Genomic DNA, 57,671 nt, shown 5'->3' with positions numbered 1-57,671 from the left:
TACATCTTCAAGAGGTACGTCTTGGTGGAAACCAGCACTGCCAGTTGCAACACCTTTGATTTTGTTAACCACATCCATACCCTCAACAACTTCTGCGAACACGCAGTAGCCCCAGCCTTGTGATGTTTCACTGCTGAAGTTTAAGAAGTCATTGTCGTTAACGTTAATGAAGAACTGCGCAGTCGCTGAGTGTGGATCCGGCGTACGTGCCATTGCCAATGTACCTACTTTATTCGCAAGGCCATTATTAGCTTCGTTTTCGATAGGGTTGTTTACTTCTTTTTGAACCATACCTGGCTCAAAACCACCGCCTTGTACCATAAAACCATCAATTACACGGTGAAAAATAGTACCGTTGTAAAAGCCAGAGTGTGCATACTCTAAAAAGTTTTTAACTGTGTTTGGTGCATCGCTTTCGTGCATCTTGATAGTGATGTCACCAAAGTTTGTGTGTAGTACAACCATGAGGTTTCCTATATCTGGTTTAATAATGGGGCTATTTTATAGTAGTTGCCTTGGATTAACAAAGTGCTTATTGAGACAGATTAACAAAGTGCTTATTCAATTGATAAAGCGCTAGAGCAGCGGCTTTGCAAGTGTTACCATAAAGAATCTCAAAACACCGTTAAGGACATTTTATAAATGGTACAAATTTACAACACACTTACGCGACAAAAAGAGCAGTTTAAACCCCTTGTTGATGGCAAAATCGACATGTACGTGTGTGGTATCACCATTTATGATTACTGTCACATCGGTCATGCCCGTACATTCGTCGGTTTTGACGTCATTGTTCGTTACCTTCGCCACATTGGTTATGACTTAAAATATGTTCGTAACATTACTGATGTTGACGATAAAATTATCAAGCGTGCTAATGAAAATGATGAATCAATTAATGATTTAACCTTGCGTATGACCAAGGCGATGCATGAAGACTTTGATAGCTTAAATATGCTGCGTCCTGATGTTGAGCCAACAGTGACAAACCATATGGATGAAATCATCGCGATGGTTGAGCGTTTAATTACTAAAGGCCATGCGTATGTTGCAGCAGATGGCGACGTATTGTTTGATGTATCAACCTTTGAGCAATACGGTGCTTTATCGCAACAAGACCTAACCATGCTACAGGCTGGTTCTCGCGTTGAAGTTGCACAAGATAAGCAAGATCCACTTGATTTCGTACTTTGGAAAAAAGCCAAGCCTGGCGAGCCATCATGGTCATCACCATGGGGGGAAGGGCGTCCTGGTTGGCACATCGAATGTTCGGCAATGAGCTCTAAACACCTAGGTGAGCACTTTGATATTCACGGTGGTGGTTCAGATCTACAGTTCCCGCACCATGAAAACGAAATTGCTCAGTCATGCTGTGCAAATAACGGTAAATACGTGAATACGTGGATCCACACAGGTATGGTACAGGTTAATAAAGAGAAGATGTCTAAGTCATTAAACAACTTCTTTACCGTGCGTGATGTATTAAAAGAGTACGATGCTGAATCAGTTCGATACTTCTTAATTTCAGGTCATTACCGTAGCCAGCTTAACTATTCGCAAGAAAACCTTGAGCAAGCGCGCTCCTCCCTTGAGCGAATTTACACTGCACTGCGCGGCGTAACGCCAATTGAATGTGATTTAACAGGCAATGACTATGTGGCTAAATTCAGAAAGGCGATGGATGATGACTTTAACACCCCAGAAGCGCTACCAGTGTTATTTGAGTTAGCAAAAGAGCTAAACCGTGTTAAAGACAGTGATGCAGAGCAAGCAGGTAAACTTGCTTATGTACTGCGCAGTGTTGCAGAAGTATTAGGTGTTGCACAGCAAGATCCAGAAGCTTTTTTACAAGGTGGTCAAGCTGATGACGAAGTTGCACATATCGAAGCGTTAATCGCAAAACGTAATGAGGCCCGTGCTAGTAAAGATTGGGCGGCAGCTGATGAAGCCCGTGATGCATTGAATGCACTTGGTGTGGTACTGGAAGATTCTGCTGGCAAAACAACATGGCGTAAAGCATAAGTATCAATCTAAAATTGCACATCAAAAGGTTGCCAATGTCGGCAACCTTTTTTGTTTTAAAAATTTATTTTTAATATTGACCTCAACTAAAGTTGAGGTTTTACCTTGGCGTTACTTTGCTTTAACAAGGACTGACTTTGAATATCTTACTTGCCATGATCCCTGCCTTTTTATGGGGTACCACTTACGCAGTAACTAAATATGCCACACCAGATTGGCCACCATTGTTATTAGGCGCAGTGCGTGCATTACCTGCAGGGTTATTACTTTTATTGCTTAAACCTAGTTTACCGACCCGCTCTCAGTGGCCAAGTTTATTGACCTTAGGCGCTGTGAATATTGCGCTGTTTTTTGCGTTTATTTTTATTATGGCGGTGAATCTTCCTGCTGCCATTGCTGGGGTAGGGATGGTGTCTGTGCCTGTTGTGGCTTTGTTATATGCTTGGCTTACGAAAGGGCAGCGCCCTGCAAAAATTCAAGCATTCTGCGCTATGACGCTGGTGGTATTGGCGTGGTTGTTGTTTGACCCAGCACACGTAGCATTGAATGTATTGGGAGTGGCTGCTTTATTTGGGGCCTTACTTACTATTGTGATTGGTAGCACCTTAGTACAAAGTTTGTCGGTGCATATACATTGGTGGGTTGTACTTACCTGGCAGTTAATCATTGGCGGCACTATTTTATTATTGGCTGCGTTTATTGATGGCAGTTTACTTCACTCAGAGCAATACCAAGTGGTATTTGAGCCTATCTCAACGCTGCAATATTCTGCATTCTTTTGGTTAATCGTGCCCAATACCGCCATCGCCTATATACTGTATGTGTGGTTATTAGGGCGTATGACTGTTGCTGAGTTTTCATTCGGGACTATTGCAAACCCAATTGCGGGTATCGTATGTGCTGTTATTTTACTTAGCGAGCAATACCAAGATTGGCAATACTTGATTATGGCCATGATGATCGTATTTTCAGTACTGCCACAGATGTTGAAGGTTATTCGTTCTAGTAGACAAAAAGCATAAACAAAAAGGGCTGCCAATTGGCAGCCCTTTTACAAAACTTAGCGTTTAGCTGTGATATTTTTCACAAGCTTCAAGCGTATTTTCGATTAAGCTTGCCACAGTCATCGGGCCAACACCACCAGGTACAGGCGTGATAAAATGTGCTTTTTGTTCTGCTACATCGTATTCAACGTCACCAACAAGCTTACCCGAATCAAGACGATTAATGCCCACATCAATCACAATGGCACCCTCTTTAACCCAGTCACCCGGAATAAACTCAGGCTTTCCAACCGCAACAACTAATAAATCAGCGCGGCGAACATGCGTTTCTAAATCTTGAGTAAACTTGTGACACACCGTTGTTGTACAGCCTGCAAGTAAAAGTTCAAGTGACATAGGGCGACCAACAATGTTTGATGCGCCAACAACCACAGCATGCATGCCTTTGTAACGAACACCTGTAGAGTCGAGTAGGGTGATGATCCCCTTTGGCGTACAAGGACGAAGTGCAGGCATACGCTGCGCTAAGCGACCAATATTATACGGGTGGAAACCATCAACGTCTTTGTGAGGAGTGATACGCTCAAGAATTTTTTCAGCATCAAGGCCTTGCGGTAAAGGTAATTGAACTAAAATACCGTCTACTTCTTTGTCTTCGTTTAGTTGATCTATTAATGCAAGTAAATCTTGTTCAGTGGTGTCGCCAGGTAAATCATAAGACTTAGATACAAAGCCGACTTCTTCACATGCTTTACGTTTAGAACCAACATACACTTGGCTTGCTGGATCTTGACCTACTAACACGACTGCGAGTCCTGGAGCACGTAATCCGTTCGCTACACGCTCTGCAACGCGTTCTGCTACATTGCTGCGTACTTGTTTAGCTATTGCCTTACCATCGATGATGTTTGCCGTCATGGGTGACCTTTCATTGGGGTTAGTTAACTTGATACTGATACATTTAAATATGATTATCCGATAAAGGGGTGTGGATAAATAAATCATATTTATTTTATGTTGCGTATTTTCGCAGAAAAGCATCATAGCGCCAAGATGCAATCTTATATAAAGCGTCGATTTATAAAAAAGAGTCCAAATTTTAGCTTATATTTGCAATATTTAACCATTATGAACTAAAAGTGACCGATTGAATTATTTTCTTAAAAAAATGTTTGACCTAACCCAGCCAAATCACTATTATGCACCCCGTTGTTAACGAGGTCACTCGCAAACAATAGTAAGCATCGGCGATTAGCGCAGTTTGGTAGCGCACTTGGTTTGGGTCCAAGGGGTCGCAGGTTCAAATCCTGCATCGCCGACCACTTCTTCTTTAAGAAGCGGTGCTTACAGGCAAACTTTTGAAGTTTTCGATGCGCCCGTAGCTCAGCTGGATAGAGCAACGCCCTTCTAAGGCGTTGGTCGAAGGTTCGAATCCTTCCGGGTGCGCCATTTGAAAATATGTAAATGCCGTGGTGATTGTAGCTCAGTTGGTAGAGCCCCGGATTGTGATTCCGGTTGTCGTGGGTTCGAGCCCCATCAGTCACCCCAATTTACTCTAAGATATCGGCGATTAGCGCAGTTTGGTAGCGCACTTGGTTTGGGTCCAAGGGGTCGCAGGTTCAAATCCTGCATCGCCGACCACTTTTAGAAAGTTAAAGGTCGAAGAACGATTGGTTTGGGTATGTCCAATTCAGTCGAAGGTGCAAATTTTGTATCGCCGACCATTTTTCATAGTGGTCTTTATTTTCAAAACTTCTCTCAGTATCGGCGATTAGCGCAGTTTGGTAGCGCACTTGGTTTGGGTCCAAGGGGTCGCAGGTTCAAATCCTGCATCGCCGACCACTTTTAGAAAGTTCAAGGTCAAAGAACGATTGGTTTGGGTATATCCAATTCAGTCGCAGGTGCAAATTTTGCATCGCCGACCACTTTTAAGCTTTAATTCCTCACTAAAAGCTTCTTAAATTCATATTACATACCTTCAAACCAGCTTAATTCATCGTTGTTATTTTACTGCGTTCGTTTTTTACGCACTTGAACGCTGATTGCTGCTATATACGCCAAATAATTGCCCCCTAGACTCGACTATCATAAATATTAGGTTATAATGCCGCGTCTATTGTTTAACATAGTGCCCATAGAGGCAAAGCAGCAATGGTATCTCATGGTTACAATGCGCCGTTTTAAGTTGAAATTTTCAGCGTTAAAACTTGCTATCACTCATAGAGATCACCTTGTTTGTAAGGAAGGCGAACAGTCGCCAAAATTGAAGATTGAGGTAAATCATGCAAGTTTCTGTTGAGACGACTCAAGGCCTTGAGCGCCGTCTGACCATCACCGTTCCTGCAGAGAACGTTGAGACTGAAGTAAAAAAACGCTTACAACAACTGTCTAAAACCCAGCGTATCGATGGTTTCCGTCCTGGTAAAGTACCAGCGTCTATCATCAACAAGCGTTACGGTGCAGCAGTACGTCAAGAAGTTGCTGGCGAATTAATGCAACGCAACTACATTGAAGCAATCGTTTCAGAGAAAATTAACCCAGCAGGTGCGCCTACTTTCGCGCCAAAAGCGTTAGAAGCTGGTAAAGATTTAGAATTCGATGCAACTTTCGAAGTTTACCCAGAAGTTGAAATCCAAGGTTTAGATAAAATCGCTGTTGAAAAACCAGCTGTTTCTGTCACTGATGAAGACTTAGCTAACATGCTAGAAACGTTACGTAAGCAACATGCTTCGTGGACTGAAGTTGACGCAGCTGCAGGTGAAAATGACCGTGTAACTATCGATTTCGTTGGTTCTATCGACGGTGAAGAGTTTGAAGGTGGTAAAGCTGAAGACTTCCCTCTAGAACTTGGTCAAGGTCGTATGATCCCAGGTTTTGAAGACAACATCGTTGGCAAAAAAGCGGGCGAAGAAGTTGTTGCTGAAGTAACTTTCCCTGAAGAGTACCACGCTGAAAACTTGAAAGGTAAAGCGGCTTCTTTCACAATTACTGTGAAAAAAGTTGAAACTCAAGAGCTTCCTGAGCTTAATGATGAGTTCGCAACTAAATTCGGTGTAGCTGAAGGCGGTGTTGACGCTCTTAAAGAAGAAGTTAAAAAGAACATGACGCGTGAGCTTGACCAAGCGGTTAAAGCTAACGTTAAAGATCAAGCAATCAAAGGTCTTTTAGAAAATAACGAAATCGAAGTGCCAAAAGCGCTAGTAGATCAAGAAATTGATGCTCTACGTCAGCAAGCTGCACAACGTTTCGGTGGCGATGCTAAAAACATGCCTGAGCTTCCAGCTGAGCTTTTCCACGAGCAAGCTATTACTCGCGTTAAAACTGGCCTATTATTAGGTGAAGTTATCAAGGCGAACGAGCTTAAAGTTGATGATGCTAAAGTTGAAGAGCTAATCGCAACGGTTGCATCTGCATATGAAGATCCAACTGAAGTTGTAGAATACTACAAAGCAAACGATCAGCTTATGCAACAAATGCGCAACGTTGCTATGGAAGAGCAAGCAGTTGAAGCAATCCTAGCTAAAGCAAACGTGACTGACGTTGAAAAAGCATTCGACGACATCATGAATCCACAGCAAGGTGCTTAATAAGTCATTGACTTAAGCTCTCGCTAGCGATTAAATGGCTCGTGTTACTCTGTATTTATACAGCGTACCCGGGCCATTTTAGTTTGTGGATATTAGTTTCACAAAAACCAACAATGCTGATGTTATTGCAGAACTTTGTTCGACGAGGATTGAATTTGTTCTGATAAGTTCCTATATAGTTTAAAAGATTAAATAGATAGCTTTATTAATATTAGTATAAATGTGCTTTCCTTATTGTAAGGATGAGTCGCAGCGGATAAGGAATTAAACAAGAATGAACAGCGGTATGATAGACCCTCTAAACGCATTAGTCCCTATGGTTGTTGAGCAAACAGCGAAAGGTGAGCGCTCATATGATATATACTCTCGTCTTTTAAAAGAGCGCATTATTTTCTTAACTGGCCAAGTTGAAGATAACATGGCAAACCTGATTCTTGCGCAAATGCTATTTTTAGAATCAGAAAACCCAGAAAAAGATATTTATCTTTACATTAATTCGCCTGGTGGTTCAGTTACTGCTGGTATGGCAATTTACGACACAATGAATTTTATCAAACCGGATGTAAGCACAATTTGTGTCGGTCAAGCGGCAAGCATGGGTGCATTTTTGCTATCAGGTGGTGCTAAAGGTAAGCGTTTCTGTTTACCAAATTCACGTGTCATGATCCACCAACCATTAGGTGGTTTCCAAGGTCAGGCATCTGATTTTGAAATCCATGCGCGTGAAATTCTGTCAATTAAAGATAAGCTAAACCGTTTAATGGCTGAGCATACGGGTCAACCGTTAGATGTTGTATCGCGCGATACTGACCGCGATAACTTCATGACTGCTAGTGAAGCAGTTGAATATGGCTTAGTCGACTCGGTATTCACGAATCGTGAAACTAAGTAACCTGAATAGCTAGTAATTACGTATTATTAGCTATCACCTTTACTATGCGAAAACTAAAAATCTTTGATATAGTTACACATAGTGAATTAGCAGCAGATAGATGCTGCTACCAACGTAATAAAAGAGGTAGCTGAATGTCTGACACTCCTACAGACGGCGACAAAAGTAATAAATTGTTATACTGCTCTTTTTGTGGCAAAAGCCAGCATGAAGTACGTAAGTTAATTGCCGGTCCTTCAGTATACATTTGTGATGAATGTGTTGAGCTGTGTAACGATATTATCAGGGAAGAAATCAAAGACATTGCGCCTAAGCACAACGCGTCTGATAAACTGCCTGTACCAAAAGAGATTCGTAATCACTTAGATGACTATGTAATTGGCCAAGATCACGCGAAGAAAGTGTTATCTGTTGCAGTTTACAATCATTACAAGCGTCTACGTAATCAAACTATCAACCCAGACATCGAATTGGGTAAAAGTAATATCTTGCTAATTGGTCCTACGGGCAGTGGTAAAACACTTCTAGCTGAGACAATGGCACGTTTACTTGATGTACCATTTACTATGGCTGATGCGACTACGCTAACTGAAGCCGGTTATGTAGGTGAAGACGTTGAAAATATCATTCAAAAGCTACTGCAAAAGTGTGATTACGACGTAGAAAAAGCACAACGTGGTATCGTTTATATTGATGAAATTGATAAAATTTCACGTAAATCAGATAACCCGTCAATCACCCGAGATGTGTCTGGTGAAGGTGTTCAACAAGCTTTACTTAAATTAATCGAAGGTACGGTTGCATCAGTACCACCACAAGGTGGTCGTAAGCATCCGCAGCAAGAGTTTTTACAAGTTGACACATCTAAGATCTTATTTATCTGTGGCGGTGCATTTGCAGGCTTAGATAAAGTGATTGAACAGCGTAGTCATAAGAACACAGGTATTGGTTTTGGTGCTGAGGTTAAAAACTCATCAGGAAGCCGCAGCTTAAGTGAGACATTTAAAGATGTTGAGCCAGAAGATCTTGTAAAATATGGTTTAATCCCAGAGTTTATTGGTCGTCTACCTGTTGTTGCAACATTGACTGAACTTGATGAAGCCGCGCTTATTCAAATCCTTAGCGAGCCTAAAAATGCGTTAACAAAACAGTTTTCAGCACTTTTCGCGATGGAAGATGTTGAGCTTGAGTTCCGCGAAGATGCTTTATCAGCGATTGCACATAAAGCAATGGAGCGTAAAACAGGTGCACGTGGCTTACGCTCGATAGTTGAAGGTGTGTTACTCGATACTATGTATGAGCTGCCATCAATGGATGAAGTAAGCAAAGTTGTTATCGATGAAACAGTGATAAAAGGTGAGTCTGATCCAATTTTGATTTACCAAAGTGGTAATCAAGATAAAGCAGCATCAGAGTAATCTCCTGGTAGTTCAAATATTAAGCAGTTAAGCATTAAAAAGGAGCCAAAGGCTCCTTTTTTTATAAATTTGTTGAACTTTCCCTTACATATCCCCATATACTTGAGTAATCTTTAAAATAAATGAAGTGCGAAGAGAATATAATGACGCTTGAGAGAACAGATCGAGTCGAAATCCCCGTGTTGGCACTGCGCGATGTCGTGGTTTATCCACACATGGTGATCCCGCTTTTTGTTGGTCGTGAAAAATCAATAAAATGCCTAGAAGCGGCGATGGACAAGGACAAACAAATTTTCCTAGTGGCGCAAAAAGACGCCTCAGTTGATGATCCGCAGCAAGATGATATTTACCGTGTGGGTACTATTGCCACAGTACTTCAGTTATTAAAGCTACCTGATGGCACCGTTAAAGTGCTTGTCGAAGGAACACAACGCGCAAGTGTAGAGAAGTTTCTAGATAATGATGATTTCTTTGTTGCAGAAGCGCAGTTCATTGAATCAAGCCATATCGACGAGCAAGAACAAGATATCTTCATCCGCAGCGCAATTAGCCAGTTTGAAGGCTATGTAAAGCTAAATAAGAAAATTCCACCAGAAGTACTTACTTCTGTGTCAGGTATCGATGAAGCTGCACGTCTGGCTGATACTATGGCGGCACATATGCCACTTAAGGTACCTGAAAAGCAAAAAGTGCTTGAGATTGCCGATGTAACAGAGCGTCTTGAGTACTTAATGGCGTTGATGGAAGGCGAGATAGATTTATTGCAAGTTGAGAAGAAAATTCGTACCCGCGTGAAAAAGCAGATGGAAAAATCGCAGCGCGAGTATTACCTCAACGAGCAAATGAAAGCCATCCAAAAAGAACTCGGTGAGCTTGATGATGTACCGGATGAATTCGAAGCGCTGAAAAAGCGTATTGAAGAGTCGGGCATGCCAAAAGAAGCACAAGAAAAAGCGAACGCTGAGCTTGCTAAGTTAAAAATGATGTCGCCAATGTCGGCAGAAGCGACTGTTGTGCGCTCGTACATTGATACATTAATCAATGTGCCTTGGAAAAAACGCTCAAAAGTGAAAAAAGACTTAGCGGGTGCGCAAAAGATTCTAGATACCGACCATTACGGCTTAGATAAAGTGAAAGAACGCATTATTGAGTATCTTGCTGTGCAGCAACGTACCAATAAGTTAAAAGGCCCTATTTTATGTTTAGTAGGACCTCCAGGTGTGGGTAAAACCTCATTGGGTCAGTCAATCGCCCGCTCTACAGGCCGTAAATATGTGCGTATGGCATTAGGCGGCGTACGTGATGAAGCTGAAATCCGTGGTCACCGCCGTACTTACATTGGCTCTATGCCTGGCAAGTTAATCCAGAATATGACCAAAGTGGGTGTGAAGAATCCATTATTCTTATTAGATGAAATTGATAAGATGTCATCGGATATGCGCGGAGACCCTGCTTCAGCATTACTTGAGGTGCTCGATCCAGAGCAAAATAGCCATTTTGCTGATCATTACCTTGAAGTGGATTATGACTTATCAGATGTCATGTTTGTTGCCACCTCAAACAGCTTTAATATCCCAGGTCCATTACTGGATCGTATGGAAGTGATTCGTTTATCGGGTTATACCGAAGATGAAAAGCTGAATATCGCAAAACAACACTTAATTCCAAAACAAGTGAAGCGTAACGGTTTAAAAGAGTCTGAGGTTGAGATAGCAGACAGTGCGATTATTGGTATTATTCGTTATTACACACGCGAAGCGGGCGTTCGTAACTTAGAACGTGAAGTATCAAAACTATGCCGTAAAGCGGTTAAGAATATCTTGCTTGATAAAGGCACCAAAAAGGTACTTATCGACGATAACAACCTTGAAGAATTCTTAGGTGTACAACGCTTTGACTATGGTAAAGCAGAAGATGGTGACCGCATTGGCCAAGTAACGGGCCTTGCGTGGACTGAGGTAGGTGGTGATTTACTGACTATCGAATCTGCTGCCGTACCGGGTAAAGGCAAACTAACTTATACCGGTTCTTTGGGCGATGTAATGCAAGAGTCAATTCAGGCAGCGATGACGGTCGTTCGTAATCGTGCTGAGAAACTACGCATTAATAGCGACTTTTACGAAAAGCGTGATATTCATGTGCATGTACCTGAAGGCGCAACACCAAAAGATGGCCCAAGTGCGGGTATTGCCATGGTGACAGGCTTAGTATCGAGCTTAACTGGGAACCCTGTACGCTCTGATGTCGCCATGACTGGTGAAATTACACTTCGCGGTGAAGTATTACCAATTGGCGGCCTTAAAGAAAAGCTACTTGCAGCACATCGTGGTGGAATTAAAACTGTTATTATTCCAAAAATTAACGAACGTGACTTAAAAGAGATCCCTGATAACGTATTAGAGGGCCTTGAAATTCACCCAGTTACTTGGATTGATGACGTTTTAAAACTGGCTTTAAAGCACCCAGTTGAGAGTTTTTCTGTCGAAACTGAAAAAAACCAGTAAAAAACCGCAAAAAAGTGCATTTAGGGGCTTTTCAAATACCAAAGGTATGATAAGTTAAGCACTAGTTTTCAAGCCTAGGCCTTATGTGGCCTAGGGTTGAGAAAAATATAATAAACTGAGCATAAACTTAATTTGCTCATAAATTTTCAAAACAGTGATGTTAATTTAAAAACAATCGCTCTTGATAATAACAATGAAAGAGGATGATATTGTGAATAAATCTCAATTAATCGATCAAATCGCAGCTGATGCTGACATTTCTAAAGCGGCTGCTGGTCGTGCACTAGATTCATTCATCGAGGCTGTTTCAGGCGCTCTTAAAGATGGCGATTCAGTAGCGCTAGTTGGCTTTGGTACTTTCTCTGTACGTGAGCGCGCAGCACGTTCAGGCCGTAACCCGCAAACTGGTGAAACTATCCAGATTGCTGCAGCAAATATTCCTTCTTTCAAAGCAGGTAAAGCGCTGAAAGACGCAGTAAACTAATCAACACACGATTAGTTAGGTGAAAGATACTTAATTGCACTTAGATCAAATTAAGTATCTTAGCGCCAGTTACTTCAAGTGGAAAAGCGTATCTGGTAAGATACGCTTTTTTTACATGAGCAGGGTTGATACCAAGCCGCAATGATACTTCATTAAGCTAATTGGTATAATTTTTACCTGATCAGAATAGAGATAAATAAATGCTTGAGAAAATCAGAGAAGGTTCGCAGGGACCTGCAGCCAAAATTATTTTAGGCGCGGTGATTTTATCTTTTGCTTTAGCTGGGATTGGTGGTTATTTAGGACAAACCACAGAGCAGCCCGTTGCAGAAGTAAATGGAGTTAAAATTAGCCAAACCGAGTTCAGCCGTGCGTACCAAAACGAACGCAGCCGTTTAGAGCAACAATTTGGTGAATACTTCGCACAAATCGCTGCCGATCCAAATTACATGGCGCAAATTCGTCAAGGTGTCATCGACCGTTTAGTACAACAAGAATTGCAAACTCAACTAGCGGCAGAATTGGGTCTTCGCGTCAGTGATGAAAGTATTCGTAAAGCTATTTTAGAAATGCCTTACTTCCAAGTTGGCGGCCAATTTAGCAATGACCGTTACTTACAAGTTATTCGTCAAATGAACTTCCAACCAGACGCTTTTCGTGAGTATTTACGTGAAGATATGACACGCAGCCAATTGGTTGGTGCAGTGGCGGGCAGTGATTTTGTTTTAGAAAACGAATTAAATAATACTGTAGCGCTGCAACAACAAACACGTAGCATTGATTATGTGGTTGTTGATAAAGAGTCTTTGCAAGAGGGTATTGAAGTCACTGAGCAAGAGATTGCGGATTACTACGACTTAAACCAACCGCAGTTTTTGTCACCAGAGCAAGTATCGGTAAGCTATATTGACCTAAATGCAGCAAATCTTGAATTAGATTCAAGTGTCTCTGAAGATGACGTAAAAGCATACTATGACCAAAACAGCGCACAATACGTTGAGCCTGAAAAACGTCGTGTTTCGCATATCTTAATTGATAACAGTGAAGATGATGATGCCGCAAAAGCGAAAGCTGAAGAGCTATTAACACAGCTTAATAACGGTGCCGATTTTGCTGAATTAGCTGAATCATCATCTGATGATGTTGTTAGCGCTGAAATGGGCGGTGACTTAGATTGGATTGAACGCGACATGATGGACCCCGCGTTTGAAGACGCAACTTATGCTCTTGAAAATAAAGGTGACATATCAGGCGTTGTAGAATCAGAATTTGGTTATCACATCATTAAGCTTACTGACATCCAAACACAGCAAGTAAAACCGTATGCAGACGTAAAAGATGAACTTCGCGCTGAACTTGAACGCTCTAAGAAAGTTAATGCGTTTTATGAGAAGCAAACTCAAATGGGTGAACTTGCGTTTGAAATTTCAGATACTTTAACAGATGCTGCAGATGTAGCTGGCGTAGAAGTACAAAAAACGGAACTTGTTACACGTAATGCGTTACCTGAACCGCTAAACAACCCTCAAGTAGTTGCTGCCATTTTCTCACCTGAAGTGTTAGAAGATCGCATGAACTCAGAAGTGATTGAAGTCGGTGATGAGCATGCTATCGTTGTGCGTGTAAATGATCATAAAGCGGCTACAACTAAACCGCTAGAAGACGTTTCTGAGCAAATCAAAGCAACATTAGTAGCACAAAAAGCATCGGAACTTGCTAAAGAAAAAGCACGTACTCTGTATGCTGATATTGAAGCTGGAAAGAGCTTAAATGATGTAGCAACGGCTGAAGGACTAACTGTTCGTCAAGAAGCTGCGCTTGCTCGTCAAGCTTATACGGTGTCGCCTGCAATTGTTCAACAAGCATTTAAAATGGCACACCCTGAAGATAAGCCAGTTGTTGATGTTGTTGACCTAAGCAATGGTGATACAGCAATCGTTGCATTAAAAGCTGTTAATGAAGCACCTAAAGCTGAAATTAATGAGCAACAAAAGCAAAATATCACCATGGCTCAAGTGAATAAAAACTACATGGTATTTATTGCTGCACTTAAAGCGCAAGCTGATATTCAGGTACCAAAAGTGGTTCAAGCTGCTGAATAAGTAGCAAAACGACTTAAGTAAAAGGCGCCTCTGGCGCCTTTTTTGTTACCACAGAGAAGGAGTAATTATGCAATATAGTTTTATTGAGCAACTGCCGAGTGCCGAAGAATACTGTGAAATGCGCCGCAAAGCGGGTTTGTCGGCTCGTTCACTCGCGGCGGCTAGAGCAGGTTTACCAAATTCTCTTTATGCTATTTGTATCCGCAAAGACGAAGAGCTGATTGGTATGGGGCGTGTAATTGGCGATGGTGGTTGTAATTTTGAAGTGGTTGATATTGCTGTGGCACCTGACTACCAAGGGCAAGGCTTAGGCAGAGTGATTATGAAACATGTTGATCGTTACATTGAATCGGCAGCCTTTGAGGGCAGCTATGTCACAATGGTGGCTGATAAACCAGGTTTTTACGAAAAGCTTGGCTACAAGTTTGTCGCGCCACAAAGCCAAGGGATGTATAAAAAGTTTTGAGTATCGTAGACAAACACAGCGCAGAGCATTACACATGGGGCAACAATTGCGACGGTTGGCATTTGGTAAAGTCTAATGCACTGAGTGTAATTCAAGAACATGTTCCTGTGGGTGGAGCTGAAGTAAAGCACTACCACAAGCATGCAGAGCAATTTTTCTTCGTGCTTAGTGGTTGTGCCACTATCGAGCTTGATGGGCAAATACACCAACTGACTGCGCAACAAGGTTTGCATGTAACTGCTGGCCGAGTTCATCAGCTAACTAATCAAGGTACTGAACCATTACATTTTATCGTTACATCAACACCACCAAGCCATGGTGACAGAATTGATGTGTAAAAGCCGAGGGGAAAGAGTAAGGTTAATTGAGTGATCAAATCACCCGCATAGGAGGCGTTTTAACGCCGAACCAAACTGATAGCTGACAGCTCACTATCAGCAATTCAACAGCTTCTGTGTTACTTTTGATTGTGGATCTTGGAAGATTGCCTCAGTTTGCCCGTACTCAACAATTTCACCATGATCGAGTACCACGAGTTGGTCGCTAATATGGCGGACTAAACTTAAATGATGCGTAATCAGTACATAGCTCAAGCCCGTATCTTTTTGTAAACGTAGTAATAAGTTTACCGTTTGTGCGCGTACAGATGGGTCTAGAGACGACAAAGCCTCATCGAGCACCACAACCTTAGGATCTAGAATTAAAGCGCGTGCAAGCGCTATGCGTTGCAACTGGCCACTACTAAACATGTGTGGGTAATAATGCTGATGATCTAATAGCAAACCCACTTTTGCGAGAGTCTGCTTTATTTTATCTTCACGTTCATCTTTGTTTAAATCGGTGTTGTACTGTAAGCAGTCATTGAGCATATCGCCAATAGTCAAACCAGGATTGAGTGAAGCTTCAGAGTCTTGGAATATCAATCTTATATGACGACAGTCGTTATCACGTAAGCCATCATTTTCAATAATATTACCGTCCAGTAAAATTTGCCCTTTGTCGGCATTGTCGGCTCCAGCAAGTAGCTTAGCAAGGGTGCTTTTGCCTGAACCTGTTTCACCAATAATCGCAATGGTTTCGCCTTGACTTAAGCAGAACGAAATATTTTTTAGTACTGAAAAACGTTTACGTGAGAATAACCCTGCACGTAAATTAAAACTCTTTGATAACGCTTGAACTTTTAACAGAGGTTGCATTATTTCATCGCCTTAATGAGGGGGAAATGGCAAGCATAACTGTGGCTATGATGTTTAGTCAGCTTAGGTGTTACAACACATGCTTTTTGTGCTTGTGGACAACGTGGCCCCAAACGGCAACCTATAGGTAAGTGCTGCAAGGTCGGAATAGTGCCTTTTAATGCATAAAACGGCTCTTTGTGGGCAAGGCCTTGCTCATAATCAGGTAAGCTCTTCAAAAGTGCTTGAGTATACGGGTGGTGAGGCTGACTAAAAATACGATTAGTCGGGCCTGCTTCAACCATCTGTCCGCAATATAGAACGTGCATACCATGCGACCACTCGAAGATTTCTTCCAGTTCATGAGAGATCATTAGTATCGACATGTTTTTTAGCTGGTTTAAGCTCTTTAGTAACCGAAATACCTGTGCACGGGTGGTGCTTTCAAGCGCAGTTGTAGGCTCATCAGCAATAAGTAATTTAGGAGTACGGGCAATTGCCATGGCAATCATTACTTTTTGACAGATCCCTTCAGAGAGCTCATGAGGGTAGCTGTCGAGTACCTTTTTATGATCTTTGATACCCACTTTGTGGATTAATGCTTTTACTCTGTCTTTACGTTGTCTATTACGCTTTAAAAAAAAGCCACTCGTCGCTTGCGCGGGCAGGGTTTCAGCTATTTGATCAAAAATTTTGGCTGTAGGGTCAAGGCAGCGGCTTGGATCTTGATAGATCATTGCAATATCTTGGCCGACTAGCTTTCTACGTTGTTCCGTCGACAAGCGCATTAAATCAACACCGCGCCAATGCATTCTATCTGCTGTAATGTGCCAACGTTTATTTAAAACACCGACAATTGCTTTTGCTATTAAGCTTTTGCCTGAGCCTGACTCACCGACAAGAGCATGAACCTCACCTTCTTTAAGGGTTAAGCTAACTCTATCAACTGCACGAATTACTGTGTCAGAGGTGCGTAACTCTATCGTGAGATTGCGAATATCGAGTAATTGCATAGTTAATCAGCCTTACGTTCTTTAAGCACTTGTCGCAGACCATCACCCACTAAATTGGTGGACAGGACTGCTAAAAATAATAATACGCCTGGCAGGCCAACAGTCCAAGGGGCAAGATAAATTAAACCTAGGTTTTCAGCTAATATTGCTCCCCATTCCGTAGTGGGGGGTTGTGCACCTAACTTTAAAAAGCCTAGCGCTGAAATATCGAGTATTGCTGTTGACAGAGCCATGGTAAAAATAACCACGATATGCTCGTAAATATTTGGAAAAATACCACGTGCTAAAATATGCCAATTAGATGCGCCATCGAGTTTAAAAGCGGTAATGTAGTCTTTGCTTAGCTCTTCAACAATTAAATTCCTTACTGAATGAATAAATTGTGGTAATAAGGCTAAGATAATCGCCCAAACTGTATTCATTAAACCAGGGCCAAGAATTGCGATGATAATTATCGCCAGTAACAGTGATGGGATAGATAACGTGATATCGAGTAAGTGATTCAAAAAGCTTGAGCGAATACCATGACTAATACCAGCAAATGTACCGACTAATACACCTATAACAGTGGTAATTAGTGCAGCAACAACAGATAGGCCAAAGGTATAAGTTGCCCCGTTCATTAAACGTGACAATACATCTCGGCCTAAATCGTCAGTACCTAACAAAAACCTAACATCGCCAGCATCATGCCAAGAAGGAGGTAGTAATAAAGCATCGCTATGCTGCTGATTCACGCCGTAAGGCGCAAGGAGTGGAGCGGATGCAGCAAGTAATGCAAGTGCTATAAACAGCCACAAACCAACTAGTGCAGGGTGATTTGTTTTAAACTTTCGCCAAAACCGCGCTAGTGGCGATTTATTCGACTCTTCAGAGAATAAATTAAACTTTGCCATGTGCTTGGTTCCGCGATAATGGATCGAATAACGTATATGTTAGTTCGGCGACTATGGTAGCCAAAATAACAAACATAGACACAGCGAGTAAGCCACCTTGAATAGCTGGGTAGTCACGTTGATAAATACTGTCGATTAGCCAGCGACCAATACCTGGCCAAGAGAAAATAACTTCCGTTATCATTGCCAGCGTTATCAAGGTACTAAACTGTAGACCAATTTGCTTGATTACAGGCAGTAATGCATTACGTAGTGCATGGTGAATAATTAATTGCGCACGGTTTAAGCCTTTTGCACGGGCTGTTTTAATATAGCTTTGATCGAGCACTTTGAGCATTGAATCACGGGTAAAGCGAACCAATACTGTTGTTGGATACATGGCTAACACGATGGTTGGTAAGGTCAAGTGATGCAGCGCATCTAAAAATGCCATGCCATGATAAGGGAAATCATCGGCAATAATGTCAATGAGGATAAAGCCCGTAACGGGCTCTACTTCGTAGAGTAACCCCATTCGGCCTGACATTGGAAACCAGCCTAACTGCAGTGAAAACACCATAATTAGTAATAAAGCTAACCAAAATACAGGCATTGAATAGCCAACTAAGGTTCCTGAGTTAATTAATTTATCGGGCCAACGTTTATAATAAGCCGCCGCTAATATTCCGCCAGGTACACCCACTAACACAGACACAATAAGTGCGTAGGTGCTTAGTTCAAGAGTAGCAGGAAACAAATCTATAATATGCGCAAAGACACTTTCTCCCGATGCAAAAGAGATGCCCCAGTCACCCTGCATAATCCGTTCTAAAAATGCAAAATATTGTATTACATAATTTTCGCTAAAATGAAACTTCGCTTCAAGTGCATTTGTTTGAGAAAAAGTACTATTAGTAACGCCACTCAAGTTGGTCAGTGCATCACCTGGGAATAAAAAGCTTAACGAAAAAGTGAAGACACTCAATGTTAACATCATGAATAATAATAGCGCTAAACGGCGAAGAATATAGTCCAGAATCATTACTCTTTCCTCGCGTTAGCCAGTGAGATGCCTCCAAAGGGGCTTAGGCTAATACCTTTAACGTCACTACTTGCCGCTTGAAAGCGCATTCCATGTGCAATCGGCAATATCGGCATTTCTTGAACAATTATTCGCTGTGCTTGGTTATAAAACTGTTTTCGTTTTTCTAAGTCAGTGGTATCAAGAGCCTGAGTAAGTAGTAAATCGAATTCAGGATTACACCAGTTAGCGGGGTTTTTACCACTAAAAGTAGCAGTACAACTTAGTAACGGGCTCATAAAGTTATCAGGGTCAGGCGTATCGGCTGCCCATCCCAGTAGTACACTGTCGTGACGATGCTCACCAATGCGTTGTAAAAAAGTGTTCCACTCGTATTCTACAATGCTGACATTAACGCCAATTTTACGTAAATCACTTTGCATTAATTCAGCCATTTTACGTGCATTTGGGTTGTAAATTCGGCTTACTGGCATGGCCCAAATATTCATATCAAAGCCATCTTTATAGCCCGCTTCGGCAAGTAAAGTTTTAGCAAGCTCAGGGTTAAACTCGGGCATCGCTTTTTGTGCTTCAAAGGCCCAAGATGCTGGAGGCAATAATGATTGTGCTTTTATGCCGTTACCGTAATACACAGCTTGCATAATTTTGTCGACATCAATGGCGCTTGCGAGGGCTTGTCGAACACGCACATCATCAAACGGCGGACGTTCCGTATTGAAGGCCCAATAACCAATGTTGAGGTTTTGCTCTTTTTGAACTTTGATATCTTCACGTTGTGACAAAATACTGAGTTGTGCACTACTTGGGTGCGCAGTCACATCGCATTCTTTAGTGAGCATTTTCGCAACCCTTGTTGTCCCATTGGGTGTAATGTCATACACCAATTGCTCAAGCACAACGGGATGTTTCCAATAATCAGGGTTACGATAGTAACGAATTAAGCGGTCACGACGGTATTCTTTATATACATAGGGACCTGTACCAACAGGGTATTGATCAAACAGGTTCTCTTGTTTGCGATCTTTGAGCTGCATAGCATATTCTTTCGATAGCACAACAGCAAAATCCGTGGCCAAATTTGCTAAAAAGCTACTTTCAGCGTTGTATAATTCAAACCGAACTTGGTAATCAGAAACGCGTACAATACGGCGAATTAATTGATCAATACCGACACTTTGAAAATATGGGTAGTTAGCATCACCAACAAAATGGTAAGGATTGTAAACATCGAATAGGCGACTGAAGGTAAAAATAACATCATCAGCATTAAAGTCTCGGGTCGGTGTAAAGTACCGAGTAGTATGAAATTTTACCCCTTTACGGAGCATAAATGTGATGGCTTTACCATCAGGACTTATTTTCCAATCAGTGGCAAGCTCTGCCTGAAACTCAGCAGAGACAGGGTCGATGCTGAGCAAGCGGTCGTATAGCTGATTAGCAATAATATCGATAGTCGAACCAGTGGTTGTCACTTGCGGATTAAACGACACGGGGTTAGCTTCAGCGCAATACACTAAGCCTTGGTTTTTTTGTTCTGTGGTTTTTTCTTCGCTATCTAGGCAGCCTACTAAGCACACCAAAGACAAAGCAAGTAACGGTTTAAACACCTGATTAGCCTCTAACTATTGCTGCTGATCTAATAAATTGTATTTTTTCAAATAGCCACGTAATTGATGATACGTCAATTCTAAGTGTTCTGCAGTTTTCTTTTGATTAAATTGACTATATTCCAGTGCCTTTTTTATCACATCAATTTCAAAGTCATTTGATAGCTGTTTTAAATTACAAGGAAATTGAATGTCGGGCTTATTGAGTGTCACAGCATCTTGATTTTGTGATGTGGCAATAGGCGCTGCTTCAACGTTTGTAACGGGGGCACCACTCACTGCTGCTTTGACACGTTGCTTGGGTCTAAATTTACTTGCAAATGGATCTAAAATAATCTGGTGAACGGGAATATGCTCATTGCCATGACGGTATAAGCTTCGTTCAACTACATTTTTTAATTCGCGAATGTTACCTGGCCATTCATAGGATTGCAGCGTTTCGATGGCGCTACGCGTAAAGCCACTGAATAATTCCCACTCGAGGTCGCGGGCCATATTTATTGCAAATTGCTCTGCAAGCAGCATGATATCCTCTTGGCGTTCGCGCAGTGGGGGCAGGGTAATAACATCAAAAGCAAGACGGTCGAGTAAATCGCTTCTGAATTCGCCTTGTTCAGCAAGGGTCGGCAAGTCTTCATTGGTTGCGCAAACTAGGCGAGTATCGACTTTAACAGTTTGCTTACCACCAACGCGTTCAAATTCGCCATATTCAATTACGCGCAGGAGTTTTTCTTGTACCATGGCTGAGGTATTGGCTAATTCATCAAGGAATAATGTGCCGCTATTGGCGCGTTCAAATCGGCCTTCATGACGTTTGCTGGCACCGGTGAATGCGCCGCTTTCATGACCAAACAGTTCACTTTCAAGCAGGTTTTCATTCAGTGCTGCACAATTAAGCTTTATATAGTTTTGTTCCCAACGTTTAGATAAGAAATGTAAACGCGCAGCAATCAGTTCTTTACCTGTACCGCGCTCACCAATAATAAGTACAGGCTTATCAAGACTTGCCAATTGTGAAACTTGATCAAGTACGCTTAAAAAGCTGTCAGATTGGCCGAGTAAATTATCCTGTTGGCGAAATTGGCTCATATTCCCTAACTCTTAGTCATTTTTACTAAGATCTAGTGTATTTCATTATTTGTGAGAACTAAAGGAATTTATAAATTTAGTTTAACTGTTTGAATGTATTGAGTTATTCTACATCTATAAAAGTTGGCAAGCATATTGATACTAGAGATACCAACTGATTAAGTTAAAACACCAAAGAGGTAAATGTTATGGGAATTTTTTCACGTTTTGCAGACATCGTTAATTCTAATATCAATGCCATCTTAGATAAAGCAGAAGATCCAGAAAAAATGGTTCGCCTGATCATCCAAGAGATGGAAGATACATTAGTAGAAGTTCGCTCTACGTCAGCAAAAACACTTGCTGAGAAAAAGGAGCTAGTACGTCGCGTTGAAACTTTGAAAGTTCAAGTTGCAGACTGGCAAGAAAAAGCTGAATTAGCGCTCAGTAAAGACCGTGATGATTTAGCACGTGCAGCACTGATTGAAAAGCAAAAATCAGCAGATGCAGTGGCAGCAGTTGAAACAGAGCTTGAGCATGTAGAGTCTCACATCGAAAAACTACAGCAAGAAGTAAGTACGTTACAAGAGAAGCTAGCAGATGCGAAAGCGCGTCAAAAAGCAATCATCTTACGTCAACGTTCTGCTGAGTCACGTCTTGAAGTGAAAAAAGCACTCGACAGCTCAAAAGTTGAAGATGCTTTAAACCGCTTTGAGCGTTACGAAAACAAGATCGATGGTCTAGAATCACAAATAGAGTCTTATGATCTTGGTAAAAAATCATTATCAGACGAAATTGCTGGCCTTCAGCAAGACGAAAAGATTGATGATGAGCTAGCTGAGCTTAAGAAAAAATTAGCAGATAAAAAATAATAAAATGGGGGCGTGTCCCCCAATGCTTAAACACATAACGGATTGACAGGAGAGAATCATGTTCGATGCAGAAGTTTTGATGGCACCCATTATTGTATTTATGGTGGTTGTTGCCCCACTTTGGCTTATTTTACATTACCGTAGTAAAAAACAAGTGAGCCAAGGTTTAAGTGAACACGAACATCGCCAGCTGTTAGAGCTTGCACAAAAAGCAGATAAAATGGCCGAGCGTGTTGAAACATTAGAAGCCTTACTTGATCAAGAGGCTCCACAGTGGAGACGTAAAGTATGAGTACTAAACGCGAATTATTCAGAGACGCAGAGCGTGGTAAAATAGCCGGCGTGTGCGCGGGTATCAGCGACTACTTTAACATGGAGCTTTGGCTGGTACGTATTTTAGTTGTGACGGCAGTATTATTATCTGGCGGTCCATTTATTGTGGTTGCTTACATTGCTGCGTGGTTTATTTTAGATAAAAAACCAGCCGAAAAAACAGTTAAAAACGCAGATAGCATTCACCAGGACCCGCTTGAAGTAAAATTTAAGGTATGGCAAAAAGGGGAGCCACCTCGCCGTGCATTACAAGACTTAAAAGATCGTCTTGCTCGAGTTGATGGTCGTTTACAAGAGATGGAACGCTATGTCACATCAACAGAGTTTACGGTTAGCCGTGAAATCAACAAACTTTAAAGGATATAAACGCACCTTGTTTGCATCGTGAAATCAAGTGCAAATGAGGTGCCAGACATTGTATGAGCCAATCATTTGCAAAGAACACCTTCAATTCGTTAAAAAATAAAGCACAAAAAGCGCTTCATCGTAGTTTAGATCAACACGTGAAGTTAGCCGTCACAGGGTTAAGTGGCAGCGGCAAAACTGCATTTATTACCGCCTTGGTTAAACATTTAACCAGCCAAGCTGACGATAAAAACTTACCCTTTTTTGATGTGATGCGCGAAAAGCGCCATATCGCTACAAAAATAGTGCCACAGCAAGCACTGACAATTCCGACATTTGAGTACACGAATGCATTATCGGCGTTGTTACCTGTTGAAGGTGAGCCATCATGGCCTGCATCCACAGAGCGTATAAATACCTTACGTTTGGCAATTAAATACCAAAGTAACTCAGGGCTGCGTGGTCATTTTGCACCGCAATCAACACTTTATTTAGACATTATTGATTACCCCGGTGAGTGGTTACTTGATTTGCCAATGCTGGAGCAATCATTTGCTGATTGGTGTGAGTCACAATACTCTCTCTTGCAGCAAACAGCCCGTAACGAGAAGGCTAAGCCATTTTTAACCGCCCTTGCTGAACTTGATTTATCAGCCAGTGTTGATGAAAGCAAGCTGGCTGATATCGCAGCGCTTTATCAAAAGCTATTGGTTGGCCTTAAAAAAGACACCAAACTTGCCATGTTGCAACCTGGTCGCATGCTGATGCCCGGTGAGCTAAAAGGAGCGCCGTTACTGCAGTTTTTCCCAGTTGCGAATGTACCTGACGACATAACCGAAGGGTCAAACTTAGCGCATCTTAAAAAGCGCTATAAAGCCTATATAAAAGAGGTTGTAAAACCTTTTTACGAGCAGCATTTCCGTCATTTTGACCGACAAATTGTGCTGGTGGATGTGCTCAGCGCATTGAATGAAGGCAGCGAAACGCTGCATGAGCAAAGCCGCGTTATTAACCAGTTGCTGGCGCATTTTAATTATGGTGAAGCCAGCTTCTTTAAACGTTTGTTTAAACCAAACATCGATAAGTTACTGTTTGCAGCGAATAAGTCGGACCATATTAGCGCTCAATATCATAAAGATTTAGCACTATTGCTCGATTCAATCGTGCATGACCAAACGAATCATTTGAAGTTCGAAGGCGTGCAAATTGAAACCATGGCTATGTCATCTATCTGCGCTACAGAGCCGCGCCAAGTAGCAGAAAAAGGCCAGCAGTTAGCCTGTATTTATGGCAAGCCTTTAGGCGAGCAAGAATGGCTGACGTATTTACCACCACAGCCACCATCACGCCTTCTCAACAAACAAGAGTGGCCAAAACAGGGATTTGAGTTCTTATCGTTCTCGCCACTTCCATGCCCTGATAAACGGTTAAGGCATATTCGTTTAGATCATGTCATGCAGTACCTGATAGGAGACAAACTAACATGAGCGAGCATACAAAAGAGATGAACTTTCAGGCAGGTCGCCGTATTTCAAGCTCTGCGAGCAATGAAGAGCCTAAAAATGAGCTAACCATTGCGAAAGTAATAGAGAATGCTGAGTTCGTCGAAGATGCCGAAGTATTGCAAGACGACATTGAGTTAGAACCCGTGTATAAAAAGTCGAAATGGCAAACCCTAAAAGGGGTATTTGTTGTTAGCTTTTTAGTTTTAGTGTTACTTGAGTTTGCAATGTCGCTGTTTGTGACGTTTCAGCAATCAATTATTCTTGGTTCGGTGTATTTAACGGCTGTTCTCAGTGGTGTGCTATTAATTGCCCGTGTTATCTGGCGTGAGTACCGCATGCTGAGAAGCCTGAAGCGCAACCAATTACACCGCAGCGAGGCCGACCGCTTACTTAATAGCGAGCAAGTAGGTGAAGCACTGCCGTGGCTTGAAAAGCTTAATAAACATCAAGCGTTAACAGGCTTTGAAAACTTCAAGCAGCAAATTGCGAGTCATCATACCGATAAAGAAATCATGACCTTATACGCCGATAGTTTATTGGTGAGCCAAGATCAGCAAGCAAAAAAACTGATTAACCGTTTTGCGACTGAGTCAGCTTTGTTAGTTGCCCTCAGTCCACTGGCTCTAGTGGATATGATGGCCGTGTTATGGCGTGGAACTAAGCTCATTGAGCAAATTGGCCGTATTTACGGTATTGGTTTTGGTTACGCAAGCCGTATTAAATTGTATCGCTTATTGGTGAAGCAAGTGTTGTTTGTTGGCAGTGCAGAGTTGGTATCTGATCTAGCTGCCACGGCACTAAGTGCTGAATTGCTGGGGAAATTGTCGGGCCGTGCAGCACAAGGGTTAAGTGCAGGTATTTTTACTGCGCGCATAGGCTATAAAGCGATGGAACTAAGCCGTCCGTTACCTCGCTTGGAACATAAACGCAGCTTGCTAAAAGAAACCGCCAATAGTATTGCCCGTAAAATTGCTTCACGCACCAGTGATAAAGAGACCGAAAACACAAAATGACAACTTTTGTGTACAGTTAATAAAAATGGCTGAGTGATATTTAGCCATCTGAGCATCCGGCATGCTTGTGCATTGTGGGTATCTACGTTTTATTTATGAGTATGAAGTACTGATAATAAAAACGAGAACACACAATGACTAAGCATCACTTACATACACAATGTATTCATGGTCCAGAAAAACCAAATGACCCACATGGCGCACTCAGTGCGCCGCTTTACCAAACCTCTACCTTCGCATTTGCTAATGCCGCTCAAGGTGCAGCCCGATTTGCTGGCGAAGAGCAGGGCTTTATTTATACCCGTTTAGGTAATCCGACAACGCAAGAGCTTGAGCAAAAAGTAGCTCAGTTAGAAAACTGTGAAGCAGCGGCTGCAACAGCGACAGGTATGGGAGCCGTCTCTGCGTCTGTACTTAGCTTTTTACAACAAGGTGACCATCTAGTGGCATCTAGCGCGCTATACGGTTGTACCTTTGCATTTTTTGCTCACATGTTGCCGCGCTTTGGGATCGAAGTCACTTTTGTTGATATGACTAACGAAGCTGAACTACGTGGCGCGGTTAAAGCAAATTCAAAAATGATTTTTGCAGAAACACCAATCAATCCGACCATGGCAGTGCTTGATTTAAGTTTAATTGCCGACGTTGCTAAGCAGCATCAACTGATAAGCGTTATCGACAATACCTTCTTAACACCTTTGCTACAGCAACCTACTTCGTTTGGGATTGATATTGTGGTGCACAGTGCAACTAAATATCTTAATGGCCACGGTGATGTGGTGGCAGGGCTTGTGTGTGGCACAGAGGAACATATCAACCTGATAAAAATGACGGTATTAAAAGATATTGGTGCAACGATTAGCCCTCATGATGCATGGTTAATTAATCGCGGTTTAAAAACTCTCGCTGTACGAATGGAGCGCCACTGCGCGAGCGCCCAAGTCGTCGCTGAATATTTAGAGCAACACCCGTTAGTGAGCCAAGTATATTACCCAGGGCTTAAATCACACCCGGGTCATAAATTTATTGGCTCACAGATGAAAGCGCCTGGTGGTGTAATTGCCTTTGAAATAAAGGGCAGTCTAGAAGATGGTGAAACATTTATAAATAACACGCAACTTTGCACCCTTGCGGTCAGTTTAGGGGATGCTGAAACCCTCATTCAACACCCTGCATCAATGACCCATTCGCCTTATACACCTGAAGAAAGAGCAGCCGCAGGTATTAGTGATGGCCTAATTCGCTTATCAGTTGGTTTAGAAGATGTTAACGATGTAATTAACGATCTTAAAACTGCATTTACATTCATTGGGTAGGGTGTAATTTAAAGTTTACAGAGATTTAGCTCTAAACCACTTTGTTTTCTGGTTGTGTAAACTTATTGATCTTTTAGTGTATTTTTAAGTTTACAAATGGGTTGTTTTTGAAAGTCTCGAAAACAACCCTAGCTATTAAACTTTTGCTTACTTTTAAATAGTATCAACCAACAAGTTAATGAAACTCTGATCGATGCTGATCACGATTTAACGAAGAAGGTTATTATGGCTAAAGCAAGTAATTACACCTCCAAGCAACCTGATGAAAATGGGGTTATCCATTGGAGCGAAGAAGAAAATAAAATATGGTCTGAGCTCGTTGCTCGCCAACTCGCTTGCATCGAAGGTAAAGCCTGTGATGAATATTTAGCAGGTCTCAAGAAAATCAATTTACCAACAGATCGTATTCCACAACTTAGCGAACTCAACGAAGTGCTACTCGAAACTACGGGCTGGCAAGTTGCGCCTGTTCCGGCACTGATTGATTTTGATGAGTTCTTTCGTTTATTAGCAAACAAGCAGTTCCCAGTTGCGACGTTTATTCGTAGTCGTGAAGAGTTTGACTACTTACAAGAGCCAGATATCTTCCATGAGATTTTTGGTCACTGCGCCATGCTAACTAACCCTGCATTTGCTGAGTTTACTCACAAATACGGCCAGTTAGGCTATGCCGCTGAAAAGAAAGATCGTGTTTATTTAGCGCGTCTTTACTGGTTTACTGTTGAGTTTGGTTTGATGCAAACTGAGCAAGGCCTGCGTATCTATGGTGGCGGTATTTTATCGAGCCCTGGCGAAACACAGTATGTATATTCAGATAAGCCAGAAATCAATGCAATGGATGTATTAGATGTGCTTCGTACACCTTATCGTATTGATATAATGCAACCTGTGTACTACACCATAAGCTCAATCAATGACTTATTCGATATTTCACAAATGGATATCATGTCGCTGGTGAGTAAAGCAAAAGAATTAGGGCTACATGAGCCAAAGTTTCCACCTAAAGAAAAATTAGCAAGTTAAGGATTTACAATGTCTTCATTAAGCACACAAAAGTGTGAAGCGTGTCGTGCGGATGCGCCGAAAGTATCTGATGCTGAATTAGCAGAATTGATTAAAATGATCCCTGATTGGGTTCCTGAAGTGCGCGACGGCATTATGCAATTAGAGCGTGTTTACAAGTTTAAAAACTTCAAGCAAGCACTTGAGTTCACAAATAAAGTGGGTGATATGGCCGAAGAGGAAGGTCACCACCCAGGTCTTTTAACCGAGTGGGGTAAAGTAACCGTTACTTGGTGGAGTCATTCAATTAAAGGCTTACACAAAAACGATTTTATTTGTGCTGCTAAAACAGATGACGTATTTGCTGCATTATAAAAAGTATCTCTAAAACTTTTAAAGGCGTAATCGCAAGATTACGCCTTTTTGCTTTTGCAAAGGGGAAAAAGTAACATGATGAGAGTTTTAAGGAATACGATGAAAAATAAAAATTTATTAATTTCTACTCTGTTTATTTTTTTACCGCTTATCGATAGTTTGTTTGTTCCTCAAGTGTTTGGTATTCAATGGCATAGCCCCAAAATGATGTATCAGATAGGGGTTTATCTGATGTTTATAAAATTACTTATGGTGATAGTGGGTATTTTTACCCTTCTTAAACATGAAAGATTACTCTATCAAGATACAAAACCTATTCGTTTGATTCGGCTGTTATCTTTTATCTTCGCAGGGTTGCAAGTGGTGATAATGGCATCTGTTTGTTTTTGGTATTTAGTGGCAGGCACTCAGGCAAAGCATTTTAAGCAGCAACAACATATTAATGTTTTTACCGCAGATTATGGTGTTTTTGCTGATGTTTACCATCACTTTACTTATCTTTGTTATGACAAACAGGGTTTTTATCATCAAGAACCAATAGCTTCTTTACAATGGCTAGGGGAATTTAGTTTTACTGTGAATCAAGATGAATTAATTATTCATCATGAAGATAGCTTGGGTGAGCACAGCAAACATATTTCACTGCAAGGTTTTAATTGCTCTTAATACAATTAACACCTTTGCTCTTATCAGATATTTCGTAAATTAATCTTTTTTCGTATTAAACATTTCATTTACATACATTGTTTCTATACTTTGTTTAAGCATCCTATCAAGGACTCTTAATGCAGTGGACGCAACGTTAAACAGAGAGAACGTTATGTTTACTAAGTTAAAGTTAAATACCCAGCTGTACCTAGCCTTTGGTGCAATGGTCCTTCTTCTTGGTGTTGTTAGTGTTGTTGCACTTATCGCACTTAATTCTGGATACGAAAATTTTGTAGATTATCGTGCAAATGCACGTGATAGTAATATTTCAGGTCGAATCCAATCAAATGTTTTAAGTCTTCGCTTAAGTGCTCTTAAGTACTTAAAGGATCAGAACCAAGCGAGTATTAATGAATTTACTAATCGCTATCAATTACTAAATGATCTCATCCAATCTGGAAAGCGGCAGTTTAATGATGCAAACAAAGTTAAAGCGATCACAACCATAGAGCAAGAGGCGTTAACTTATAAATCAGCCTTTGAAAAAATTGTTAACCTCATTAATAAGCGAAATGAAATTGTATCCAACATGCTTGATGCCAATGGTAAATATATGCGAGAGGGGATCAGTGAAATAATTCAATTAAGTATGCAAAAAAATGATGTTTCAGCTTTGTTTTACAGCTCACAAGTACAAGAGTCACTCTTATTAGGTCGTTTATATGCCGCTAAGTTTCTTGTCAATAACACGCAAGAAGAACTTAATAGGGCGAAACAAGAGTTTACAGTTTTATTGGACAAACTAGAGAGTTTGGCAAAAACAGTGAATGGCAATAAAGAGCAAACGTTACTCGCAGATATAAAACTCAGAAACAATGAATACATTGAAGGCTTAGTGCTCGTTAACGAAGCAATTAGCGAACGTAATAAAGTGATATCAGGTACCTTAGATAAAATAGGCCCTGCAATTGCCGAGCAAATAGAGCAAATAAAATTAGCAAGTCAAAATCGTCAAGATGAAATCGGTCCGATGCTACAAGCTAGCAGCAAAAATGCGATTAATACGATTTTAGTGTTTTCGCTAATTATTATTGCTGTAGGGATTTTCTTAAGTATTTTTATATCTCGGCTCATAAAAGCACCTATTGGTGGCGAGCCAAGCGAAATAGCTCGTATTGTTCAATCAATAGCACAAGGAGATTTAACCTATCGTTTTAGTCAGCAGGGTAATGAAACGGGTATCTATTTAGCGATGCGGGACATGGTGGCTAAACTTAATGAAATGGTCACTCAAATCAGTGACTCAACGACTCAAGTTTCGCAAACTTCGCAGGAGTTAACTACCATCACAACAAATTCTAAGACAGGTGCTGAACACCAATCAGACCAACTGACGCAAACAGCCACAGCAATGCATGAAATGTCTGCAACAATCAATGAAATAACCCAAAGTGCGCAATTAGCGGCAGAGGCAGCTACAAAAGCAGATAACGAGGTTTTAACAGGCACACAAGTGGTCTCGCAAACGCATGCTGCGATGGGAGAACTTGTAGAAACCATGCTTCATGTTAGTAAAACTATTGCTAATTTAGAGGCTGAGACAGAGTCTGTTGGCTCAATACTGGATGTGATCAGAGGGATAGCGGATCAAACTAATCTACTTGCTTTGAATGCAGCAATTGAAGCTGCAAGAGCAGGAGAGCAAGGGCGCGGGTTCGCAGTTGTTGCTGATGAGGTTAGATCATTAGCTAGTCGTACTCAACAGAGCACCGAAGAAATACAAGTAATGATTTCAAACTTACAAAATGAAGCGAAGAAATCAGTAGACTCAATGAAAGAAAATATGGTCAGTGTTGAGCAAACAGCAGAAAAAACAGAGCAAACAGGCAGCGTGCTTGAACAAATATCGCAATCAGTAGGGACCATTAAAGATATGAATGTACAAATAGCGAGTGCTTCTGAAGAGCAAAATGTTGTCAGTCAGCAAATTAGTGAAAGTGTACAGCATGTGAATGAGAAAGCTCATGAAACAATGGATGGAGCAGAGCAAGCTGCTGCTATTGCTGATGGACTGGCGCAAACAGCGCTGGAACTTGATCAGATTGTGAAGCAATTTAAAGTTGCTTAAAAGCACTTATTCAAGCCAGCTATTGCTGGCTTGAATAATGCTACATCGATTAAATCACAGAGATACAAGCTAGCTTTACTTGTTAATCTTTACGTGTGTCTAACATATCATCATGTTTTTCTAAATCCCAAGGAAGATCGCCTGGACTGTTATCTAAAAAGTGTAAATAGTTTTCAAATTGGTCGAGAATATCTTTCACAACATCATTTTCTTCAAAGCCATAAATATCGTATGACAACCCACCGCGACGTAAAAACACTTCCGCACGATAATACAGTTGCGATTCACCATCTGCAGCGGCGGGCTCGGCATATGCGAAGCCCGGTTTAACATGTTCGGTAAGCCTAATATCATATACAAAGTCGACATGGTGATGACGTGTTACTGTTAGATATGCCCGGCCAATATCACTGTCAATATCAACAGTGGCTTGCCAATTACGGTTAATTAGCTCGCTTTGCACTTCTTTCATAGCAGTTACAACAATCTCGTTTATAAATGCATGCACCTCTTGCTTATTAGGGTAATCAATCATTGCTTTTAAGCGATGTTTCCACAGAGAAAGGTCTAAATTTTTATTAATGAGCGTATGAGCTTGTAAACTCATATCTCGGTGGCCCTCAATACGAAGAGCACGCCATAGCCCCGCACAGGCAAGTAGCATAATAATAGCAAAGGGCAGGGCACTGGCTATGGTCATTGTTTGAAGTGCTTTAAGTCCACCTGCTAAAAGTAATACCGCAGCAACAGCACCTTCGAGTACAGCCCAAAAAACTCGCTGCCAAGCAGGGGTATGAATACTGCCGCCAGATGCTAATGAATCAATAACTAATGAACCCGAATCAGATGACGTCACGAAGAACGTGATAATCAAAATAACAGTTAAGAAAGAGGCAAATGATGAAAGCGGTAACGCATTGAATAATTGAAATAAAGCAACAGCGTGATTTGCTTCAACATCAGTAATAAGTGAATTTAACCCTTCGTTCATTATCAAGTTTAATGCTGTGTCACCAAAAATGGAAAACCATAAAAAAGTAAATAAACTAGGCACTAACATGACACCCACAACAAATTGCCTGATTGTTCTACCACGGCTTATTTTTGCTATAAACATGCCAACAAAAGGGGCCCAAGCGATAGTCCAGCCAAAGATAAATAGTGTCCAATTTCCTATCCAGTCACTGCGGGTATATGCTTGTAAGTTAAAGGTTCTTTCTACAATTCCACTTAAGTAGCTACCTGTATTTTGTAAAAATGATTCTAAGATATGGATACTTGAACCAACAAAAAATACAAACAACATTAACGTTATAGCGATAGCCATATTGAGTATAGATAGGCGTTTTACTCCCTTATCTAACCCCGCTACTACCGATAAAGTTGCAGCACCGGTTATGACGGCTATGGTGACAATTTGCACTGTAGTACTAATGGGAATACCTTCCCACAAATAATGTAAGCCAGCATTAATTTGCGTAACAGATAAGCCTAATGTGGTTGCAATCCCGAACAAGGTTCCCAAAATTGCAAATATATCGACGCAATGACCAATAGGGCCATGGATCTTATCACCAATTAGCGGGTATAAGGCTGAGCGAATGGATAATGGAAGACCATGGCGAAATGCAAAGTAGGCAAGAACAAGACCGACGACGCCATAAATTGCCCAAATGTGAAAGCCCCAGTGAAAAAATGCGATTTGCATCGCTTGCTTTGCTGCATCAATAGTTTCTGCTGCGCCACTAGGCGGTGAGGAATAGTGAAGCACAGGCTCAGCAACACCGAAGTAAAGAAGTGCCACACCATAGCCTGCCGAGAAGAGCATAGCAAACCACTCTAAAGAGCTATATTCGGGTTCTGCGTGAGCGGGGCCTAACTTTATATTACCCCAGCTAGAGGCTGCTATGGACACTATAAATACTAAGAATACCGCAACAGATAACATATAAAACCAGCCGAAGGTTTCTGTTATCCAAGATAGCGTTACTGAGAATGCTTTGCCTGCTTGTTCAGGATCACTGATTGTACCAAGCACAAGTAAAAAGATAATAGAGACTGCCGGTAAAAATACGGGTAGTAAAATAGTTGAGCGTAAGGTTTTTCTTGCCATAAATAAATCCTTTATTTTAAAGCTAACTTTAAGCGTACTTACCAACTACCTTATTGGATCAAACCATTAATAGCTAGTTATAAAGGATTGTTTTTAAATATATTGATTGCTTTTCCAATATTAAGGGGGAGTTAATAAAGATGTACTAAGCGCATCAAAAATAAGTGCATTAACGTTAACTGGTAGACTCTAATTTAGGAGTACACAACTCGTACTAGATAGTATGAATAAAGTAGCTCCTAATTTACTATTTTAAGCCTTCTTTTAAGGGGAGAATTTAAAGTTTACCTTGCACCTCAACTTCTTAACCTGTTTGTAATTGTTCGGCACCTCGGATAATAACTATATCGCCAGCACTAAAAATCACTTCAGTGAGGTAAACAGTGGGTCAGAAGTAACGCCAAATAATAGCAAAGCAGATACACGATGAAACATATATGTGAAATAAGGTGTCACAATTTAAGCAAAAACTTAAATAGACGAGTATAAAAAAGCGCCAACCATTATGGCTAGCGCTGTTATGAAAACCTGCTATTGCAAGCAGTTACTCGTCAATTGAACGAAGGAGGGCATTAATACCCACTTTTTCGCGAGTTTGTTGATCTACTTTTTTTACGATGATGGCAGCGTAAAGGCTGTGTGAACCATCTTTTGAAGGCAATGAGCCTGGCACAACAACTGCACCGGCAGGTACGCGACCGTAATGGATCTCACCTGTTTCACGGTCATAAATGCGCGTACTTTGGCTGATATATACACCCATTGAGATAACGGCGCCTTCTTCAACAACAACACCTTCAACAATCTCAGAGCGTGCGCCAATAAAGCAGTTGTCTTCGATAATCGTAGGGTTTGCTTGCAGTGGTTCAAGTACGCCACCTATGCCTACACCACCAGATAAGTGTACGTTTTTACCAATTTGAGCACACGAGCCAACGGTTGCCCATGTATCAACCATGGTGCCTTCATCAACGTAAGCGCCGATGTTTACATAAGATGGCATGAGTACCACGTTTTTGCCTACGAAACTCCCTTTACGAGCAACCGCATTTGGCACAACACGCATGCCACCTTGTTGGAATTGCTCTGGTGTGTAGTCGCTAAATTTAAGTGGTACTTTGTCGTAGAATTGATTAACACCATCGTTCATTGGCTGGTTATCACGAATACGAAAAGATAATAGCACCGCTTTTTTCAACCATTGATGTACAACCCACTCACCACTGATTTTTTCAGCAACACGCGCAGCGCCGCTATCAAGTAGTTCAAGTGCGTCGACAATAGCTTGTTTCACGTCGCTTGATACCGTGCTTGGGCTGATGCTATCGCGGTTGTCCCAAGCGTTTTCGATCATGGTTTTTAAATCTGACATAAGGTCCTCTTATTCGGTTTCTGCGTTGAGTTTTTTACGCAATGCTTGATGAATTTTTGCTTGTTCTTCGTCTGTTAATGCTTGGTATTCGTTATTTGATACCACGAAGAAATCTTCTGCACGTTCACCGACAGTGGTGATCCGTGCGGCATGAATATGTAATAAGTGTGCTTGAAACACTTCGGCAATTTTCGTGAGTAACCCAGGAATATCCACTGCCTGAATTTCGATTAAACTGCGATCTTTTCGGGCATGCGGTCTAAGCACAATTTTGGGTTTAATATTAAAGTCTTTAAAACGCTGTGAGCGGTTCTTTTTAAAACGAATTTTCTTTTTAGGATCACTAATTGCGGCATCAAGTGCGCGTTTAATACCTTGCGCACGATTACTGGCAATTGGGTCGCCATTCACTTCCAGAATAACAAAACTAAATAGCACATAACCGTCTTTTGTCGTGAGGACTTGTGCATGTTGAATTTGTGCTTTTTTAGAGCCGATGACACTGACTAAACGAGCGAACAGCCCGCCTGAGTATGGACTATAAGCAAATACTTGCGTTCCCCCATGCATGGCGGTATCAGACACCATCACACTGGGCTGGCTTAAGTCCTCACAATTGAGTAAATGTTCGGTGTGCCATGAAATTTGTTGTTCACTAAAGGCAGTAAAGTAATTGGCTTTAAAGCGACTCCAAATTAAATCAATTTGGTCTTCGTTACAGCCGTGATTCAATAGACGTTGTTTAGCTTGTTGTTTTTTATCACGAATCTGATCACGTTGATCCATCGGGTTTTCTAGCCCTAGACGAAGTGCGCGCTGGGTGTGTAAATAAAGCTCTCGTAGTAGTGTGTTCTTCCAATCATTCCACAAGTTATCATTGGTGGCACGGATATCAGCCAGTGTTAAGCAATATAAGTAATCGAGCTGACGCTCAGTTTTTACTTTGCTGGCAAAGTCTTTAATGACATCAGGGTCGTTAATGTCTTTGCGTTGCGCTGTGACCGACATCAGTAAATGATTAGCAACAAGCCACGAAATGAGTTTTCCATCGGATGCTGGAAAGCGATGAAGCTTGGCAAAAGCAAGGGCGTCTACAGAGCCAAGCTCTGAGTGATCGCCACCACGACCTTTGGCAATATCATGGAAAATACCTGCTAAATAAAGTAACTCAGGCTTATCCATGCGCGTGACTATTTCACTACAGAGCGGAAACTCGCTGACTTTTGACTTATCAAAATATTTGTAAATATTGTTGATTAATTTATGCGTGTGCTCATCCACGGTGTAAGCGTGAAATAGGTCAAACTGCATTTGTCCAAAAATATTTCGCCATTGCGGTAAATAGGCAGCAATCATGCCGTGCTTATGCATGAGCGTGAATGCACGACCCATGCCGTTTGGATGCTTTACAAGTCGTAAAAATGCTTCGCGGCAGGCGGCGTAATCTTGTAAATCACCGAGTAAACGGCGTCGTACTTGGCGCATTGTACGAATGGTACTTGGGTAAATATGGGTGATTTCAGGGTTATCAGCTATGTGCTCGAACAACACAAATAGCTGATCACGGCGGAAAAACACTGAGGGGTTTTTTACCCTAATTTGATGACCAATACGCTCAAAGTTACGGTCGAGCTCAACGACAGGTAACTCTCCGGCACCCGGTAAAATGCTTTGCTCAAAGTATGAAAGCAACATTTGATTAAGCTCTCGTACGCGGCTCATAATTCGGAATAAGCGTTTCATCATACGCTCGACAGAGGCTTTACCATCACTACCAAAGCCAAGTATTTCAGCGGCGTTAGGTTGATGATCGAACAATAAGCGATTTTCGGAACGTCCTGCAGCTATATGCAATGCAAATCGAATATTCCACAAGTTCTCTAAGCATTCAGAGAGTTCTTGATATTCCTCGTGAGTCAGATAGCCGTGATTGATAAGCTCTTGTAATGTCTCCGCTCTAAAGTGTTTTTTAGCCACCCATATAATAGTTTGTAAATCACGTAAACCACCAGGGTTTTCTTTAATATTAGGCTCAAGGTTATAGGCTGTGCCATGGCACTTTTTATGACGTAAATTCTGTTCTTGTACTTTTGCCAAAAAGAATTCATCAGAGCGCCAAATGGGCGTATCGATTAAATGCCTTTTGAGTTTTTCAAACTCAATATGATTACCGAAAATGAGTCGGCTCTCGAGTAAGCTGGTGGCAAATGTCACGTCTTCGCGCTTTTGTTCTAATGCTTGTTCTATGGTGCGAACGCTGTGACCAATTTCTAAGTTGAGATCCCAAAGCATAGTGACGAACTGACCAATCTTTTCACACACCGCATCACTTGGTTGCTCACTAACTAGCAACATAAAGTCGATGTCGGAGTAGGGGTGTAATTCGCCACGGCCATAACCACCTACCGCGATAAGGGCTAAATCACTTTCGTGTGCAAGGTCGTAATCATGGAACAGTTTAATCAATAAGCGATCGATAAACTCAGCGCGGGCATTGATTAAGTTGCTGACGGGTTGTTTAGAAAATTCGTTCTGAAGCCATTTGTAAAAATAACTTGAACAGTCGCGATAGTCGCTAAGTTGCTCAGCTTGGCTAAGCAACTTCTTTACTTTATTGGGTAATGCCACAGGGGCTGGCTCCTAGTGTTCGATGATCCTGTCAATAGTATCATCTGATCGGAGCGTTAAAATTTCAACACCATTTTCAGTCACTAACAGCGTATGTTCCCACTGCGCAGACAATGAACGGTCTTTTGTTACTACGGTCCAGTCATCTTTAAGCAACTTACATTGGCGTTTACCCGCATTAACCATAGGTTCGATTGTTAAGCACATGCCCGCTTTTAATACTTCACCAGTACCTGCTTTGCCGTAGTGCATAACTTGTGGCTCTTCGTGGAACTCTGCACCAATACCGTGACCACAGTATTCACGTACAATCGAATAGCTAAAGCTTTCAGCGTATTTTTGAATCGCAGCACCAATGTCACCTAAGCGAACACCAGGTTTCACCATTTTAATGGCAAGATACAGGCTCTCTTGTGTTACTTCAGCAAGGCGCTTACCTTGGATATTTGGTGTACCAACATGGAACATTTTAGATGTATCGCCATGGTAACCGTCTTTGATTACAGTTACATCAATATTGACGCTGTCACCTTCTTTAAGTGGTTTGTCATTTGGGATACCGTGACAAATTACATGGTTCACTGAGGTGCAAATTGATTTTGGGAAACCGTGATAGTTAAGCGGTGCTGGAATAGCATCTTGAACGTTAACAATATAATCGTGACAAATTGTATTTAGTTCATCTGTGGTTACACCTGGCACCACATGCGGTTCAATCATTTCAAGTACCTCGGCGGCTAAGCGCCCGGCAACACGCATTTTTTCGATTTCTTCAGGGGTCTTGATCACAGCACTCATTGAGGCTCCAAAGTTGTTTTTCAGGTCATTTTTCAGTGCACAAATTTTGCACTGAATGTTGAGTTTTCAATTTTAATATGGTATAAAGCGCGCCGTCTTTTTACAAATAAATTCTTAACTGATTTTTTGTATTTAAGGCAAACACAATTTTATTTTAACACACACACGTATCGTCACATACACTTGGGTGCACATAAGTTACAAATTAACTTAGGTGTTGGTGCTATGGGATATGTGGAGGCCTAACCCTAAACTATTAGAGGAATTTACAAATGGCAAACGTTTCAATGCGCGATATGCTTCAAGCTGGTGTTCACTTTGGTCACCAAGCACGTTACTGGAATCCTAAGATGAAGCCTTTCATCTTCGGCGCTCGTAACCGTGTTCATATCATCAACCTAGAGCAAACTGTACCAATGTTCAACGAAGCACTTAAGTTCTTATCGAACGCAGCTTCTAACAAAGGTAAAGTACTTTTCGTTGGTACTAAGCGCGCAGCAAGCGAAGCAGTTAAAGAAGCAGCTCTTCAAAGCGAGCAGTTCTACGTAAACCACCGTTGGTTAGGTGGTATGTTGACTAACTGGAAAACAGTTCGTCAATCAATCAAGCGTCTTAAAGATCTTGAAGCGCAAAGCCAAGACGGTACTTTCGAGAAGTTAACTAAGAAAGAAGCGTTAATGCTAACTCGTGAAATGGAAAAGCTTGAAAAGAGCCTTGGTGGTATCAAAGACATGGGTGGTCTTCCTGACGCACTTTTCGTTATCGATGCAGACCACGAGCACATCGCTATCCGTGAAGCTAACAACCTAGGTATTCCAGTTGTTGCTATCGTTGATACTAACTCTAACCCAGACGGCGTTGATTACGTTGTTCCTGGTAACGATGATGCGATCCGTGCTATCCAACTTTACACTGGCGCTGTATCAGCTGCGATCACTGAAGGTCGTGAGAACAACATCGTTGCTCAAGCTGAGAAAGACGATTTCGTAGAAGCTGAGTAATTAGCTGTCATCAAGTCTTCATCTTAATTAAGGTGAAGACTTGTTATTCTTGTTAAGCGGCCCATACCGCTTCCCTAATAACAGAATTCAATTGAGGATATTCTAATGGCTGTAACTGCTGCCCTAGTTAAAGAATTACGCGAGCGTACTGGCGCTGGCATGATGGATTGTAAAAAAGCGTTAACTGAAACGAACGGTGACATCGAGTTAGCGATCGAAAACATGCGTAAGAGCGGTGCTGCAAAGGCTGCTAAAAAAGCAGGTAATATCGCTGCTGAAGGTACAATCTTAATCAAAGAAGGTAACGGTTTCGCTGCGCTTCTTGAAGTTAACTGTCAAACTGACTTCGTTGCTAAAGATGCTAACTTCCTTGGTTTCGCTAACCAAGTTCTTGACGCTGCTGCAGAATCTAAAGCAGACATCGATGCGCTTAAAGCACAGTTCGAAGAAACGCGTGTTGCACTAGTTGCTAAAATTGGTGAAAACATCAATGTTCGTCGCGTTGAGTACATCGATGGTGACAAACTTTCTTCATACCGTCACGGCGACCGTATCGGTGTTGTTGTAGTTGGTGAAGCTGACGAAGAAACACTTAAGCAAGTTGCTATGCACGTAGCTGCGTCTAAGCCTGAGTTCGTTAACCCAGAAGACGTACCAGCTGACGTTGTTGAGAAAGAAAAAGCAGTTCAAATCGATATCGCGATGAACGAAGGCAAGCCTGCTGAAATCGCTGAGAAGATGGTTGTTGGCCGTATGAAGAAATTCACTGGTGAGATCTCGCTTACTGGTCAAGCTTTCATCATGGAGCCTAAGAAGACTGTTGGCGAAATTCTTAAAGAGAAAGGCGCAACTGTTTCTAACTTCATCCGTTTAGAAGTTGGTGAAGGTATCGAGCGTAAAGAAGAAGATTTCGCTGCTGAAGTAGCTGCACAAATTGCTGCTGCAAAAGGCGAGTAATTTTCTGCTTGAGTGATGTGGGCGAAATTAGATGAAATTAATCTGCTATTAGCTTTTGCGTCACTGATGAAAATTCTTTAAAATAACCGCGTTTTATGTGTAACCATAGCGCGGTTATTTTTTATCTCATTACTAAGGCTGGCCCAAATATTATGACTATCAATCGTAAACCTATTTTTAGACGTGTTCTTCTTAAACTTAGCGGTGAAGCATTAATGGGAGACGAAGGCTTCGGCATCGACCCGAAAGTACTTGACCGTATGGCTCAAGAAATTAAAGAACTTGTAGAGCTCGACGTAGAAGTAGGTTTGGTTATCGGTGGCGGTAACTTCTTACGTGGTGGTTCATTAGCAGAAGCTGGCATGAACCGCGTAGTGGGTGACCACATGGGAATGCTAGCAACAGTAATGAATGGCTTGGCAATGCGCGATGCACTACACCGTGCATTTGTAAATTGCCGCTTAATGTCAGCTATCCCACTAAATGGCGTGTGTGATGCTTATAACTGGGCTGAAGCAATCAGCTTATTAAAATCTGGCCGTGTAGTGATTTTCTCAGCGGGTACGGGTAATCCGTTCTTTACTACAGATTCTGCCGCGTGTTTACGTGGTATCGAAATTGAAGCTGACACAGTTATCAAAGCGACAAAAGTGGACGGTGTTTATTCTGATGACCCAGTTAAAAATCCAGAAGCTACACTATATCGCCACTTGAGCTACAATGAAATCATTGAAAAAGAATTAAAGGTTATGGACTTAGCTGCATTCACTCTTGCACGAGATCATAAAATGCCTTTAAGCGTATTTAATATGAACAAATCTGGCGCGCTGAAACGTGTTATTATGGGTGAAGATGAAGGAACACTTATTTCTTCACAAGCCTCAGATGAAATAAATAAATAGATTATTAGGATTGAACCGTGATTAACGATATCAAAAAAGATGCGTCAGAGCGCATGCAAAAAAGTGTTGCGGCACTAGGCAGCCAATTATCTAAAATTCGCACAGGCCGTGCTCACCCTGCGTTACTTGATGGTATTCAAGTATCTTACTATGGTGCTGATACGCCGTTAAACCAAGTTGCAAACGTCACAATTGAAGACTCGCGTACACTGGCTATTAGCGTGTTTGACAAGTCATTAGCACAAGCTGTAGAAAAAGCGATCATGGCTTCAGACTTAGGTTTAAACCCTATGTCTGCAGGTACGGTTATTCGTGTTCCACTTCCTCCACTTACTGAAGAGCGTCGTAAAGACCTTATTAAAATTGTACGTGGTGAAGTTGAAAGTGGTCGTGTTGCGGTACGTAACATCCGTCGTGATGCGAATGGCGACATTAAGAGCTTATTGAAAGATAAAGACATTTCGGAAGATGAAGCACGTCAAGCTGAAGATGAAATTCAAAAGCTTACTGATAAGTTCATTAAAGAAATGGATACACAATTAACAGCGAAAGAAGCTGAATTGATGGAAATCTAATACGTCCTGTTTATCTTTCAGGCATTCATCCTGAATAGGTAATTGGCATAACTAAATTTATTAGTTTTGAAACGCCGTCTAGGGTATACTAGACGGCGTTTTTTTATGGAATACTCGATATTTATGGTTCTTAACGCTGATAAAATTTCCCAGCAAAGTTTGCCTAAGCATGTCGCTATAATCATGGATGGTAACGGTCGATGGGCGCAAGCTAAAAATCGCCCACGTGTTTACGGGCACAAAAAGGGCGTTGATGCGGTGCGTCAATCAGTGCAATTTTGTACTCGCTTAGGTATTCAGTCATTAACACTATTTGCGTTTAGTAGTGAAAATTGGCGCCGCCCAGAGGACGAAGTAAATACACTTATGGAGTTGTTTTTATTCGTACTGGGCAAAGAAGTAAAAAAACTTCATAAAAATAATGTAAAACTAAATATCATTGGTGATTTATCACGTTTTTCTGAAGGTTTACGACACAAAGTAGATGCTGCGCACGAACTTACTCGCAACAACACTGGGTTAGAATTAAATGTCGCGGCTAATTATGGTGGTCGTTGGGATATTACCAATGCCGCAACACAGCTTGCCAAGAAAGTCGCTGCGGGTGAGTTAGACGCAGATGAAATCACTGAGCAGCATATGAACGACCACATGAGTATGGCAGGACAGGTGGAACTTGATTTGATGATCCGTACCGGTGGTGATTTACGCATTAGTAACTTTCTTTTGTGGCAAGCTGCTTATGCTGAGCTTTACTTTACAGATACGCTTTGGCCAGATTTTAATGAAGCTGCTTTTGCTGACGCTATCGCTTGTTACGTTGCCAGAGAGCGACGATTTGGTTGTACCGGTGAACAAATAAAACAATTACTCGCCGAAACCTAATTACTAGTTGAAGGTACACACATTGCTTAAACAACGAATTTTAACCTCACTTGTACTTGCGCCACTTGCACTTGTATTGGTTTTTTATACCCCACTTACTTTATTTAGTTATATCGCTGCCGGTATTGTTTTACTCGGTGCGTGGGAATGGTCTGCTTTTATGGGCCTATGCGATAAATTCAAACGGCTAGGCTTTGTCGCTGCGACCGCTGTCATTCTTGCTCTTCTAAATTGGCATTGGCCGATAGAGTCGCTTTGGCAAAATGGTAAGCTGGTGGGCGATGCTAATTATTTGTTTACCTTGTCATTCGCGTGGTGGATTGTTGCCACTTATTTAGTATGGCGCTACCCCGCCATGGCGAAAGCTTGGAATGAAGGCCTTGTGATGCGAGCGATAGCAGGCTTTCTAACCCTCGTGCCATTATGGTTGGCGTTAAATACCTTAAGAAGTGCGGGCTATAACGAATCGACTCACTTTGGTTCAATGCTGATTTTAGTGGTTTTAGGTATTGTTTGGAGTGCAGACATCGGCGCTTATTTCACAGGTAAGAACTTAGGTAAACGTAAATTAATGCCTAAAGTCAGCCCTAATAAAACCATTGAAGGGTTACTTGGTGGGGTCGTCGCATCGGTTATCTTCGTGTTGGCTTTTTGTCACTTTAGCGACGTTGATATGGCTGTTTGGCCTGTTTATGCCATTATGACTGCATTTATAGCACTGTTTTCTGCGGTGGGTGACTTACTTGAAAGTATGTTTAAACGTGAAGCGGGTTTAAAAGACAGCGGTTCATGTTTACCAGGTCATGGCGGTATCTTAGACCGTATTGACAGTCTCACTGCAGCAGCACCTATTTTCGTGCTTTGTTATGCATGGACATTAAGTTTATGAGCAAGACTGAACAACTGGTAGTGCTTGGTGCAACGGGGTCAATCGGCCTAAGTACGTTAGATGTTGTCGCTCGAAATACGGATCGCTTCGCTATTTTTGCGTTAACCGCAGGGCAGAACGCTGAAAAAATGGCTGAACTTTGTTTAGCGCATCAACCGAAATTTGCTGTTATGGCTAATAGTGCGGCAGCAAAGGCGTTATCAAGCTTACTTGCAAATACACCCTGTACGACCGAAGTGCTTGCAGGCGTAGAAGCAATGAGCGAGCTTGCGGCTCACCCCGACGTTAATACAGTGATGTCGGCTATTGTGGGAGCAGCAGGCTTACTACCCACCTTGAGTGCCGTTGAAGCCGGTAAGAAAGTACTGCTTGCTAATAAAGAATCGTTGGTGATGTCAGGTCAGTTGTTTATTGACAAAGTAAAGCAACATGGCGCAACACTACTGCCAATTGATAGCGAACATAATGCTATTTTTCAATGCATGCCTGCATCATTACAGAACACATCAGGGTTACTTGGTGATAACGGCGTGAGCAAAATCTTGTTAACAGGCTCTGGTGGGCCATTTTTAACCCGTGATTTAGCCACATTATCATCTGTTACAGTCGCTGAGGCGGTGGCTCACCCTAACTGGTCTATGGGACAAAAGATTTCTGTTGATTCAGCGACCATGATGAACAAAGGCCTCGAATTCATTGAAGCGAAATGGTTATTTAACTGTCACGCCAGTGATATTGAAGTGGTCATTCATCCGCAAAGTATTATTCACTCAATGGTACAGTATCAAGATGGCTCTGTGCTTGCGCAAATGGGAAATCCAGATATGCGCACACCTATCGCACATGCACTTGCTTTTCCAGATCGTGTTGATGCAGGTGTGAAGCCCCTCGACTTTTCAGAGCTAGCTGATTTTACGTTTACTAAACCTGATTATGCACGTTATCCAAATTTAAAATTAGCAATCGACGCCAGTGAAATGGGGCAAGGTGCAACAACGACAGTCAACGCTGCCAATGAAGTCGCTGTTGCGGCATTTTTAAATGGGCAAATTGGCTTTACAGATATTTTCCGTGTTAATGCGCAGACATTAGAGTCAACCTTGAATGTTAATGTACAAACACTTGAAGAAATATTAGCGTGCGATAAAGCTGCACGTATTAAAGCGCTTGAACTTGTTAAAAAGGGCATGAATTAAGATGTTTGATTTTTTCTGGAATTTAGGCTCATTCATTCTTGCACTGGGAATTTTAGTGACCGTGCATGAATATGGCCATTTTTGGGTGGCGCGTAAAGCCGGTGTAAAGGTTTTACGCTTTTCAATTGGCTTTGGCAAACCACTTATAAAATGGTACGACAAGCATAAAACAGAATACGTCATTGCAGCTATCCCATTGGGTGGCTATGTTAAAATGCTGGATGAACGAGTTGACGAAGTCCCGCCGGAGCAGCGCCATCTATCATTTAATGCCAAGTCTGTAAAAGCCCGTATTGCCATTGTTGCAGCGGGTCCCATGGCGAACTTCTTATTTGCTATTTTTGCCCTTGCGGTAATGTATATGGTGGGCGTTCAGTCATTAAAACCTGTCGTTGGTGAGGTCACGCAAGGTAGCCGTGCAGAGTCAGCAAATATCGAAGCAAACCAACAAATTATCAAAATAGGTGAAGATGATATTAGCACTTGGCAAGATGCTACTTTCTCATTAATGAGTCGTTTAGGTGAGCAAAGTGTTGTGGTGACATTACGCGACCAAAATTACCAAAAGCATGTTCGTACATTGAACCTAGATGGGTGGAAGTTAGATCAACAAGATGTGCCTCCGTTAACGTCGATTGGTATTGTTCCATTTAGACCTCAAGCGACATTAACGGTCGCGCAAATCAATAAAGGTTCTGCAGCTGAGCGGGCTGGCCTTCAGGTAAATGATACAATCGCAGCAGTAAATGGCGAAAATATCAGCGATTGGACCCAGTTAGTCTCTATAATTCAACAATCACCTAACAAATCCTTACAATTTAGTGTAAAAAGACAAGGTAACATTGAGTCACTTACTGTCACACCCGATGGCCGTGATAACGATGCTGGCGTGTTGCAAGGGTTTTTAGGAGTTGCACCAAAGGTCGAGCCTTGGCCAGAAAACTACATTGAAACTAGACATTATGGCCCTGTCGATAGTATTGTGCTGGGCATAAAAGAAACATGGCGTTTAATAACCTTAAGTTTTGATATGATTGGCAACCTCATTACGGGTCAAGTGTCAGTTAAAAACTTAAGTGGGCCCGTAGGCATTGCAGTGGGGGCGGGGACTAGCGTAAGCTATGGCTTGGTTGCATTTTTAAGCTTTTTAGCATTAATCAGTGTTAACCTTGGCGTATTTAACTTATTGCCGTTGCCAGTGCTTGATGGTGGGCACTTAATGTATTACATAATTGAACTTTTTCGTAAGAAGCCTGTCTCTGAAAAGACACAAGAGTTTGGTTTTAAATTGGGCGCCTTACTGCTCATATTTTTAACATGTTTCGCTTTGTTCAATGATGTATCACGTTTATAACAAGTAAGCGGAAAATTCCAATTTGAACACGATTGTAAAACACTGCAAAAAGTTAAATTTACAAGGTGTTGAGCGGTAATACAGTTGTAAAGGATAAAGATAACAAAATGGCTATAAAAAAACATTTGGCAGTTTCAAGTTTATTAGGTGCAAGCTTTGCAGCCCTAGGCCAAAACTCCTTTATTGTAGAAGATTTAAAAGTTGAAGGTTTACAACGTGTTGCATTAGGTGCTGCACTGACGCATATTCCGATCAACGTGGGCGATAATATTGATGAGTACACAATTTCAAGAACCATAAAGTCACTCTATCGTTCAGGTCACTTTGATAATATTAAAGCGTTGCGTGACGGTAATAATGTTATTTTCCGTGTCACTGAGCGCCCAACAATCAGCTTGATTGAGTTCGACGGCAATAAAGATATTAAAGATGAGCAGCTAAACGAATCACTTGATCAACAAGATATTCGTACCGGTGAGCCTCTTGATAAAACCGTCCTTGATAATATTGAAAAAGGGCTTGTTGAGTTCTTCCATAGTATTGGTAAATACAATGCTAAAGTTGAAGTAAGCATCACCAAGCTACCTCGTAACCGTGTAAAGTTATTATTTAAGTTTGATGAAGGTGACGCTGCGTCAATTCGTCAAATAAACCTTGTTGGTAATGAACTTTTCTCAGATGAAGAGCTGCTCAAATTGGCTGAATCTCAACAAGATTTGCCATGGTGGAAGTTCATGTCAAGTGACCGCTATCAGAAACAAACGATTGAAGGCGATCTTGAAAAAATCCGCAGTTACTATCTAGACCGTGGTTACTTACGCTTTAATATTGATTCCACACAAGTGTCTGTGAGCCCTGAGCGAGATTCAGTATATGTGACTGCAAACATGACTGAGGGTGTTAAATACACTGTAAAAGGGTTTGACTTTATCGGTGACTTACTTGGCCGCGAAGAGCTTATTAAAAGTGTTATTCCACTTAAAGCGGGTGAATTGTATAACGGTTCTGTGGTTACCTCATCAGAAGAGTTTATTAAGAGCTACCTAGCCCGATTTGGCTATGCGAATGCTGAAGTACGCACGATTCCTGAAATCGATGATGAAAATAAAGAAGTGCAGTTAACGCTGTCGGTAGACCCTGGCAAGCGTGTATATGTGCGTCGTATTATCGTTGGCGGTAACCAAAATACTTCAGACGAAGTTGTTCGTCGTGAAATGACCCAGCTTGAAGGTGCGTGGCTTTCTAATCAAAACCTTGAACGCTCTAAATTGCAAATCCAACGTTTGCCGTATATGGAAAGCGTTGACTTCAATGTTGTTCCTGTCCCTGGTGTTGATGACCAAGTAGACGTCGATTTTACCGTGAAAGAACAGTCAGCAGGTAGCTTTAATGCAGGTCTTGCCTATGGTTCTTACTTAGGTCTGCAATTTAACATTGGTGTCAGTGAGTCGAACTTCTTAGGTACTGGTAACCAAATTGGTTTTAATATCAATACGTCACGCGGTTCAGAGCGTATTAGCTTATCGTATACTGACCCGTACTTCACCCCAGATGGTGTTTCGCAGGGCAGTAGCATTTTCTATAGTAACTATGATGCAAGTAAATTTAGCCTCATCGACTATAAATCGAAAAGCTATGGTATCGGTACCAATATTGGTTTCCCAATTGATGCTGTAAACCGTATAAATTTCGGTATCCGTTGGATTGAAGAAGAGTTATCGGATATCGCAGAATACGAGCAAACACGCGTAATGCGAGAAACCTTCTTAGACCCTGAAAACCCAGATGCTGGCTTTAACTTTACTAAATACGAGTTGAGCACAGGTTGGTCGCGAGTGACAGTAAACCGTGGTTTATTCCCATCAGCGGGTTCGCGTCAATCACTTAATCTAACGGCAACAACACCGAACTCAGATTTAACTTACTTTAAGTTAAATTATGACTCACGTTTTTACTGGCCGATTAGTAATGACCATCGTTGGGTATTCTCAACACGTGCAGCGCTTGCTTATGGTAATGGTTACGGTTCAACCAATGGGTTTGATCAAACATTACCGTTCCAAGAGTACTTCCGTATTACTGAGATGGAATTACGTGGTTTTGATAGAAATACCATTTTACCACGTGCTGTATCACGTACACCGCAAACAATCCCAGGTACGCCACAAGACGATGGTACAACAACCGGCAGTATTGGTGGGGCGTCAGAATTTGACGTATTAAGATTGCAAGGCCGAATTGGTGGTAACGCTAAAGCGGTTGCAGGGATGGAGCTGATTGTACCAACTCCATTCTTGGATGAAGAAAACACGAGTTCTGTACGTACAAGCTTCTTCGTAGATGCTGCGAACGTATGGGACACAGAGTTTAACGTTGACCGTTACCAAAACTTAGCCCCTGATCAACGCGCAAAACTAGAGGATTATTCAGATCCGATGCGCTTTAGGGTATCAACCGGTCTTTCACTACAATGGATCTCTCCAATGGGTCCGATGCTGATCAGTTTTGCGTATCCATTGCAAAAAGAAGAAGATGACGATACGAAGACCATCAGCTTTAATATTAGTAATACATTCTAAAGGAGTTTTTTGTGAAAAAATCAATTAAATCAACAGCGTTTGCACTACTTGCTACTTTATCAATGGGTCTGTCTACCAGTGCATTTGCACATAAAGTCGCTATTGTTGACATGCAAGAAATCTATAAACAAATCCCTCAAATGGCAAAAGTAGAGCAAACACTTGAAGCTGAGTTTGCTGAACGCCGTCAAGAGCTTGAAAAATTGCAGGGTGATATCCGTTTTGAAGCTGAAAAGTTCAAGCGTGAAGCAACAACAATGAGTGACAAGCAAAAAGAAGAATTACGTACTAAGATTCAAGGTATGCAACAACAGCTGGCTGAAAAGGGTCGTCCGTTAGAGCAAGAAATCAAAATGCGTCAAAACCAAGAGTTAGCAAAAGTTCAAAAGCTAATTCTCGATGCGATTGAAGAAGTGGCTAAAGCTGGTAAGTACGACGAAGTAAAAGTTAAAGAAACAACAATCTACGTTAACCCGAAAACAGTGTCTGACTTATCAGATAAAGTTGTTGAAAAAGTAAGTAAGCAATAGAAATTACATATGCAAAACTACACGCTTTCGCAGATTGCGGATCTTTTGGGTGCTGAGCTACACGGCGATGGCACTCAAGAGATTAAAAAAATATCAACACTTGCAAATGCCCAATCTGGGCATATTGCATTTTTGGCGAACAAAAAATATCGTTCTCAGTTAGAGAGCACCAATGCCAGTGCGGTGATTTTATCACCGGCAGACGCCGACTATTTTAGTGGCAATAAGCTCATTATTGCTAATCCTTATGTATGCTACGCCAAGCTTGCCCAGTTAATGGATACAACACCCCGCAGCGCATCAGTAGGGATACACCCTAGTGCAGTCATCCATGATTCAGCATCAATTGGAGATAATGTCTCGATCGCTGCCAATGTGGTGATAGAAGCTAATGCGGTCATTGCAAACGATGTGCAGATTGGTCCAGGTTGCTTTATTGGTGAGCAGGTAAAAATAGGCCAAGGAACAAAGCTTTGGGCTAATGTCAGTATTTACCATGAAGTTGAAATTGGCAGTGACTGTCTGTTTCAAGCAAATACAGTCGTAGGAAGCGATGGGTTTGGTTACGCCAATGAGCGTGGTGAATGGATTAAAATACCGCAATTAGGGCGTGTAATTATTGGTGATAAAGTTGAAGTCGGTGCCTCAACAACGATTGATCGTGGCGCACTCGATGACACACTCATCCATAGTAACGTAATTATCGATAATCAATGTCAAATAGCGCATAATGTCGAGATCGGTTCGGGAACAGCTGTGGCTGGTTGCACTGTTTTTGCCGGCAGTGTTGTTGTTGGTAAACATTGTCAAATTGGCGGCATGGTTGCAATTAATGGTCACATCAGTGTCTGTGATGGTGCTATAATCACGGGCATGAGTATGGTGACAAAAGCAATCACTGAACCTGGGATTTACTCATCAGGTTTGCCTCATCAAAACAACAAAGAATGGCGTCGTAGTATTGCCCATATCCGAAACCTTGGTGATATGAAAGACCGCTTAAAAGCACTTGAGTCACTGACTAAGTCACTCAATATTGAAGACAAATAAGGATGCTATTTTGGCAAATGAATTAAATAGTCTTGATATTCAAGATATCTTGAATTTACTTCCGCATCGTTATCCGATGTTACTTGTTGACCGTGTTTTAGATTACACGCCAGGCAAGTCGTTACATGCTATTAAAAATGTAACAGTGAATGAACCTATTTTTACAGGCCACTTTCCAAATCAACCAATTTTTCCAGGTGTGTTGATATTAGAAGCAATGGCTCAAGCAACTGGCTTATTAGGTTTTAAAACAGTTGAAAATCGTAGCGATAATGAGCTTTACTTATTTGCTGCCATTGACAATGCACGATTTAAGCAACCAGTATTACCTGGCGATACGATGCATTTGCATGTAGAGTTTGTTAAAGAGCGCCGCAATATATGGAAGTTTGCAGCAGAAGCAAAAGTTGACGGCAAAGTTGTGTGTACTGCCGAAATCATGTGTGCGAGAAGAGAGTTTTAATAGTGATCCATCCTACGGCAATAATCGAACCAGGTGCGAAGCTTGGAAAAAATGTCTCAGTTGGCCCTTATAGCTATATTGGCAACGATGTAACGATTGGTGATAACTGTATCATTGAGTCTCATGTGGTTGTCAAAGGCCCATCGACAATTGGTTCTGGTAACCATATTTTTCAGTTTGCATCGGTTGGTGAAGCTTGCCAAGACAAAAAATACGCGAATGAGCCAACTACTTTGATTATGGGTGACAACAATGTCATTCGTGAATGTGCAACAATTCACCGTGGCACTATTCAAGATCAAGGTGTGACTAAAATTGGTAGTAACAACTTGTTTATGGCTTACACGCACGTTGCTCATGATGCAGTCGTGGGTGATAACGTGATTTTTGCTAACAACGCCTCTGTTGCTGGTCATGTACACGTCGGTGACTGGGTGATCCTTGCGGGTAACTCGGGTGTTCACCAGTTCTGTAAGATTGGTGCACATGCTTTTGTTGGTATGTACTCAGGTGTTAATAAAGACGTACCGCCGTTTGTTACAACCATTGGTACGCCAGCAGGCCCAGTCGCAATCAACACCGAGGGCATGAAACGTCGTGGCTTTGAAAGTGATGAAGTAATGGCGACTCGACGCGCTTACAAAACACTTTATCGTAAGAGCTTAGGTGTTGAGGAAGCAATTGCTGAGCTGAGCGAAGACGCAGCGAAATACCCAGCTGTTCAGCTGATGATCGACTTTGTGAAAAGCTCTGAGCGCGGAATTATTCGCTAATCATAAGCGAACTCCTACAAAAGCCACCGTAAGGTGGCTTTGTTGTTTTTATAGTTCAGGTTTTGCTAAGTCAGCGCTTGCTATCTTCACAGCAAAAAAGGATCTAGTAATATGAACAAACTCATCGTCTTTGCATTGTTAAGCTTAATTTTAAGTGGCTGCAGTAGCTCGCCTACAATAAACTCAAGTGCCGAGGTACAAAGAGGTAAAGCCAGCTTTTATGCGGACAAATACCATGGTCGTACAACGGCCAGCGGTACAGTGTTTAATCAACAAGCATTGAGTGCAGCTCACCTAGATCTCGCTTTTGGTACCCGCGTAAAAGTGACGAATATCGCAAATAATAAAAGTGTGATTGTTAGCATTAACGACCGTGGTCCGTTTGTTCACGGTCGAATTATTGATTTGTCTAAAAAGGCATTTTCACAAATAGCTTCTTTGCAGCAAGGCGTTATTGACGTTACCGTTGAGCAACTTGATTAAAAACGAGTGATGAGCTCGACATAATCTGGCTGATTCTCAACCAGCTCAGCATGGCTTGCCATTGCTCTTATTTGCCCTTGTTCTAACCAAATGACTTTATCAACACGATTCAACATAACAGGATCATGACTGATTGTTAGCACGGTTTTATCAGCCCAGACCTTTTCGAGTGTATTAAGTAAACTGTGCTTAGTGTGATTATCTAAGCTTTCCGTTGGTTCATCAAGAACCACAAAATGACCTTGTCTTAATAATGCTTGCGCAATAGCAATACGACGTGACTGACCATGGGAGAGTTTTCTTCCTGCGGTGCCTAAACGGGTATTGAGGCCGTTTTTTAAGTTATTCAGCCATGAGCCAAGTTCTGCCTGTTTGCAAGCTTGTAATAGCATTTCATCCGTTGCATCCGGTGCCGCATAGCGTAGGTTTTCCCTTAGTGTGCCATCAAAAATATGATGCTGTTGGGCGACAATCGTGAGCTGCATAAAGCGTTCGTTAGCGTCTAGGCTACTAAGTTCAATACTGTGTTCTGCCGCTAACAGTTTTAATGAGCCAGACTGTAAAGGCCAAAGTCCGGTGAGTAAATTTACTAATGTTGTTTTACCGCTGCCACTTGCACCAACCAGTGCTACTTTGTTGCCAGCTGCAATGGATAGATTAATATCCCTCAAAGCGTAATTATGCGCCCCAGAGTATTGATAACTCACATTAGTTAATTCTAAGCCGAGCGCGTGTTGATTATTTACTTGGTCGTGCTTTTTGTAAGGCGCTGGTGTTTGTTTGTCCGCTAGCGAAAATAACCGCTCTGCTGCACTTAAAGCGACAGGGAGCTCGATAAAAGCTGCGGGCAGGGTAAGTACAGTTTCAAAACTAGCCAAGACGAATAGTGCGAGCATTGCCAATTCAACATTTTTCGTAGCGCCCGTTGCAACCAAAGGAATAATCACAAAAACGCTTGCGAGCATGGTTAATTGTATAACAAAAATGCTTAAACCATTGCTGTTCGCGATGGCTTTATGGCGAGTATAAAGTTGCGAATTATATTGCTGACTAAGTGTATCGCAGCGTGTTAACTGAGCATCATGCGCTTGATAAATTGCAAGTTCACGGTTTCCTTTTAACGTATCGGCAAGCTCAGCTCTTAGCTCAGCTGAAAGTCTGGTCTCGGTATCTGCTTGTTTGTGTAGTTTATGACTTAATAAGACTGGTAGCAGTACACCAATTATCATCAACGATATAAAACAAATCAAAGCTACCTTCGCGTTGTATGCGCTCATAAATGCCATGACAATTGGAATAGTGAATAAGGCTATTATGATGGGAAGTAAGATATTTAAGTAAAATTTATCAAGGGCATCCACATCATTTTGCAAACGATTCACAAGGTCGGCACTGCGACTCATTGCCAAATCAACGTTGTTGAGTCGGCTCAGTGTTGCAAACATTTTTACACGAACTTCGCTTAACAATAAAAATGTAGCATTGTGAGTGATCATTCGTTCGCCGTACCGTGATGCAGTTCTTACAATGGCTAAAAAGCGAATAACTCCTGCAGGTGTAAAATAATTCATATGTACACCTGCAATGCCAGCGGCTGCCATTGCGGCTAAAAACCAGCCAGATATTGCAAGCAAACCAACATTAGCAAGCACAGTCAAGCTTGCTAAAAAAGCGCCCAGTAGCAACATGCCAGCATGAGGTTTGCACAGTTTTAATAAGCGAATGAAGTTATACATGCGCTTCACCTCGACTCACAAGTTTAGCAAACAGACCCGCTTGTTCAGTGAGTTGCTGATAATGACCCGACTCGATAATTTTACCTTGCTGCATAACGTAAATATTGTCTGCGTGTTTTACCGTATTAAGCCTATGAGCAATAACCAGCACTAAATGATCGTTTGCATAATCTCGGATTGCTTGATTGATTAGCTGCTCTGTTTGGCTGTCTAAGTGTGCTGTTGGCTCATCAAGCATTAGAATTGGTGCATTCTTTAAAAATGCACGAGCAAGAGCAATACGCTGCTTTTGGCCGCCAGAGAGGCCTTCCCCTTGTTCACCCAGCATAGTATCAAAGCCATTTGGTAAGGCGTTAATAAACTCAAGTGCGCCTGCTTTTCGAGTGGCCGCAATAAGTTCATCATGGCTTGCATCTGGTTTGGCAAGGCGTAGATTGTCGGCAACACTTCGATAAAATAGTGTGGCTTGTTGTGGGATCCACGCAAGTTGCGCCTGCCAATTATGTAGTGCGATATCACTGAGTGCTTGTCCGTTAATATTGATGGCACTGTTAGCTTGATGGTGAAAACCTAAAAGGCAATCAAAGAGGGTACTTTTACCTGAGCCACTCTCTCCAACAAATGCAATTAACCCTTTATTCGGCAGACTTAAACTAATGTCGGTGACCCCTTCGTTTGTGTCAGGGTAATGATAAGTGAGTCTATGCACATGTATGTCTTTTAGCGGTGTTGATAATTGTGATGAACCCGTATGCTCATGTGCTTCGCTGTGATTAATTATATCAACCATATCAGCAGCGGCGCTGATCCCTTCTAACTTTGCATGATAGTGAGTGCCCATTTGTCGAAGTGGTAAGTAAAACTCAGGGGCCAGTAGTAACACCACAAATCCAGTGGCAAAATCGAGGGTACCAAAAAACAGTCTAAAGCCGATAATTACTGCAACAAGCGCAACACTAATGGTAGCTAAAAACTCCAAGGCGAAAGAGGATAAAAAGGCGACTTTCAGCACCCCCATGGTTGCACCACGGTAGTCATCAGAAATCTGGCTAATATTATTTAGCTCGCGTTTGGTCGCATTAAACAGCTTAAGCTGAGTCAGTCCTTGCAAACGATCAAAAAAGTAATTGCCAAGTACCGCGAGCTGTTGCCAGCGTTCTTGGTTGAGTTGCTCCGCTTTGTGACCAACTAAAATCATAAAAAATGGAATAAGCGGGGCAGTTAATAGGAAAATTAGCCCTGCTTTGTAATCGGTTGGAAAAATGACCACTAAAATAGCGAGTGGAATAAGTGCGCTGTACGCCACGCTTGGAATGTAGTTTGCGTAATATTGATGAAGTGCTTCAACACCATTATGTAAGGTATTAAGCGTTGCGCCGTACCCTTTGTGTTCACTGTAACCAGGGCCTAGTTTAGTTAACTTCGCAAGTAATGTATTGCGCATCACCGTTTTTATTTTTAATGCGGCAAGGCTACTCACTCGCTCACTCAATGCAACTAATAGGGCGCGAAGCACAATAAGGCCTGCAAGGGGCCATAGTAAAGGAGTGACAGCTTGCAAACTTGCTTGTTCAAACATAACTTGATGAACTGTGTTTGCCAGTAAATAGCAAGAGGCAATCATTAACAGGGCATTGAGTGTGCCCAGACTAATGCTTAGTTTCAGAAGCCCTGAAGCGGACTGGCTATACTGCTTTAAGAACGCGCGCAGCGTTTGCTGCTGCGCGCGATTTGGTCGGGGTTTAGTTGTCATCGTTGTTTTTGAGTCTCGCGTACAGCTCTAGCTCATCATCAGCGATGGAATCTTTATGTTGGTGAAATTCGTACCACATGACGTTGATAACACCAAGTGTACAGGCTAATAGAACACCTAATATCCAGGCGAAATACCACATAATTAAACCTCCTTAATAGCTACCGTGCGTGTTGTTTTCAATTTCACTAATCGTTACTTTGCGCCACATCTTCACATAACACCAGGTCGTGTAAGTTAAAATTAAAGGAACAAAAATAATGGCAACAACAAACATCACATTTAATGTCATATGGCTCGAAACCGCATCCCACATCGTTAAACTAATATTAGGGTTATTGCTCGATGGCATCACAAACGGGAACATTGACATACCTGCTGTAAGAATAACCCCTGCAAGCATTAGACTTGAGGACACAAGTGCTAGTGCAGGCTTGTGTAATTTTGAAAACACCAGCGCCAGAATAGCCATTACAAATGCAAGAGCAGGGAACAACATGGTTAGTGGCATTTTGCTGTAATTATCAAGCCATGCTCCAGGCGCTTGAGTTACGGTTTTTGCAAGTGGGTTTGCATAACCTTGCGTATCACCCATGCTAACAATTCGATAGCCTTCAATTTGTGATATCCACACACCAGCAATAGCGAATAACACAATAAATGCCATGAGTGCGTATCGTCCATACTGTGCTGAGCGTTTCGCAACCTCAGCATCTGTTCGAAGTTGTAACCACATACCAGCATGTCCAACTAACATCAATACACTGATCAAGCCTGCAACAATCGCAAAAGGATTGAGTAAGGCAAAGAATGAGCCTTGATAGCTTACACGCAATAGCTCATCAATATGGTAAGGCACACCTAGTAATAAGTTACCAAATGCGACCCCAAAAACGAGCGCAGGAATAAAGCTGCCAGCAAAAAGCCCCCAATCCCAATTGTTACGCCAACGGGTTGACTCAATTTTAGAGCGGTAATCGAAACCTAGCGGTCTAAAAAAGAGTGCGAATAACACCAGCATCATGGCAAAGTAAAAGCCTGAGAAGGCCGCAGCATAGACCATTGGCCATGCTGCAAATAGTGCGCCGCCAGCGGTGATAAACCACACTTGGTTACCATCCCAGTGAGCACCAATGGTGTTAATAACTGTTCTGCGTTCTACATCTGTTTTACCTACTAGGCGAAGCAAAATTGCTACACCCATATCCATGCCGTCGGTCACGGCAAAACCAATCAGTAATACACCGATTAGTAGCCACCAGATAAATTTAAGTGTTTCGTAATCAAAAATCATGACTGAGCTCCTTGGCTATCTACTTTAGCAAGTTCATGATGATATTTACCTGTATGAAGCGAGCTTGGGCCTTGCTTAATAAAGCGCAGCATTAACCAGCCTTCTACCGCAGCAAGCCCAGTATAAAATACGATAAAGCCTGTGATACTAATTAAAAGATCATTAACGGTCAGTGACGATGTTGCTAAAAAGGTTGGTAAAATTTCTGATATAGCCCAAGGTTGACGGCCGTATTCAGCGACAATCCAACCAAACTCAATGGCAATCCAAGGAAGTGGAATACTCCATACCGCAGCCCATAGTAACCAGCGTTTTTGTTCAATCACACGGTGTGCATTGTAATAAAATGCCAGAACAAATACCCCAAGCATAAGTACACCGCAGCCCACCATGATTCTAAATGACCAAAACATTGGGCCTACTTTAGGGAAGGAGTCTTTAACTGCTTTTTGAATATGTTCTTCTGTAGCATCAACGACATTTGGCGTATAACGCTTCAGAAGTAAACCGTAGCCTAAATCATCTTTTAGCGTGTCAAACTTGGCAATATTTTCAGCTGTATCATTACCGCTACGAAGCTTTTCAAGGTATTCATAGGCAAGCATACCATTGCGAATACGTACTTCATGTTGTTCTTCAAGCTCTTTGATACCGGTTACTTGCTCATCTATTGAGCGTGTTGCAATAATACCCATAACATAAGGGATTTTAACCGCAGCATGCGTGACTTGTTCTTCCGAGTCAGGAATACCGACTAAGGTGAATGCCGCAGGCGCTTCTTCGGTATGCCACTCAGCTTCAATGGTGGCGAGTTTTACCTTTTGAACTTCACCCACTTCATAGCCAGATTCATCCCCAAGTAAAATAACACACAAAATAGAGGCAAGACCAAAACCGGAAGCCACCGAGAATGAGCGCTTAGCAAAAGCGAGGTCACGACCTTTTAAGATGTACCAGCTACTAATGCCTAATACAAACATCGAGGCAGCAACATAACCTGCAGATACCGTATGAATAAATTTAACCTGTGCAACAGGGTTGAACACAAGCTCAGCAAAGCTGGTCATTTCCATACGCATGGTTTGATAGTTAAATTCTGCGCCCACAGGGTTTTGCATCCAACCGTTAGCAATTAAAATCCACAGTGCAGATAGGTTTGTTCCCAGTGCCATTAAAAAGGTTGCAGCAAGGTGCTGGCGCTTTGTTAGTCGTTCCCAGCCTAAAAAGAACATACCTACGAACGTCGATTCGAGGAAAAAGGCCATCAGACCTTCAATGGCAAGAGGTGCGCCGAAAATATCGCCCACATAGTGAGAGTAATAAGACCAATTGGTACCAAACTCAAACTCCATGGTTAGACCTGTAGCCACACCAATAGCAAAGTTTATACCAAACAACTTACCCCAAAACTTAGTCATATCACGATAAATTTCGCGACCAGTCATCACATAAACGGACTCCATGATCACTAAAATCCACGTCATACCTAAGGTAAGAGGAACAAATAGGAAGTGAAATAGGGCAGTGATTGCAAATTGCAATCG

The 57,671-nt window shown here is 41.8% G+C and carries 51 protein-coding genes and 5 tRNA genes (2 of these 56 only partly in view); 39 read left to right on the top strand and 17 right to left on the bottom strand.

Annotation, left to right across the window (positions count from 1 at the left end; translation table 11 throughout):
* Nucleotides 1-465: the 5' portion of a peptidylprolyl isomerase B gene (gene ppiB / locus L3V41_RS01570; protein WP_237127070.1), read on the bottom strand. Its footprint begins 27 nt before the window's first position; only the first 465 of its 492 coding nucleotides appear in the window; the start codon lies at nucleotides 463-465; its stop codon lies off the left edge, out of view.
* Between the two features lie 177 nt (nucleotides 466-642).
* Between ppiB and cysS the strand changes: the two genes are divergently transcribed.
* Both cysS and L3V41_RS01560 read left to right on the top strand, forming a co-directional pair.
* Complete coding sequence (gene cysS, locus L3V41_RS01565; protein WP_237127069.1) at nucleotides 643-2,022, top strand: cysteine--tRNA ligase; 1,380 nt, start codon at nucleotides 643-645, stop codon at nucleotides 2,020-2,022.
* A 137-nt stretch (nucleotides 2,023-2,159) separates the two neighbouring features.
* Nucleotides 2,160-3,044: an EamA family transporter gene (locus L3V41_RS01560; protein ID WP_237114275.1), complete on the top strand. Its 885-nt coding sequence runs from the start codon at nucleotides 2,160-2,162 to the stop codon at nucleotides 3,042-3,044.
* Between the two features lie 45 nt (nucleotides 3,045-3,089).
* Here L3V41_RS01560 and folD read toward each other — a convergent pair whose 3' ends face one another.
* Nucleotides 3,090-3,944: a bifunctional methylenetetrahydrofolate dehydrogenase/methenyltetrahydrofolate cyclohydrolase FolD gene (gene folD / locus L3V41_RS01555; protein ID WP_062569846.1), complete on the bottom strand. Its 855-nt coding sequence runs from the start codon at nucleotides 3,942-3,944 to the stop codon at nucleotides 3,090-3,092.
* Nucleotides 3,945-4,271: 327 nt separating this feature from the next.
* Here folD and L3V41_RS01550 point away from each other — a divergent pair.
* From L3V41_RS01550 to L3V41_RS01490, 13 genes are all read left to right on the top strand, one after another.
* Nucleotides 4,272-4,348 (top strand) — tRNA-Pro (locus tag L3V41_RS01550).
* Between the two features lie 50 nt (nucleotides 4,349-4,398).
* Nucleotides 4,399-4,475, top strand: a tRNA-Arg gene (locus L3V41_RS01545).
* 23 nt (nucleotides 4,476-4,498) lie between these two features.
* Nucleotides 4,499-4,574 (top strand) — tRNA-His (locus L3V41_RS01540).
* Between the two features lie 16 nt (nucleotides 4,575-4,590).
* Nucleotides 4,591-4,667, top strand: a tRNA-Pro gene (locus L3V41_RS01535).
* A 124-nt stretch (nucleotides 4,668-4,791) separates the two neighbouring features.
* Nucleotides 4,792-4,868, top strand: a tRNA-Pro gene (locus tag L3V41_RS01530).
* Nucleotides 4,869-5,308: 440 nt separating this feature from the next.
* Nucleotides 5,309-6,613, top strand: a complete 1,305-nt coding sequence (gene tig, locus L3V41_RS01525) for a trigger factor (protein ID WP_062569848.1) — start codon at nucleotides 5,309-5,311, stop codon at nucleotides 6,611-6,613.
* 274 nt (nucleotides 6,614-6,887) lie between these two features.
* Nucleotides 6,888-7,505, top strand: coding sequence for an ATP-dependent Clp endopeptidase proteolytic subunit ClpP (gene clpP, locus L3V41_RS01520; RefSeq protein WP_062569849.1), 618 nt, complete (start codon nucleotides 6,888-6,890; stop codon nucleotides 7,503-7,505).
* A 134-nt stretch (nucleotides 7,506-7,639) separates the two neighbouring features.
* Nucleotides 7,640-8,923, top strand: a complete 1,284-nt coding sequence (gene clpX / locus L3V41_RS01515) for an ATP-dependent protease ATP-binding subunit ClpX (protein WP_062569850.1) — start codon at nucleotides 7,640-7,642, stop codon at nucleotides 8,921-8,923.
* A gap of 143 nt (nucleotides 8,924-9,066) precedes the next feature.
* Nucleotides 9,067-11,427 carry an endopeptidase La gene (gene lon, locus L3V41_RS01510; protein ID WP_062569851.1) on the top strand — a complete coding sequence of 787 codons (2,361 nt, stop codon included), beginning with the start codon at nucleotides 9,067-9,069 and terminating at the stop codon, nucleotides 11,425-11,427.
* Nucleotides 11,428-11,620: 193 nt separating this feature from the next.
* Nucleotides 11,621-11,911 carry an HU family DNA-binding protein gene (locus tag L3V41_RS01505; RefSeq protein ID WP_175580427.1) on the top strand — a complete coding sequence of 97 codons (291 nt, stop codon included), beginning with the start codon at nucleotides 11,621-11,623 and terminating at the stop codon, nucleotides 11,909-11,911.
* 200 nt (nucleotides 11,912-12,111) lie between these two features.
* Nucleotides 12,112-14,013 (top strand): peptidylprolyl isomerase, encoded by a 1,902-nt coding sequence (ppiD, locus tag L3V41_RS01500; protein ID WP_062569852.1) that lies wholly within the window; start codon nucleotides 12,112-12,114, stop codon nucleotides 14,011-14,013.
* Nucleotides 14,014-14,080: 67 nt separating this feature from the next.
* Nucleotides 14,081-14,479, top strand: coding sequence for a GNAT family N-acetyltransferase (locus L3V41_RS01495; RefSeq protein ID WP_237127068.1), 399 nt, complete (start codon nucleotides 14,081-14,083; stop codon nucleotides 14,477-14,479).
* Nucleotides 14,476-14,817 (top strand): cupin domain-containing protein, encoded by a 342-nt coding sequence (locus tag L3V41_RS01490; protein ID WP_062569854.1) that lies wholly within the window; start codon nucleotides 14,476-14,478, stop codon nucleotides 14,815-14,817. Before L3V41_RS01495 ends, L3V41_RS01490 begins: the two co-directional genes overlap by 4 nt.
* A 96-nt stretch (nucleotides 14,818-14,913) precedes the next feature.
* On the opposite strand, the gene L3V41_RS01485 is transcribed toward L3V41_RS01490, so the two are convergent.
* The 6 genes from L3V41_RS01485 to pspF are packed head-to-tail and all read right to left on the bottom strand — an operon-like array spanning nucleotide 14,914 to nucleotide 21,280.
* On the bottom strand, nucleotides 14,914-15,675 hold the full coding sequence (locus L3V41_RS01485; protein ID WP_193987567.1) for an ATP-binding cassette domain-containing protein: 762 nt from the start codon (nucleotides 15,673-15,675) through the stop codon (nucleotides 14,914-14,916).
* Complete coding sequence (locus L3V41_RS01480; protein ID WP_237127067.1) at nucleotides 15,675-16,667, bottom strand: oligopeptide/dipeptide ABC transporter ATP-binding protein; 993 nt, start codon at nucleotides 16,665-16,667, stop codon at nucleotides 15,675-15,677. Before L3V41_RS01480 ends, L3V41_RS01485 begins: the two co-directional genes overlap by 1 nt.
* 2 nt (nucleotides 16,668-16,669) lie before the next feature.
* The gene (locus tag L3V41_RS01475; protein WP_237127066.1) at nucleotides 16,670-17,563 is read right to left on the bottom strand and encodes an ABC transporter permease subunit; all 894 of its coding nucleotides are present in this window, start codon (nucleotides 17,561-17,563) and stop codon (nucleotides 16,670-16,672) included.
* Entirely contained in the window at nucleotides 17,550-18,584 is a 1,035-nt protein-coding gene (locus L3V41_RS01470) for an ABC transporter permease (RefSeq protein WP_193987564.1), read from the bottom strand. Before L3V41_RS01470 ends, L3V41_RS01475 begins: the two co-directional genes overlap by 14 nt.
* Entirely contained in the window at nucleotides 18,584-20,161 is a 1,578-nt protein-coding gene (locus L3V41_RS01465; RefSeq protein WP_228074486.1) for an ABC transporter substrate-binding protein, read from the bottom strand. The genes L3V41_RS01470 and L3V41_RS01465 overlap by 1 nt, the downstream gene beginning before the upstream one ends.
* Before the next feature lie 45 nt (nucleotides 20,162-20,206).
* On the bottom strand, nucleotides 20,207-21,280 hold the full coding sequence (gene pspF / locus L3V41_RS01460; RefSeq protein ID WP_237127065.1) for a phage shock protein operon transcriptional activator: 1,074 nt from the start codon (nucleotides 21,278-21,280) through the stop codon (nucleotides 20,207-20,209).
* A 188-nt stretch (nucleotides 21,281-21,468) separates the two neighbouring features.
* On the opposite strand from pspF, the gene pspA reads away from it, so the two are divergent.
* The 10 genes from pspA to L3V41_RS01410 all read left to right on the top strand — a co-directional run bounded on the left by pspA (nucleotide 21,469) and on the right by L3V41_RS01410 (nucleotide 30,796).
* Entirely contained in the window at nucleotides 21,469-22,131 is a 663-nt protein-coding gene (pspA, locus tag L3V41_RS01455; protein WP_062569861.1) for a phage shock protein PspA, read from the top strand.
* Nucleotides 22,132-22,189: 58 nt separating this feature from the next.
* On the top strand, nucleotides 22,190-22,423 hold the full coding sequence (gene pspB, locus L3V41_RS01450; RefSeq protein ID WP_036969793.1) for an envelope stress response membrane protein PspB: 234 nt from the start codon (nucleotides 22,190-22,192) through the stop codon (nucleotides 22,421-22,423).
* The gene (gene pspC, locus L3V41_RS01445) at nucleotides 22,420-22,821 is read left to right on the top strand and encodes an envelope stress response membrane protein PspC (RefSeq protein ID WP_062569862.1); all 402 of its coding nucleotides are present in this window, start codon (nucleotides 22,420-22,422) and stop codon (nucleotides 22,819-22,821) included. Before pspB ends, pspC begins: the two co-directional genes overlap by 4 nt.
* 62 nt (nucleotides 22,822-22,883) lie before the next feature.
* Nucleotides 22,884-24,296: a YcjX family protein gene (locus tag L3V41_RS01440; RefSeq protein ID WP_062569863.1), complete on the top strand. Its 1,413-nt coding sequence runs from the start codon at nucleotides 22,884-22,886 to the stop codon at nucleotides 24,294-24,296.
* Complete coding sequence (locus L3V41_RS01435) at nucleotides 24,293-25,327, top strand: YcjF family protein (RefSeq protein WP_062569864.1); 1,035 nt, start codon at nucleotides 24,293-24,295, stop codon at nucleotides 25,325-25,327. The genes L3V41_RS01440 and L3V41_RS01435 overlap by 4 nt, the downstream gene beginning before the upstream one ends.
* Before the next feature lie 134 nt (nucleotides 25,328-25,461).
* Nucleotides 25,462-26,643 carry a methionine gamma-lyase gene (gene megL / locus L3V41_RS01430; RefSeq protein ID WP_062569865.1) on the top strand — a complete coding sequence of 394 codons (1,182 nt, stop codon included), beginning with the start codon at nucleotides 25,462-25,464 and terminating at the stop codon, nucleotides 26,641-26,643.
* Nucleotides 26,644-26,832: 189 nt separating this feature from the next.
* The gene (gene phhA, locus L3V41_RS01425) at nucleotides 26,833-27,666 is read left to right on the top strand and encodes a phenylalanine 4-monooxygenase (RefSeq protein ID WP_228074484.1); all 834 of its coding nucleotides are present in this window, start codon (nucleotides 26,833-26,835) and stop codon (nucleotides 27,664-27,666) included.
* Nucleotides 27,667-27,675: 9 nt separating this feature from the next.
* Entirely contained in the window at nucleotides 27,676-28,020 is a 345-nt protein-coding gene (locus L3V41_RS01420) for a 4a-hydroxytetrahydrobiopterin dehydratase (protein ID WP_036969771.1), read from the top strand.
* Between the two features lie 99 nt (nucleotides 28,021-28,119).
* Nucleotides 28,120-28,686, top strand: coding sequence for a hypothetical protein (locus tag L3V41_RS01415; protein ID WP_237127064.1), 567 nt, complete (start codon nucleotides 28,120-28,122; stop codon nucleotides 28,684-28,686).
* Between the two features lie 154 nt (nucleotides 28,687-28,840).
* Entirely contained in the window at nucleotides 28,841-30,796 is a 1,956-nt protein-coding gene (locus tag L3V41_RS01410; RefSeq protein WP_237127063.1) for a methyl-accepting chemotaxis protein, read from the top strand.
* 82 nt (nucleotides 30,797-30,878) lie between these two features.
* Here L3V41_RS01410 and L3V41_RS01405 read toward each other — a convergent pair whose 3' ends face one another.
* From L3V41_RS01405 to map, 4 genes are all read right to left on the bottom strand, one after another.
* Entirely contained in the window at nucleotides 30,879-32,909 is a 2,031-nt protein-coding gene (locus L3V41_RS01405) for a BCCT family transporter (protein ID WP_237127062.1), read from the bottom strand.
* 544 nt (nucleotides 32,910-33,453) lie between these two features.
* Nucleotides 33,454-34,281, bottom strand: a complete 828-nt coding sequence (dapD, locus tag L3V41_RS01400; protein WP_062569870.1) for a 2,3,4,5-tetrahydropyridine-2,6-dicarboxylate N-succinyltransferase — start codon at nucleotides 34,279-34,281, stop codon at nucleotides 33,454-33,456.
* Nucleotides 34,282-34,290: 9 nt separating this feature from the next.
* On the bottom strand, nucleotides 34,291-36,909 hold the full coding sequence (gene glnD, locus L3V41_RS01395; protein ID WP_237114266.1) for a [protein-PII] uridylyltransferase: 2,619 nt from the start codon (nucleotides 36,907-36,909) through the stop codon (nucleotides 34,291-34,293).
* A 12-nt stretch (nucleotides 36,910-36,921) separates the two neighbouring features.
* A complete protein-coding gene (gene map / locus L3V41_RS01390; protein ID WP_228074483.1) occupies nucleotides 36,922-37,731 on the bottom strand; it encodes a type I methionyl aminopeptidase in 810 nt (269 codons plus the stop codon).
* 248 nt (nucleotides 37,732-37,979) lie between these two features.
* Between map and rpsB the strand changes: the two genes are divergently transcribed.
* The 14 genes from rpsB to L3V41_RS01320 all read left to right on the top strand — a co-directional run bounded on the left by rpsB (nucleotide 37,980) and on the right by L3V41_RS01320 (nucleotide 51,344).
* Nucleotides 37,980-38,708 (top strand): 30S ribosomal protein S2, encoded by a 729-nt coding sequence (rpsB, locus tag L3V41_RS01385; RefSeq protein WP_062569873.1) that lies wholly within the window; start codon nucleotides 37,980-37,982, stop codon nucleotides 38,706-38,708.
* A gap of 105 nt (nucleotides 38,709-38,813) precedes the next feature.
* Nucleotides 38,814-39,665, top strand: coding sequence for a translation elongation factor Ts (tsf, locus tag L3V41_RS01380; RefSeq protein ID WP_237127061.1), 852 nt, complete (start codon nucleotides 38,814-38,816; stop codon nucleotides 39,663-39,665).
* 152 nt (nucleotides 39,666-39,817) lie between these two features.
* The gene (gene pyrH, locus L3V41_RS01375; protein ID WP_062570043.1) at nucleotides 39,818-40,567 is read left to right on the top strand and encodes a UMP kinase; all 750 of its coding nucleotides are present in this window, start codon (nucleotides 39,818-39,820) and stop codon (nucleotides 40,565-40,567) included.
* A 17-nt stretch (nucleotides 40,568-40,584) separates the two neighbouring features.
* Nucleotides 40,585-41,142, top strand: coding sequence for a ribosome recycling factor (gene frr / locus L3V41_RS01370; RefSeq protein WP_062569875.1), 558 nt, complete (start codon nucleotides 40,585-40,587; stop codon nucleotides 41,140-41,142).
* A gap of 105 nt (nucleotides 41,143-41,247) precedes the next feature.
* Nucleotides 41,248-42,027, top strand: a complete 780-nt coding sequence (locus L3V41_RS01365; RefSeq protein WP_237114265.1) for an isoprenyl transferase — start codon at nucleotides 41,248-41,250, stop codon at nucleotides 42,025-42,027.
* A gap of 22 nt (nucleotides 42,028-42,049) precedes the next feature.
* Entirely contained in the window at nucleotides 42,050-42,916 is an 867-nt protein-coding gene (locus tag L3V41_RS01360; protein ID WP_062569877.1) for a phosphatidate cytidylyltransferase, read from the top strand.
* A complete protein-coding gene (ispC, locus tag L3V41_RS01355; RefSeq protein ID WP_062569878.1) occupies nucleotides 42,913-44,112 on the top strand; it encodes a 1-deoxy-D-xylulose-5-phosphate reductoisomerase in 1,200 nt (399 codons plus the stop codon). The genes L3V41_RS01360 and ispC overlap by 4 nt, the downstream gene beginning before the upstream one ends.
* Nucleotide 44,113: 1 nt before the next feature.
* Nucleotides 44,114-45,466, top strand: coding sequence for a sigma E protease regulator RseP (rseP, locus tag L3V41_RS01350; protein WP_237127060.1), 1,353 nt, complete (start codon nucleotides 44,114-44,116; stop codon nucleotides 45,464-45,466).
* 107 nt (nucleotides 45,467-45,573) lie between these two features.
* Nucleotides 45,574-48,045: an outer membrane protein assembly factor BamA gene (gene bamA / locus L3V41_RS01345; protein ID WP_062569880.1), complete on the top strand. Its 2,472-nt coding sequence runs from the start codon at nucleotides 45,574-45,576 to the stop codon at nucleotides 48,043-48,045.
* Nucleotides 48,046-48,056: 11 nt separating this feature from the next.
* Nucleotides 48,057-48,575: an OmpH family outer membrane protein gene (locus tag L3V41_RS01340; RefSeq protein WP_062569881.1), complete on the top strand. Its 519-nt coding sequence runs from the start codon at nucleotides 48,057-48,059 to the stop codon at nucleotides 48,573-48,575.
* Between the two features lie 9 nt (nucleotides 48,576-48,584).
* Complete coding sequence (gene lpxD / locus L3V41_RS01335; RefSeq protein ID WP_062569882.1) at nucleotides 48,585-49,625, top strand: UDP-3-O-(3-hydroxymyristoyl)glucosamine N-acyltransferase; 1,041 nt, start codon at nucleotides 48,585-48,587, stop codon at nucleotides 49,623-49,625.
* Nucleotides 49,626-49,635: 10 nt separating this feature from the next.
* Nucleotides 49,636-50,088 carry a 3-hydroxyacyl-ACP dehydratase FabZ gene (gene fabZ, locus L3V41_RS01330; protein WP_062569883.1) on the top strand — a complete coding sequence of 151 codons (453 nt, stop codon included), beginning with the start codon at nucleotides 49,636-49,638 and terminating at the stop codon, nucleotides 50,086-50,088.
* A 2-nt stretch (nucleotides 50,089-50,090) separates the two neighbouring features.
* On the top strand, nucleotides 50,091-50,861 hold the full coding sequence (lpxA, locus tag L3V41_RS01325) for an acyl-ACP--UDP-N-acetylglucosamine O-acyltransferase (RefSeq protein WP_062569884.1): 771 nt from the start codon (nucleotides 50,091-50,093) through the stop codon (nucleotides 50,859-50,861).
* Nucleotides 50,862-50,972: 111 nt separating this feature from the next.
* Nucleotides 50,973-51,344, top strand: a complete 372-nt coding sequence (locus tag L3V41_RS01320) for a septal ring lytic transglycosylase RlpA family protein (RefSeq protein WP_193987559.1) — start codon at nucleotides 50,973-50,975, stop codon at nucleotides 51,342-51,344.
* Here the strand turns inward: L3V41_RS01320 and cydC are convergent.
* The 5 genes in view from cydC to L3V41_RS01295 are tightly spaced (at most 12 nt apart) and all read right to left on the bottom strand, a layout consistent with a single transcriptional unit that may run on beyond the window.
* A complete protein-coding gene (gene cydC / locus L3V41_RS01315) occupies nucleotides 51,341-53,080 on the bottom strand; it encodes a thiol reductant ABC exporter subunit CydC (protein ID WP_237127059.1) in 1,740 nt (579 codons plus the stop codon). The two genes, L3V41_RS01320 and cydC, sit on opposite strands and share 4 nt — an antisense overlap.
* The gene (cydD, locus tag L3V41_RS01310; protein ID WP_237127058.1) at nucleotides 53,073-54,833 is read right to left on the bottom strand and encodes a thiol reductant ABC exporter subunit CydD; all 1,761 of its coding nucleotides are present in this window, start codon (nucleotides 54,831-54,833) and stop codon (nucleotides 53,073-53,075) included. Before cydD ends, cydC begins: the two co-directional genes overlap by 8 nt.
* Nucleotides 54,823-54,975, bottom strand: a complete 153-nt coding sequence (gene cydX, locus L3V41_RS01305) for a cytochrome bd-I oxidase subunit CydX (RefSeq protein WP_036969707.1) — start codon at nucleotides 54,973-54,975, stop codon at nucleotides 54,823-54,825. The genes cydD and cydX overlap by 11 nt, the downstream gene beginning before the upstream one ends.
* A 12-nt stretch (nucleotides 54,976-54,987) precedes the next feature.
* Complete coding sequence (gene cydB, locus L3V41_RS01300) at nucleotides 54,988-56,127, bottom strand: cytochrome d ubiquinol oxidase subunit II (RefSeq protein ID WP_062569888.1); 1,140 nt, start codon at nucleotides 56,125-56,127, stop codon at nucleotides 54,988-54,990.
* Nucleotides 56,124-57,671, bottom strand: partial view of a cytochrome ubiquinol oxidase subunit I gene (locus L3V41_RS01295; RefSeq protein WP_062569889.1) — the 3' portion only. Its footprint extends 30 nt past the window's final position; only the last 1,548 of its 1,578 coding nucleotides appear in the window; its start codon lies off the right edge, out of view — the gene reads right to left on this strand; the stop codon is at nucleotides 56,124-56,126. The genes cydB and L3V41_RS01295 overlap by 4 nt, the downstream gene beginning before the upstream one ends.

The sequence above is a fragment of the Pseudoalteromonas sp. L21 genome, from assembly GCF_021728035.1.
Classification (GTDB): domain Bacteria; phylum Pseudomonadota; class Gammaproteobacteria; order Enterobacterales; family Alteromonadaceae; genus Pseudoalteromonas; species Pseudoalteromonas arabiensis.
This window is presented reverse-complemented; position numbering and strand designations above follow the sequence as displayed.

What these genes read in the sequence shown, in the direction of transcription:
- cysS (WP_237127069.1), top strand. Translation starts at nt 643, where the DNA reads ATGGTACAAATTTACAACACACTTACGCGACAAAAAGAGCAGTTTAAA.
- folD (WP_062569846.1), bottom strand. Translation starts at nt 3,944, where the DNA reads ATGACGGCAAACATCATCGATGGTAAGGCAATAGCTAAACAAGTACGC.
- tig (WP_062569848.1), top strand. Translation starts at nt 5,309, where the DNA reads ATGCAAGTTTCTGTTGAGACGACTCAAGGCCTTGAGCGCCGTCTGACC.
- clpP (WP_062569849.1), top strand. Translation starts at nt 6,888, where the DNA reads ATGAACAGCGGTATGATAGACCCTCTAAACGCATTAGTCCCTATGGTT.
- clpX (WP_062569850.1), top strand. Translation starts at nt 7,640, where the DNA reads ATGTCTGACACTCCTACAGACGGCGACAAAAGTAATAAATTGTTATAC.
- lon (WP_062569851.1), top strand. Translation starts at nt 9,067, where the DNA reads ATGACGCTTGAGAGAACAGATCGAGTCGAAATCCCCGTGTTGGCACTG.
- L3V41_RS01505 (WP_175580427.1), top strand. Translation starts at nt 11,621, where the DNA reads ATGAAAGAGGATGATATTGTGAATAAATCTCAATTAATCGATCAAATC.
- ppiD (WP_062569852.1), top strand. Translation starts at nt 12,112, where the DNA reads ATGCTTGAGAAAATCAGAGAAGGTTCGCAGGGACCTGCAGCCAAAATT.
- L3V41_RS01495 (WP_237127068.1), top strand. Translation starts at nt 14,081, where the DNA reads ATGCAATATAGTTTTATTGAGCAACTGCCGAGTGCCGAAGAATACTGT.
- L3V41_RS01485 (WP_193987567.1), bottom strand. Translation starts at nt 15,675, where the DNA reads ATGCAACCTCTGTTAAAAGTTCAAGCGTTATCAAAGAGTTTTAATTTA.
- L3V41_RS01480 (WP_237127067.1), bottom strand. Translation starts at nt 16,667, where the DNA reads ATGCAATTACTCGATATTCGCAATCTCACGATAGAGTTACGCACCTCT.
- L3V41_RS01475 (WP_237127066.1), bottom strand. Translation starts at nt 17,563, where the DNA reads ATGGCAAAGTTTAATTTATTCTCTGAAGAGTCGAATAAATCGCCACTA.
- L3V41_RS01470 (WP_193987564.1), bottom strand. Translation starts at nt 18,584, where the DNA reads ATGATTCTGGACTATATTCTTCGCCGTTTAGCGCTATTATTATTCATG.
- pspF (WP_237127065.1), bottom strand. Translation starts at nt 21,280, where the DNA reads ATGAGCCAATTTCGCCAACAGGATAATTTACTCGGCCAATCTGACAGC.
- pspA (WP_062569861.1), top strand. Translation starts at nt 21,469, where the DNA reads ATGGGAATTTTTTCACGTTTTGCAGACATCGTTAATTCTAATATCAAT.
- pspB (WP_036969793.1), top strand. Translation starts at nt 22,190, where the DNA reads ATGTTCGATGCAGAAGTTTTGATGGCACCCATTATTGTATTTATGGTG.
- pspC (WP_062569862.1), top strand. Translation starts at nt 22,420, where the DNA reads ATGAGTACTAAACGCGAATTATTCAGAGACGCAGAGCGTGGTAAAATA.
- L3V41_RS01440 (WP_062569863.1), top strand. Translation starts at nt 22,884, where the DNA reads ATGAGCCAATCATTTGCAAAGAACACCTTCAATTCGTTAAAAAATAAA.
- L3V41_RS01435 (WP_062569864.1), top strand. Translation starts at nt 24,293, where the DNA reads ATGAGCGAGCATACAAAAGAGATGAACTTTCAGGCAGGTCGCCGTATT.
- megL (WP_062569865.1), top strand. Translation starts at nt 25,462, where the DNA reads ATGACTAAGCATCACTTACATACACAATGTATTCATGGTCCAGAAAAA.
- L3V41_RS01420 (WP_036969771.1), top strand. Translation starts at nt 27,676, where the DNA reads ATGTCTTCATTAAGCACACAAAAGTGTGAAGCGTGTCGTGCGGATGCG.
- L3V41_RS01415 (WP_237127064.1), top strand. Translation starts at nt 28,120, where the DNA reads ATGAAAAATAAAAATTTATTAATTTCTACTCTGTTTATTTTTTTACCG.
- L3V41_RS01410 (WP_237127063.1), top strand. Translation starts at nt 28,841, where the DNA reads ATGTTTACTAAGTTAAAGTTAAATACCCAGCTGTACCTAGCCTTTGGT.
- L3V41_RS01405 (WP_237127062.1), bottom strand. Translation starts at nt 32,909, where the DNA reads ATGGCAAGAAAAACCTTACGCTCAACTATTTTACTACCCGTATTTTTA.
- dapD (WP_062569870.1), bottom strand. Translation starts at nt 34,281, where the DNA reads ATGTCAGATTTAAAAACCATGATCGAAAACGCTTGGGACAACCGCGAT.
- rpsB (WP_062569873.1), top strand. Translation starts at nt 37,980, where the DNA reads ATGGCAAACGTTTCAATGCGCGATATGCTTCAAGCTGGTGTTCACTTT.
- tsf (WP_237127061.1), top strand. Translation starts at nt 38,814, where the DNA reads ATGGCTGTAACTGCTGCCCTAGTTAAAGAATTACGCGAGCGTACTGGC.
- pyrH (WP_062570043.1), top strand. Translation starts at nt 39,818, where the DNA reads ATGACTATCAATCGTAAACCTATTTTTAGACGTGTTCTTCTTAAACTT.
- L3V41_RS01365 (WP_237114265.1), top strand. Translation starts at nt 41,248, where the DNA reads ATGGAATACTCGATATTTATGGTTCTTAACGCTGATAAAATTTCCCAG.
- ispC (WP_062569878.1), top strand. Translation starts at nt 42,913, where the DNA reads ATGAGCAAGACTGAACAACTGGTAGTGCTTGGTGCAACGGGGTCAATC.
- rseP (WP_237127060.1), top strand. Translation starts at nt 44,114, where the DNA reads ATGTTTGATTTTTTCTGGAATTTAGGCTCATTCATTCTTGCACTGGGA.
- bamA (WP_062569880.1), top strand. Translation starts at nt 45,574, where the DNA reads ATGGCTATAAAAAAACATTTGGCAGTTTCAAGTTTATTAGGTGCAAGC.
- lpxD (WP_062569882.1), top strand. Translation starts at nt 48,585, where the DNA reads ATGCAAAACTACACGCTTTCGCAGATTGCGGATCTTTTGGGTGCTGAG.
- L3V41_RS01320 (WP_193987559.1), top strand. Translation starts at nt 50,973, where the DNA reads ATGAACAAACTCATCGTCTTTGCATTGTTAAGCTTAATTTTAAGTGGC.
- cydC (WP_237127059.1), bottom strand. Translation starts at nt 53,080, where the DNA reads ATGTATAACTTCATTCGCTTATTAAAACTGTGCAAACCTCATGCTGGC.
- cydD (WP_237127058.1), bottom strand. Translation starts at nt 54,833, where the DNA reads ATGACAACTAAACCCCGACCAAATCGCGCGCAGCAGCAAACGCTGCGC.
- cydX (WP_036969707.1), bottom strand. Translation starts at nt 54,975, where the DNA reads ATGTGGTATTTCGCCTGGATATTAGGTGTTCTATTAGCCTGTACACTT.
- cydB (WP_062569888.1), bottom strand. Translation starts at nt 56,127, where the DNA reads ATGATTTTTGATTACGAAACACTTAAATTTATCTGGTGGCTACTAATC.